Source organism: Bacteroides sp. (assembly GCF_030151085.1).
Lineage (GTDB): Bacteria > Bacteroidota > Bacteroidia > Bacteroidales > Bacteroidaceae > Bacteroides.
This window is the reverse complement of record NZ_JASLER010000035.1, coordinates 57,180-114,850: the sequence shown is the minus strand read 5'-3', so window position 1 is coordinate 114,850 and position 57,671 is coordinate 57,180. Positions and strand designations below refer to the sequence as shown.

The following is a 57,671-nucleotide window of genomic DNA, read 5'->3' as shown; positions in this document are numbered from 1 at the left end:
GTCACTCAATATGGCATTTGATGAAGACAAAGTAGGCAAGATTGTAATGAACTTATTGTCTAATGCCTTTAAGTTTACCCCGGATGGTGGGCGTGTGGATGTATCATTGGAGATTTTGAAAGGTTCTCCCGAAACATTGGAGATTAAAGTATCCGATACTGGTTCGGGCGTGAAGGATGAGGATAAGGAGCGAATCTTTGAACGGTTCTATCAGGTGGAACACGAAGGAGAAAGCAACCAGTCTACCGGAAGCGGCATCGGATTGAGTCTGGTACGTGATTTTGTTACACTGCATGGCGGTGCGGTGCGTGTATTCGATAATGTAGGTTCGGGTAGTGTGTTTGTGGTGGATATTCCAGTGAAGCATTCGGTAGTAAATGTAGCTACGCCTTTGTCCGAAGAAGCTGCTGAAGAAGATGCGGTAGCTCTTGATGCTGAGGCCACTGAAACGGGTGAGGATACACAACCGTCTGAGAAAAAGAAACCATTGGTGCTGATAGTGGATGATAATGAAGATTTCATTTCCTTCATGAAAGATAGCCTGAGCTTGTACTTCTCCGTACAATCTGCTGTCAATGGGCAGGAAGCATGGAAGATAATCCCCGAGTTATTACCGGATCTTATTGTCAGCGATTTGATGATGCCCGAAATGGACGGTAACGGACTATGTCGTTGGGTGAAGTCGGATAAACGTACTGAAAACATTCCTTTTATTTTGCTTACCGCCAAACAATCGGTTGAGAACAAAGTAGAAGGTCTGACTATCGGTGCGGATGATTATGTAACGAAGCCTTTCAATATGGAAGTGCTTATTTTGCGCATGCGTAAGCTCATTGATCTAAGTAGCAGAAGCAAATCGCGTACCCGCATCGAGCCCGAACCGAGTGAAATCGTTATTACTTCATTGGATGAAAAGTTAATAGAGAATGCTATTAAATATGTAGAGGCGAATATATCCCGTAGTGATCTGTCGGTAGAAGAGTTGAGCCATGAGGTAGGTATGAGTAGGGTACATTTGTATAAGAAACTTTTGCAAATTACGGGTAAGACTCCTATCGAATTTATTCGTGTCATTCGCTTGAAGCGTGCGGCACAACTTTTGCGCGAGAGCCAGCAAAATGTATCGGAGATAGCGTATCAGTTGGGCTTTAATAACCCCAAGTATTTCAGCAAGTATTTTAAGGATGAATTTGGTGTTTTGCCTTCTGTTTATCAAGAAAGAGAGGGCAAATAACAAAAGATACCCATGCCTGAAACATATTGTCTTTTAGGTAATCAAATGAGCCCTCTTGATTCAACATCGAGAGGGCTTTTTGTTGTGGGAATTTCCTACTTTTACATCCGGAGAAAATAACATTAAAACCATTGATATGAAATTGAAAAACACTTCAGTTTGTTTGATTGCCGGGTTGATGTTTGCCGCATGTGCAGGAGGTGGATATCAGAAGACCGGAAACGGGGTTATTGTAGAAGTAAAGCAACAACAACCGACCGATGTACGTAAAGTACGAGTAGAAGTAATGGGTGAAAAACTCATTCATGTGTCGGCTACTCCCGAAAAGGATTTTTCGAAGGAGCAAAGCCTTATCATTGTTCCCCAACAACAAAAAACGGATTTTAAAGTAGAAGAACAAGGAGATGAAATCTCTGTGAAGACTTCACAAGTATGCGCGATTGTATCTAAAACTACCGGCGAAGTACGCTTTACGGATGCTGCTGGTAAACAGATTCTGGCAGAAGATCAGAATGGAAGAAGTTTTGCTCCGATCGAAGTAGAAGGTACAAAAGCTTACTCGGTACGCCAGGTTTTTAAATCGGCAGATGATGAGGCTTTCTATGGTTTGGGGCAACATCAGGCAGACGAGTTTAATTATAAAGGAAAGAATGAAGAACTCTTCCAATATAACACGAAGGTTTCAGTACCATTTATTGTATCTAATAAGAACTACGGGGTACTTTGGGACAGCTATTCTCTATGCCGCTTTGGAGACCAGCGCGATTATTCACAACTGGGCGGTGTTTTCAAGCTCTATGATAAAGAAGGTAAAGAAGGTGCTTTAACCGGAACTTACGTCCCTTCTGAAAGAGCGAATGTGGAACCAATCGTTCGTCGCGAAGATTCACTTTATTTCGAGCATCTGAAAAGAGGGGATTTATCAAAGGTAGTAAATCTGCCCGAAGGTTTCCCGCTGATGGGTGCTAAAGTAAGCTACGAAGGCGAAATCGAACCGTCTGAAACCGGAGCTTTCCGTTTCATCCTTTACTATGCCGGATATGTAAAAGTTTATATCAACAATGAACTTGTTGTTCCCGAACGCTGGCGTACCTCGTGGAATCCTAACAGCTATAAGTTTGCCGTTAACCTCGAAGCAGGCAAGCGTGTTCCTTTGAAGATAGAATGGAATCCCGATGGAGGCGTGTCTTATTGTGGATTACGTGCACTTACTCCTGTTTCTGCCGAAGAACAAAACAAGCTGGCTTGGTGGAGTGAAATGAATAATGAAATTGATTATTACTTTGTCTATGGTGAAGATATGGACGATGTAATTGGCGGCTACCGTGCTTTGACCGGAAAGTCTCAGATTATGCCGAAGTGGGCTATGGGTTATTGGCAGAGCCGCGAACGTTATAAAACACAAGATGAAATTCTGTCTACTCTAAAAGAATTCCGTAATCGTCAGATTCCTATCGACAATATTGTACAGGACTGGAGCTATTGGCCCGAAAATGCTTGGGGTAGCCATGAGTTCGATCCGGCACGTTTCCCCAATCCAAAGGCAATGGTGGATTCTATTCATGCAATGAATGCCAAGATTATGATTTCAGTTTGGCCGAAGTTCTATGCAAGTACAGAGCACTTTAAAGAATTCGATAAGAATGGCTGGATGTATCAACAGGCTATAAAAGATAGTATTCGTGACTGGATTGGTCCCGGTTATACCGGTTCTTTCTATGACGCATATTCAAAAGATGCCCGCAAGCTTTTCTGGAAACAAATGGAAGATCATCTTTATACATTGGGTATCGACGCTTGGTGGATGGACGCCAGTGAACCTAATATTCGTGACTGTACGGAACTTCAATATCGTAAAGACCTTTGCGGTCCTACTGCTTTAGGTCCTTCTGCCAAATTCTTCAATGCGTATGCTTTGATGAATGCCGAAGCTATCTATGACGGTCAGCGTGGAGTGAACCCCGATCAACGTGTATTCCTCTTGACTCGTTCCGGTTTTGCAGGTTGTCAACGTTATTCTACTGCGACATGGAGTGGTGATATTGCTACCCGTTGGGAAGATATGAAGGCTCAGATCAGTGCCGGATTGAACTTTGCTGTGAGCGGTATTCCTTATTGGACAATGGATATCGGTGGTTTCTGTGTGGAAAATCGTTATGTGGCAGGTCAGATGGAGATGAATAAGACGGGTCGCGAGAATGAAGATTATAAAGAATGGAGAGAGTTGAATACTCGTTGGTATCAGTTCGGTGCATTCTGTCCGTTGTTCCGTGCACATGGTCAGTATCCGTTCCGTGAAGTCTGGAACATTGCTCCCGAGGGACATCCTGCTTATAATTCTATTCTTTATTATACGAAGTTACGTTACAACATGATGCCGTATATCTATTCATTGGCCGGTATGACATATTTCGATGATTATACCATTATGCGCCCGTTGGTAATGGATTTTACAGCCGATGCGAATGTAAATAATATCGGTGACCAGTTTATGTTTGGTCCTGCTATGATGGCTGCACCGGTATATGAATATGGCGCACGTAGTCGTGAGATGTACTTCCCCGCAAGTTGTGGTTGGTATGACTTCTATACGGGTAAATATATCGCTGGTGGTCAAAATATGAAAGTAGAAGCTCCTTACGAACGTATTCCATTGTATGTACGCGAAGGTGCTATTGTGCCTTACGGTCCTGATATGCAGTATAGTAATGAGAAACCTGCTTCGGAGATTACGCTCTATGTTTACGAAGGTAAGAATGGTGTGTTTACTCTTTATGAAGACGAAGGTGTGAACTACAATTACGAAAAAGGACAATATGCTACTATTCCGTTTACTTATAATGATGCAGAAGGTACTCTGACTATTGGCGACCGTGCAGGAGAATTCCCCGGTATGCTGAAAGAACGTACATTCAATGTTGTTAAAGTAACCAAAGATAAACCCCAACCTTTCGATTTGAAAGCAAAGGGTACGATGGTGAATTATGACGGAAAGGCACAAAGTGTGAAATTATAATTGATGCAAAGTTGTGGTATCTGAATTATTCTCCCGAGAGGAGGAAAATTCAGATACTACTTTAAATAACCCTTCCTTATTTTAATATCATGAAAAGATGCTTACTTCTTCCTATACTGTGCCTGTTTCTTCTTTTGACGGGTGCATGTTCTTCTTCCCAAAAAACAGTTGATAGCCGTCGGCAGGACTTTACGGCAGATTGGTCATTTCGTTTAGGTGATGATTCTACAGCTGCCCGTCCCGATTATAATGATGCAGATTGGAGAAAACTGAATTTGCCCCATGATTGGGCTGTTGAAGGAGAGTTCAGCAAAGATAATCCTTCCGGAACGGGGGGAGGTGCTCTGCCCGGTGGCATAGGTTGGTATCGTAAGACTTTCACTGCCGACAAAGCGGATGAAGGTAAACGGCTATACATTGATTTTGACGGTGCCTATATGAACTCTACCGTTTACATTAACGGTCATCAGCTGGGTACGCGGCCGTATGGCTATATCTCCTTCAGCTATGATTTGACCCCTTATATTAAATGGGGGGAGCATAATGTGATAGCCGTGAAAGTGGATAATGCCGAGCAACCCAATTCCCGTTGGTATTCCGGCTGTGGAATTTATCGTAATGTGTGGTTGACGAAGGTAGATCCGATACACGTAGCACAATGGGGAACTTATATAACCACCGATGAAGTGACCAAAAACAGTGCCCGGATCATTCTTCGTACAACACTTCAATATGATGCAGAGCCGGTAGAAGACGAAGGTGTCAATGTGGGAGATTCAATGATTGTTCATTACGGTCCCGAAATAATTCCACTTGCCAATGTTACTTTGAATTCTCAAGTACTTGATGCGAACGGTAATATCGTCGGGGAAACTTCCTCAGACGTGGAAGTACTATCTAATGCACCTAAAGAAGTAGAACAGGAAGTCTTTTTGAAGAATCCTAATCTTTGGAGTATTCATACTCCATATTTATACCAAGTGAAGAATATAGTCAAAAAGGATGGTAAAATCGTTGATACTTACTACACTCCCTTTGGCATCCGCACTTTCCGTTTTGATGCGCAAAAAGGGTTTATTCTGAATGGCGAACAAATGAAAATCAATGGTGTATGTATGCACCATGACTTGGGTTGTCTGGGTGCTGCAGTGAATACACGCGCCATTGAGCGCCAGTTGGAGATATTGAAAGAAATGGGTTGTAACGGTATTCGTTGTTCCCACAATCCTCCTGCACCGGAACTTCTTGACCTTTGCGACCGCATGGGCTTTATAGTAATGGATGAAACATTTGATATGTGGCGCAAGAAGAAGACCCGTCACGACTACTCCCGTTACTTCAATGAGTGGCACGAACGCGATCTTACCGATCTGATTGTGCGTGACCGTAACCATCCTTCCATTTTTATGTGGAGCATTGGTAATGAAGTGCTGGAACAATGGACTGACGCTAAAGCCGATACGCTCAGCCTGGAAGAAGCCAATCTGATTCTGAACTTTGGTCATAGTGCGGATATGCTGGCAGGAGAAGGTGAAATGTCCGTTAACTCCCTGTTGACAAAGAAATTGGCAGATATGGTGAAAGCGCTTGATCCTACACGTCCTGTAACTGCCGGTTGCAATGAACCGAATCCCAATAATCACTTGTTCCGTTCGGGAGCACTCGATATTATCGGTTTTAATTATCACGACGATTGGTTTGCTGGTGTTCCCGAGAACTTCCCTGGAAAGCCATTCATTGTAGCAGAAAGCGTTTCCGGTTTAATGACGCGCGGTTATTATCGTATGCCGAGTGATTCTATGTTCATTTGGCCCGAACGTTGGGATAAACCTTTCTACGAACCTTCATACTCTTGTTCTTCCTACGATAACTGCCATGTGCCTTGGGGCAATCGTCATGAAGGTACGTTGCGCCATGTCAAGAATAACGATTTTATTAGCGGACAGTACGTTTGGACTGGCTTCGATTACATTGGTGAACCGACTCCATACGGTTGGCCTGCACGTAGTTCTTATTTTGGAATAATCGATCTTGCTGGTTTTCCGAAGGATGTTTACTACATGTATCAGTCCGAATGGCGCCCTGATAAGGCTGTGCTTCATCTTTTCCCGCACTGGAACTGGACACCGGGACAAGAAATAGACTTATGGGCATACTATAATAATGCCGATGAAGTGGAACTCTTTATCAATGGAAAATCTCAAGGTACCCGTAGCAAAGGAAAAGATGATTTCCATGTGATGTGGCGTGTAAAGTATGAGCCGGGTTTGGTAAAAGCTATTTCCCGCAAAGCTGGTAAAGTTGTTGCCGAACAAGAAATTCATACTGCTGGTAAGCCGGCACAAATCCGTCTGACTCCCGACCGTAGTACTATTCAAGCCGATGGGAAAGACCTAAGCTTTGTAACTGTTGAAATACTAGATAAGGATGGAAATCTTTGTCCGAATGCAGAAAATGATGTTACCTTTGCAGTAGAAGGTTCCTGTTTTATTGCCGGTGTAGATAATGGTAGTCCTATCTCTATGGAGAAATTCAAGGACAATCATCGCAAGGCTTTCTATGGTAAATGTCTGGTTGTGATACAGAACAATGGTCAATCGGGAAATATTAAAGTTATAGCTACGTCTGATGGACTTGAAAAGTCCACGACAATGATAAAGGTGAAATAGTAATTTATCAGTAAATAATAATATGAAGAACAAATTCTTAGCAACTCTTTTGTTTGCCTGTTCAATGGGAACTCTATCAGCGCAAACTCCTGTTTATTTAGATGATTCCCAGCCTGTTGAGGCGCGTGTAAAAGATGCCCTCAGCCGTATGACATTAGAAGAGAAAGTGGCACTTTGCCATGCACAGAGCAAATTTAGTAGTGCAGGTGTTCCCCGCCTCGGTATTCCCGAACTTTGGATGAGCGACGGTCCTCACGGAGTACGTGCAGAAATTAACTGGAATGATTGGGGGTATGCCAATTGGACCAATGACAGTATTACCGCTTTTCCTGCATTGACATGTCTGGCTGCTACCTGGAATCCGGAAATGTCTGCTAGATACGGTAAGGCTATCGGCGAAGAGGCCCGCTATCGTGAAAAAGATGTTCTTCTGGGACCTGGCGTCAATATCTATCGTACACCGATGAATGGACGTAACTTTGAATATATGGGTGAAGACCCTTACTTGGCTAGCATAATGTGTGTGCCTTATATTCAGGAATTGCAAAAGAATGGTGTAGCAGCTTGTGTTAAGCATTATGCTTTGAATAATCAGGAATTATGGCGTGGGCATATTGATGTAAATTTGAGTGACCGGGCTTTATATGAAATCTATCTGCCGGCTTTCAAAGCTGCTGTGGAACAAGGTGGTGCATGGAGTATCATGGGGTCTTATAATAAGATACGTGGTCAACATGCCTGTCACAATGATCTTATCCTGAACAAAATATTGAAAGGTGACTGGAAATTTGATGGTTGCGTTATTACCGACTGGGGCGGTGCACATGATACATACGAAGCTGCTGTCAATGGTCTCGATATAGAAATGGGTTCCTATACGAATGGACTGACTTCGGAAAGTGCTTTTACATATAATGACTATTATTTGGCTCATCCTTACCTTGCTATGTTGAAGGAAGGTAAAGTACCCATGTCTACCATTGAAGATAAAGCTTCCCGTATTCTCCGGTTGATATTCCGTACGGCAATGAATCGTCAGAAGCCATACGGTGCGGTTTGTACCGATGAGCATTATGCTGCCGCCCGTGAGATAGGCAACGAAGGTATTGTATTGCTGAAAAATACTCCGGTGGTAAAGAAAGGTGCTCCATTGTTGCCGATTGATGCAGCGAAATATCAAAATATACTTGTGGTAGGCGATAATGCTGTTCGTCTGCTCAATCAAGGAGGTGGTTCTTCTGAATTGAAAGTGAAAGATATGGTATCTCCGTTAGACGGACTACGTGCGGTGTATGGAGACAAGGTGCAGTATGCCAAAGGTTATGCGGCAGGTCGTCCGATGTACGGTCGTGCGGATGAAGTTCCTCAAACGGTTGTGGACTCACTTCGTGCTGAGGCTGTAGAGATGGCAAAGAAAGCCGACTTGGTAGTGTTGGTCGGTGGATTGAATAAGAATCATTTTCAAGATTGTGAAGGTGGCGATCGTCTGCAATATGGTTTACCATTCGGACAAAATGAATTGATTGAGGCTTTGCAGGGCGTAAATAAGAATCTTGTATTAGTACTTCTAAGTGGTAATGCAGTGGAAATGCCATGGGTAGCTAAAGTTCCTGCTATTGTTCAGGGATGGTATCTCGGTTCTATGGGTGGTAAATCATTGGCTGATGTGCTGAGTGGCGCTGTTAATCCAAGTGGTAAATTGCCTTTCTCTTTCCCTGCGAAGTTAGCGGATTGTGGCGCGAATGCTTTCGATGCGCTCAGCTATCCGGGAGATAGTATCAAACAAGTGTATAAAGAGGATGTATTGGTAGGCTATCGCTGGCACGATACAAAGAAGATTCCGGCTCTTTTCTCCTTCGGACACGGATTGAGTTATACAACTTTTGCATACGGTAAGCCGGTAGCTTCTGCCAAGACGATGACAACTGACGAAATGCTGACCGTAACCATTCCTGTAAAGAATGCGGGAAGTGTTGCGGGAAAAGAAATCATACAGCTTTACGTAGGTGATGAGAAATGCAGCGTGCTTCGTCCGGCTAAGGAGTTGAAGCACTTCACAAAGATTGCACTTGAACCCGGAGAAGAGAAGACGGTGACTTTCACCCTTACTCCGGATGATTTGAAGTTCTATGACGAGACTGCAAGTGCCTGGACACTAGAACCGGGTAAATTCAAAATCTATATCGGTGCTTCTTCTACTGACATCCGTGGGATGGTACCATTTGAATTAAAATAGCTTGTTGTTGAGGTAGGAACGGTTCGTCGTTCGGGTTTAAGTACGATTCTCCCGTTTTTATGTTCTCCGTCAGCCACTTTAACTTCCTAAGTGGTGATTATAAATCAAACAACCTAGGTCTTCTTTTCGATTGACCTAGGTTGTTCTTTCGATTGACCATAGTTTACTTTTCGATTGACCAGGTAAATCGAAATAAAAACGGGACTTTTCTACCTTATACTTGGACAGATAAAAATAAAAGTCAGGACTTTTGTACCTTAATATAGCGGGAGTAAGTATCTTTGCAAAAGGTTTGCATGGTGTAGCCAAACTCTTATTGAAGTTCCTCAGTTAACTCGTTTCAAATTTAGAATTATGAAAATACTACTTTCCTTCTTACTGCTAGTTTTCATGTCTGTTTTGCTATCTGCTGAAACCATAGCCGATAGTTGTAATCATCAGCTTTACTATAACTCCCCCGCAACCATTTGGGAAGAAACGCTACCTTTAGGAAACGGTCGTTTAGGTATGATGCCGGATGGTGGTATCGACAGAGAACACATCGTATTGAACGAAATCTCCTTATGGAGCGGAATGGAAGCTGATTATAGCAACCCGGATGCTTCTAAGAGCTTGCCCACCATTCAGCAACTGCTGTTTGACGGAAAAAATAAAGAGGCACAGGAGTTGATGTATAGCAGTTTTGTTCCTAAAAAGCAGGAGACGGACGGAAGATATGGAACCTATCAAGTATTAGGAGATTTGAATATTGATTTCAGATATCCGGATGCTAAGACTGCTTCTTTGCCGGTTACGAAAGATTACCGTCGATCGCTCAATCTGCGTGATGCAATAGCTTATACTTCATTTATCCGAAATGGCGTTAACTACAATCGCGAGTACTTTGTGTCACGTGAACGTGATGTCATGTTAGTACATCTGACAGCCGGCAATAAGGGTGCTTTGAACTTTTCAGCCCGTTTGAGCCGTGCAGCATGTAGCACATTGACTATTGAAGGCAATGCTCTTTTGATGAGTGGCATACTGGATAGCGGCAAGCCCGGACAAGACGGAATGAAATACCGTGTAGCTATGCAACTTGTTTCGAAGGGAGGTGAGCGGACAACTACCCTTGAAAATGGCATCAGTCTGAAGAACGGACAAGATGCTTGGTTGATCCTTTCTGCTACAACTTCTTACTCTGCCGAAGGTACTGATTTTCCCGGTAAACGTTATGTGCAGGTCTGTGATAGTTTGCTAAATGCTGCCAATTCTTCTCTACAAAAAAATGTTAGTAAGAGAATTGTGGTAGAACATATAGCTAACCATCGTGCTCTTTACGACCGAGTCTCTTTAAATTTGCCTGCTACAACAGACGATGCACTCCCTACTAATGAGCGTATTCTTCGTTTTGCGCAAAAAGAATCTCCCGCTTTAGCTGCTCTTTACTACAATTACGGTCGCTACCTACTTATCAGCGGTACCCGTCCCGGTAGCCTGCCTCCCAATCTGCAAGGACTTTGGGCAAATGGTCTGCTTACTCCCTGGAATGGGGACTATCATACGAATATCAATATCCAGATGAATCACTGGCCGCTCGAACAAGCAGGTCTTTCGGAGCTATATAACCCTTTAACTACGTTGGTGGAGCGTCTTATTCCTTCCGGCGAAGCTACTGCCCGTACTTTCTACGGTAAGAAAGCCGATGGCTGGGTGCTTCACATGATGACCAACGTTTGGAATTATACCGCTCCCGGCGAACACCCTTCTTGGGGAGCTACCAATACGGGAGGTGCATGGCTCTGTGCCCATCTTTGGGAACATTATCTATATACTCAGGATAAGGGATACTTGAGTCGTATTTATCCCATTCTGAAAGGAGCTGCCAAATTCTTTAGTTCGACTACTGTACAAGAGCCTGTGCATGGCTGGCTGGTAACTGCTCCCACTTCTTCTCCCGAAAATAGTTTTTATGTACCGGGTGATAGTGTGACTGCTGTTAGCATTTGTATGGGACCTACAATGGATGTACAGCTTCTTACCGAACTTTATACCAATGTCATTACAGCTGCTCGTCTGCTGAATTGCGATGCTGATTATATCGCTCGTCTTGAATCGGATTTGAAGAAGTTCCCGCCGATGCAAATCAGTAAAGAAGGCTATCTGCAAGAATGGCTAGAGGATTACAAGGAAGTCGACGTTCATCATCGCCACGTTTCTCATCTCTACGGATTGCATCCGGGCAATTTGATTTCTCCTGATGGCACACCGGAACTTGCCGAAGCCTGTCGTGTGACACTTAATCGTCGTGGAGACGAGGGTACCGGTTGGAGTCGTGCCTGGAAAATCAACTTTTGGGCTCGCTTGGGTGATGGTGATCGTGCTTGGAAGTTATTCAAAAGTTTACTTCATCCTGTTAATGATGCCCAGAGGAGATATAGTGGTGGTGGAACTTTCCCGAATCTTTTCTGTGCTCATCCTCCTTTCCAAATTGATGGTAATTATGGTGGCGCTGCTGGTATCGGCGAAATGCTTCTGCAAAGTCACGAAGGTTTTATAAATCTGCTTCCTGCTCTGCCTACCAGTTGGAGTGACGGTCGTTTTCGTGGCATGCGTGTACGCGGTGGAGCTTCTGTAGGCTTGGACTGGAAAGATGGACTTGCAAGCAAGGCGCTCGTTACTGCTCTTGTATCTGGTAAGTTTATTATAAAGATGCCGGCAGGTATCAGTCGTGCGACGGTGAAAGTTGGAGGGCGGACGTATGAATACATAGAAAAAATGTTTTCTGTAGAATTAAGTGAGGCAGAAATATGTGAGATAAACTTCTTCTAATAGTATTGAGAGTATGGAATATAGCAGATAGTATATGAAAATAGCTAACTTTTCTTTTCCGTAATATTTGTCTTTCGCAACTGAATACTGTACTTTTGCACTACTTATAATACAAATGCTTAATACAGTTATGAAGAATAAATTCGGTTTAATTCTATTTACTCTCTGTTCGCTGGTTTCTTCAACAATTTGTGCACAAATCAATGAGCTGCAGCGTTCTACTCCCGAAGCGGAAGGAGTACCCTCCAAAGCTATTGTGGTTTTATTCGATTCGCTAACTGCACTGCCTAAAACAGATATACATAGTGTAGTGGTGGTGCGACATGGCAAAGTGATTGCAGAAGCTTATCCTGTTCCCTTCGCTCCTGAATATCGTCATACTATGTATTCCTGTTCCAAGACTTTTGTCGGCGCGGCAGTAGGATTGGCTATTGCGGACAATCGTTTGCGATTGACTGATCGTGTAGGTGCTTTCTTCCCCGAATTTCTTCCCGATTCTGTTTCCGTTAATCTGGCGGATATGACCGTCCATGATCTGCTTACTATGACTTCGGGTGTTACACCGGACTGGAACATGCGTAACATTACTACCGATTGGATACGTACCTACCTTGCTAAGCCCGTCAAAGCACCTGGTAAGAAGTTTGAATATGATTCAATATGCACTTATCTTCTTTCTGCCATTGTTCAGAAGGTTACCGGTATGACCTTGCTGGACTATCTTAAATTGAAGCTTTTCACTCCGATGAACATAACCGATGTTGCATGGGAAATCAGTCCCGAAGGTGTAAATACCGGCGGTTGGGGATTGCACATTCAAAGCGAGTCGTTGGCAAAATTCGGTCTTCTATTATTGAATGGTGGTGTGTGGGAAGGTAAGCAGTTGTTGCCCGCTGCTTGGGTAGAGCAAATGACTACCAGACAAATGGAAGCCGGTGACGAAGATTACGGTTATCAGATGTGGATGTGTGAATATCCCGGTGCCGTTCGTCTGGATGGAGCTTTAGGGCAGTATGTTTTGATAATCCCTGATAAAGATATGGTAGTAGTTATAACTGAATGTACACTGATAAACGGTAATAACCAGCGTCGGTTGGTTTGGAACCGCTTATTGCCTCAAGTAGGAGATAAGGCTTTGACACCGGGTAAGGACTATAAACTTTTGCAAAAGAAACAGAATGCCTATCAGTTACCATTAGTTCAAGGAAAAGCTAATTCCCCTATTGCACGGGAATATGCTGGTAAACGTATTACACTTGAAAATAATAAATATGGCTGGCAATCTCTCAGCCTGCAATTCAAACAGAAGGAAGTGGTGATGACGGTTACTGATAAAAGTGGTGTTACGTATGACCTGCCCTTCGGTTATAAACAATGGTTGAAGACCTCTACCGAAGTTTATCCTCCTTACTCAGTCACTGCTGTAGGTGCTCTCAAGGGTATTGAAGGTCCTTTCTGGGTGGCAGGTAGTTATGCTTGGTCGTCAGCTACAACTTTACAGTTGAAGGCACACTATGTCAATTGGATAAGTGCCCTTGGCATAACCTTCCGTTTTGAGGATGATAATGTAATCTTGAATGTTACAGAGAATTATACTTCCGACAATGGAATAACTATCAAAGGAAGTCTGCAATAAAAAATTGTTGGTATGAATCGCATTATACTTACTCTGAAACGTCCGTTTATCTGGTTACGTCGTTTTCGCAATCGTTGTGGTTACGGGGTACATTCTCCTTTTGCTTTTAATCTGATAACTCAAGTAATCTATCAGTCTACACCTTATTATAAATATAAGGATCTGGAAGAGGAAGAGAAACGGCTAGCACTAGAGAAGGATAGACAATGGTTGTATGAGCTGAAAAAGGTAAAGCAGTTTCTGTTTCGTCTTGTTAATTATACCCAACCATATACAGTAGTCGATGCCGGTACCCTTGCTGCTTCTGCGCTCTACTTAAAAGCCGGGAAGGAGGGAGTCGATTATACTTCTGCTTTCGATCTCTCTGAGTTATTCCTGGAATCCGGCATTCCCGTAGACTTTCTTTATCTGCACGATTACCGCCATCCTGATTTTATGGAGGATGTTTTTCGTATCTGTGCGGATCGTATAACGGAGAAATCAGTTTTTGTTGTTGAAGGGATTCGCTATAGCTCGAAGATGCTCGCACTTTGGAAACGCATGAAGAAGGATGAGCGCGTAGGCATTACCTTCGATCTTTATGATCTCGGTGTTATCTTCTTTGATAAAACTAAGATAAAACAGGATTATATTATCAACTTTTGATTATCTTTAGACGTTTAATTTAGTGATCATTAAACTACTTAATCACTTAAAACAACGTTTTATTATGAAGATATATACTAAAACCGGAGATAAAGGAACAACCTCACTTGTAGGTGGTACCCGTGTGCCTAAGACTCATATTCGTCTGGAAGCTTATGGTACGATTGATGAATTTAATTCTAATCTGGGGTTATTGATAACCTATTTGTCCGATGATCGCGATAAGCATTTCCTTCAGCATGTGCAGGATAAATTGTTTGCAGTAGGTTCCCATCTTGCCACTGATCAAGAAAAAACTAAACTTTACGATGTGAGCATTATTACTCCTGCATTGGTTGAGGCGGTAGAGCGGGAAATTGACCATTTGGATAGTCTGGTGCCACCTCTTTCTAACTTCATTCTTCCGGGAGGAAGCCGTGGAGCGGCGGTTTGTCATATTTGCCGTACTGTTTGTCGTCGCGCCGAACGTAGAATTCTTGCTTTGGCTGAACATGTGGAAATTTCTTCTGAATTATTAGCTTATGTAAATCGTTTGTCTGATTATTTATTTGTTTTGTCGCGCAAAATCAATTGTGATGAGAAAAAAGAAGAAATATTTTGGAATAATAGTTGCGTGTGAAATAAATTGTTATACTTTTGCCGAAAAATAGAAAGTAGGACTTAATATTTACAATTTTAATACTTACAGATATGTATTGGACATTGGAATTAGCATCGAAACTGGAAGATGCTCCTTGGCCGGCAACTAAGGATGAATTAATAGACTATGCCATGCGTTCGGGTGCTCCGCTTGAAGTGATTGAAAACCTGCAGGAAATGGAAGATGAAGGCGAGATTTATGAAAGCATTGAAGATATTTGGCCCGATTATCCGAGTAAGGAGGATTTCTTTTTTAACGAAGAGGAATATTAGCGCGGAATCAGCAAAAGCCTTGCATAGTTAGAGGCTAAAAGTGAATAGTGTGAGGCAGCTAAAAGGCTGCTTTCGCTTTTTAAAAACAGGTATGACACAGAATCTATAATTCCTTTTTAGTGGAATAGTAGATTCTGTGTCATACGTGCTTTAATATGATGAAGGATTTTCTTTTCTTATTTGCCGGAACGTAGTATGTAAATCAACTCTATTCCTTTGTCTTTACCTAAATTGCGGCTATACTGTTTGTCTTTCGCATTACTCCAATGTTCGGCTACACCAAGGCTTGGTAAATAGGTACCATCACCTTCGGGATCATATTGGGTTCCCGATGGGGCTTTATCGGCTTGGGCTGCTTCTTGCAAATACATATCCGAGTAGTTGACATCGGGCATGTTGGGAAACTGGTTGATGAGGAAGTCATTTCCTACCATGTCGATGGCTACAGGGTCGAGGCTCCCAAATAAAGAACAAGGCCAGTTTCCGTTGAAAGGTGCCATATCCCATTTGGGAGCAGGTACACCATCTACCTGTTTGCATCCATACAAACCGTCAATCAGCCAAAGAAGCCCTTTACCACCCAGGTCTTTGTGTCCCATAAAATCAACGAAAGTAATGTATTTGGGAGTACCGTCTTTGCTTTGATTGAAGTTGTTATGAAAGTTCTTCCTCCAATCTGCATGGATACTCATAGCTCCATACCAATTCTTGGCACAGAGGGTAACACCTTGCCCCACGTGTCCTTTCAGTAGTGCCATGTTAATGACATAATCGGCATTGGTAAATGCTGTTGCAATGCCACGTGCTAGAGGACCGTTGTCTTTGGAGTAAGCCATGGCATCTGCGGTATAAGTAGACTTGGTACGTCCTTCACCTCCGTGATTATCTACAAAACGAACTTTTGGAAAAGCGTCGTGGCACTTCTTAAATAGAAAATCGGTAATGAAGCGGCTCGGTTCGGCAACGGTAATGGCTTCTTCGGGTACTCCTGCATTATAGACCAGGCTTTTTAGCAATGCTAGCAGCAATTGGGGGGAAGAGTTTATTTCCTTGCAATCAGCGTGGGAGTAAGTATTGTTATTGTTAACTTTGATAGTAATCTTTTCATTGGGGGCATAACCTGATTTCCCCTTTCCATGATTGGAATTGTAGTACTTGAACAAGGTTTTCCAGGCAGCTTTCTCATTCTTGGTCCCGGTAAGCGAACGAAGGGTTTGCTTAATCAGCCAGTCGCAATCATCTTGATTGTTAAAGCGGTCTTCGAACCAGAAGCTATCTCCTTCATCCCAGCTGGCTGCGCCGGGAGCATGGCTCCAGGTTACCCGACCAGGGAATATACCACGAGCAGTACCTACAGGTTGGTTGATACCTAGGCATTGTTTCACGGGAGATTCTTGTGACATCTCCTGTGCTTGTACTGTTTCAGAAGTAAGGAAGTATCCTAGGCAAATGAATAAAAGTAGTAGTGTGTTTTTCATTATATAATTTTTTTATTTAGTCTTTCATAACTCAAAGATAGTGAATGCTGTGAGTTATACAATGATTTAGTAAGTTAACAATGATATAAAGTATGCTTTTTTTGCAATAACATTTTGGGGAGGAATTAATCTACCTTATATTTGTGATATTTTATTGCATAAAAATAAGTAGAAATATAAGGAGAGGTTTTAATATCCCGTGATTATGGCAGATATAGAAATAGAAACAACGCGGCAATTACCCGAATTGAGAGAAAGACATTTGCCGGAAAGTTGCCGCGAAGCGGTGAATATACTTTTAAAAGAAACATACGGCTATGACCAGTTTCGCGATCTTGAAATTTATGACGATTTGTTTAAAGGAAAAGATAAACTCAGTATTTCACAAGGACAACTGATAGAGAATGTTATTCTTGAAGCAGAGAATGCACAAAAAGACGAGAAGTCTCAGGTCGATAATATTTTGTTGACTGCTCCTACCGGTTCCGGAAAATCATTATTGTTTCAACTTCCTGCTATTTATCTGGGAAAGGAATATAATCTGCTGACTATAGTTATTTCTCCTTTGAAAGCCTTGATTGTGGATCAGGTGGAAGGTTTGCAGGATTTAGGGTATTCGCGTGTGGCGTATGCTTCTTCTGATCTTTCGCCCGAACAGAAGGCAGAAGTTTACAGTCAGGTACGCGAAGGAGAAATCAATTTATTCTACCTCTCGCCCGAATTACTCCTTTCATACGATATCAAGCACTTTATCGGTGAACGTCGTATCGGTCTGGTTGTTGTAGACGAGGCGCATACAGTGACGACATGGGGTAAGGAATTCCGAGTGGATTACTGGTTCCTGGGACGCTATCTGAGTGCATTGAAAGAAAGTCTTGGTTACACATTCCCATTATTTGCATTGACTGCTACAGCTGTATGGAATCCTAAAGGTGGTAATGATATGGTGTTCGAAACTATTCGTTCTTTGCAGATGGAACCCTGTGTACTTTATGTGGGTACCGTGAAACGTCGGAATATCGGTTTTGATATCCGTCAGATGCAGATGGAAGAAGGGGAGACTTATGACAAAGCTAAACAGCGTGTAGTTGCTGCCAGGATAGAGGACTTTTTGGACGGTCATAAAACGTTGCTTTATTATCCTTTTGCGGGTGGTATTGATATGAGGTTGAAAACTTGGGTCAAGCCTTCGGATTGGAATTTGGTGGCTTCCTACTATGGTAAGAAGGATAAAGAACAGAAAGCGACAATTGTGCAAGAGTTTAAGGAAGGTTCCAAACGGTTGATTGTTGCCACGAAAGCTTTTGGTATGGGAGTGGATATCAGTGATATCGACCGTGTATACCATGTTGCACCATCGAGTACATTTGTTGATTATATACAGGAGATAGGACGTTCCGCCCGCGATGCGGATATTCAAGGTGTATCTGTTACGGACTATCACGAGCGTGATTTCTACTATATGAAGCGTCTGCATCAGACAGGGAATATTGCTCAGGAACAGTTAGTGCTTATTCTGAGGAAGCTCATGGAAGTTTATCGGATGAAAGGTGAGAAGCCCGAAATAATGGTCTCTTTGTCCGACTTTGAATTTGTGGTGAAATTGCCTCGAACCAAGAATAAGCTGGAATATGAAGCAGAGCTAGGACAACTCATCAAAACAGCCTTGCTATGGCTGGAAGATGATTTGGCGCAACGCTACGGAAAGCATTTATTGGAAGTCAGCCCCAAAAACTTACTGACCGAAGGATTTGTTCAAGATAAGATGGGGGATGCTTTTGCCCATGAATTTCAGGATTTTCTCACGAAGGTAGAGGGCGAAGAGAATGTTTACATGGCTCGTCTTGATGATCTTTGGGAAGAACGTTTCTCTGATCTTGGTTATAAAGAATTCAAACAGAAACTGAATAATGGTACCTTATGGGAAGGTTCCCGTGCTGTATCGGTAGGTAAACATGAAGTCTTGCTAAAAGAAGATGCTGAAGTGATTCGTGAACGGATGAATGCGATGTTCAATAGCTTGACTACCATGTTGAAAACCGCCTTGCTGAAGAGTAAAGGGCGTTTTGATGAAGAAGAACTTCGTGCAGTCTTTGCTGATCATGGCATGGATGTGCGGTCTGCCAAACGTTTCATTGGTTCTTTGTTGGAAAGTCGTACGGAAGAAGGGCGTAGCGTCAGCTATATTAGTAGCGTGAAGAAAAAAGACTCTAACGAATTATCTTTTACAGTGACAAAAGGCTTTGATTTGCTATTGTCCCGTTATCAGAAATTATTCGGTCAGCGTATAGTTGGCAGTAAGGGAGACCGGTTGTTATTCTATTGTACTCCTTTCTCTGATTTGAATATGCTTCTGAACCTCCTTTCTATGCTCGATTGCCTTTCGTTCTGTGTTGAGGGTGGTGGTACTCCTTGTGTCTCCGTCCGTTTCAATGATCCGGATAATCTACAAAAACTTGCTTTCTCCGACGACTATCATAACCTCATTCTTGATACGAATGAACGGATTTTTGAGGAGCAGATTGATTTGTTTACCTTCTTCTTCGGTACGGATAAGTTGACGGACGAGCAACGTTGGGGCTTTATAGAAGATTACTTTACAGGCATGGGAGTAGAAGAATTGAAGAAAAAGTATTCGTAGTCAGACTATCCTTTGTCGGACTTATGGAGATACTATAAGACTAACTCTCTAAAGAGTCTTTCCAATGTTTCATCCAAATTATCTGAAAAACCTGCATGTGGACGTGAAGTCTGGATGCAGGAACTTCTTATGGCGGTGAGCCAACGAAACCTTTCCGGTACATCGAGAGAGGCGATAGGACCTCCGTCTTTATCTCCCGAACAGATTTTCTGAAATACTTGCAGGTGGGTTGCTGCCATTTCGGGGTCCAGTTCGGTGGCATATAACTTTAATTTCTCTTCATCTATATGGCATAGTGAACAGATAAAGTTCGCCTTTTTGGAGAACAGAATGACTCCCACATTGAAGAACTCCTCACGTTCTACTTTGGGAACCAAGCGGATGACGGCGTATTCATATAAGTGTTTTCCTTGCATCTTGTGCTTCTTTTACAAATGTTGCGGAATGCGCCAGCCTCTCGGTCAGAAAGCGCGTATATATTTCTCTGATTTCTTCGGGTGTCTCGTCTACATCGTTCCATTGCAACCAATCATCGGGCAATAGGGCGACGATGGAGCGTATTTTCTCTTCTGTCAGTAGAGGCTTGAGTTCTGCATCCGCTTTTTCAAGTTGGGAGGCTTCGGGAAGCAATACATGGTTTTTGATATAGTTGAAAGGACTTTGTGCATCCTTTTTCCAGTCTCCCCAAGAGTGATGGAAATAGAGTGTGGAGCCATGGTCTATCAGCCAAAGTTCCTTGTGCCACATCAGCATATTGGTGTTGCGGAAAGTGCGATCGATATTGGTCAGATAGGAATCAAGCCAAACTATGCGGGAAGCTTGTTCGGCATCGATACGTGTTGCAGCAGGGTCGAAGGTCAGCGCACCCGAGAGGAAATGTAGCCCTAAGTTCAATCCTCTGCTCCCTTGTAGTAAATCTTGAATCTCCTCATCGCCTTCGGTGCGACCGAAAGCTTCGTCGAGGTTCAGGAATACAAGCTCCGGTACACGGAAACCCAGCAGACGGGCTATCTCTCCGCCAATCAGTTCGGCTACTAATGCTCTTGTGCCATGTCCGGCACCACGAAACTTCACGACGTATTTGAATTCGTCGTCGGCTTCTGCGAGTGCAGGCAGGGAACCACCTTCACGCAGAGGTGTGATGTATCGGGTTAAGTTGACCGTACGTAATTCTATCATTTTATATTCCGGTGCCTAAATAGCACCGTTCCTTTCGATACAAAGATAATGAATATTTGTGATTAGCCTAAATGGGCTTGCAGAAACTGTTGCAAGATACGTGCATGATTGTGAACAGGCTCTTTGGAGGCATATAGCAGAGTCACTATATTGTAGGACTTTATATGTTCGATGAACTGGCGAGCATCTACCGAGTCTTCAAGTTCTTTGCGATACATGGCAGCAAAACCTTCCCAATGTTCTTCTTGATCCTCATGAAACCATTTTCTTAACTCCGGTGAAGGGGTGATGTCTTTCTCCCATACATCATATTTCAGATATTCCTTCTTCATGCCGCGTGGCCACAGTCGATCCACCAATACGCGGTAGCCGTCTGTGGTATCGGGGTCTTCATATACTCGTTTGATTCTGATCTGCGTCATGGCCGTTCTTTCAATTCTGCTTCCAATGCAAGGGCTCTTGGAAAGACAATGTTATTTTCCAAATGGATATGCTGATGCAAGGCTGCTACAAAGTCCTTCAGTTGTCGCAGTACCAGGCGATAGCTGTCGCAGGCATCTTCCGGTGCAGTAAATTCCTTGGTTAGTTCCTCAATCTTCCGGTAACGTTCTCCTTCGGCATCATGTTCTGCCATCATCACGGAGATGGGGGCTGAGATGCTTCCACATTGGAATTCCTGAATTGCGATGTTGTCTAATTTAGCTTTTACCATCTCATAGATATATGGGAAGAGAACCAGCTCTTCTTTGTCGAGATGCGAGTTCAGGTCGTAAATGGAATTATAGAAGAGTTCCTTTACGGTGTAAAGTATCGGATGTTTTTCACCGTGTACCTGGCATACTTTATCCAGTAACTTCATTATTTCCGGACCTTGTTTGCGAATGTTGCGGTGGTGGATTTTAAGGATGTAATCTACTAGTAAATCCAACGGCCAGCTCTTGAAATCAATACTCTCGGAGGTAGTTGGCACCAGAGTTTCTATCTCTTTTATAACTACTTCCATATCAGCTCCTGCCTTTTTACTGGCTTCGGGCAGAAGAATGGAACCGTGGCAACAAAAGTCAATACCGTATTTGTCAAAAATTACGGCATTATTAAAATTGTCGGCAACTATTTCACCAACAGTCATTCTTTTATAATCCTTCATCTCAATATTGTTTTTATCTTCCACTTAATAGTGAAACTATTTTATATTAAAACAAAGAGTGGATAGTTTATGTTTGAAAAATTATAGTTATTTGAGTTTACTTATTTATGTGAATCAATAGTTGAAGCTTGTTCATAAACCCGTTTACGACATCTTTTATCAAGGTCTGTATCTGCTACAGAGTGCTCTCAGCACTACCAATATCGCTGACATGGAGGGCAAACACTACTTGCCACCTCCATCGGGATCGAGCCTAAGGTGGAGGAGAAACTGATAAACCTTTTGTCAAGCGGGAATTAATACAGCGTTTGTCACCGGGAGATTGTTAGAAGGTACAGGCGGAATAGGCTTTGAAACTACCAGATCGCTATCTGCTCCGCTATTCCTCCGCTTATGGGTACCTATAAGCGGAGCAGGAGCGGAGAGGAAGGGGAGGAAAAGGGGAGTTGTGTGCATTATCCCTCTGAAAGGAATTAATTTAACTGGCTGATTCACATTATTTATTGTTCTATCTTTTGGAACGCCAATCTTTCGTCTCCATTGGCAAGGAAGATGATTCCACAGTAATGAAAACCATGCTTTTTTAAGATATATTGCAGAATGTTATTGTCTCGATGAGTATCTGCACGTAAATTCGGTATTTGTTCATAGCACCATTGCAGGCAGGCGGTGGCTACTCCTTTGCTTCCTTCGGTACTTGCCAGACGATGAATAACGCCGTATGGAAGTGTATCTTCCAGCCATTCTCCTTCGTAAATCTGAGCATAGGTAGGGTCATTACCGGGGATAAAAGCAAAAGTCCCGATGATTTCTCTGGCTTCATTGAGACATACATAGCTATTGCCATTCTGAATATCCTTGGTTACGATTTCGATAGATGGATAGTTACCCGTCCACTGTTTCATATTTCCATCTTTCCGCATGATGCGTTTGGCCTGCTCAAAGATTTCCATGAGGATATCTATCTCTTCGAGTTGCGTCTTTCTTATTTCTATCATAAAATTGGATATTTTAAAGATAACGAGGATAGGAATTTCTTATTTCTTCGTTGCAAATGTAATTGTTTTGTAGATTTAGATGTTTCTATTTTCCTTGTTTTTTTGTGTGTTGCAGTAGATTTAGAATGTAAGTTTATGAACAAATTTAACTACATATTGTTCCTTTAATGATATTTTGCATATATTTGTCCCGAAATTTTAAACACAATGAATTATGAAAAAGATTTTTAGTGCTTTCATGATAGCTGTATGCTATATGCTAGTGGCTATGCCTGCTCAGGCGCAACTCATTAAGTGGGGTGTCAAAGGTGGTGTGAATATGACAAAGATAGACTGGGATGGTGGATATAAAGGTAACAAGGATAACTCTACCGGCTTCTTCATTGGTCCAATGGCGGAAATCACAATTCCTATTGTAGGTCTTGGTGTGGATGGAGCTTTATTGTTCTCACAGAGAGGTAAAGACGCTGTGAAGCAAACCGGTCTGGAAGTGCCCATTAATTTGAAATATACCATCGGACTGGGAAGCATGCTGGGTATCTATTTCGCAGCGGGTCCTGATTTCTTCTTTGATTTCAAAGAAAAAGATTATATTGATCGTAAGAAAGCTCAGGTAGGACTTAACTTAGGAGTCGGTGTTAAATTGATTAAGCACCTTCAAGTTGGTGTAAACTATCAATTCCCAATGGGAGACAGCTTTACCTTTAAGAATGCAGGCGATGCTATCGGCGCCAAGAACAAGACTTGGCAAATTTCTGCCGCATATTTGTTCTGATAAGATATTTAGTTTGTAATATGTATTTGGACCTCCTTGTCGCAGAAATGTGGCAAGGAGGTTTTTTTTGTGAAACTAAAAAGAAGGGTGATTATTTTGTAACTACCGTCCGGAGTTGTATATTTGCCACACCTTTTCAGCTGGTCCGCAAGGACAGGGGGAGGGTGACATGATTTTATAGAGACGTTTACGTACTTTTATCTTTCTGGTTTAAACTTCGCAACTTTAATCTATGGAAGGATATGGCAACGAAAGCGTCCACTATGTATGTGTTTATCAAACATATCAGCCATTGGTGTGTTCTGCATAATCCGTACGGCGTGGGCCAGCTGCGTTGCTTATCTCCATAGAGGGCATTGCGAAGGCCTAAACCAGGGATAAGCAGATGTAGAACCCACGCTTTTGCGTATAATGCACATACTAATCCTATGGAACCCATTGGCAAACTTATCAAGCAGGAATTGGAACGGCAAGAACGTTCCGTTACTTGGTTTGCCAAAAAATTATCATGCCATCGTACTAATGCGTATGATATCTTTGCACGGGATAATATAGATCTGACTCTCCTTATTCGCATATCCCGTATCTTGCACCATAATTTCTTGAAAGATCTTTCAGATGAGGTAGAGGAAGACCTCTTCAGCTGAAATGTCTTACCCCCACTTTCTGACCGCTTAATCTCTTTATTGAAAAGAATAGTTGCTTATTTATCTTCTTTGGAAATTATATTAACATAATGAGAAATGTAATACGGCGTAAACGATTGAATGGAACTTAACAAAAACTGTAGTGAAATATGCTACAGCAGTGTCTAATATCACGCTATATACATGAGTAACTAATAGTTGATAATTCACATACCTTTGCTTCCGTTAAGAAAATCACAGGCAAAACAACTGATGGTAGTCTTGAAACATAACTTGTTATACTAATATTAATTTTTACGATTATGAAAAAGAAACTCATGATGGTTGCAGTGCTTTTGGGAGCGTTGACTCTGGGAGCGTGCGTAGACGACAATGAATCGGCATCGGTAACGAATGTGCGTGAAGCAAAAGCGGAAGCATTGAAAGCAGTGGCAAAACTGGATAATGCAAAAGCTGAAGCTGAATTAATTAAAGCTAATGCAGAAAAAGCTTATCAAGAAGCCCAAGCTGAATATTACAAAGCTAAGGCTGCTGCTGAACAAGCTACTGCTGATAAAGCTCAGTTTGAACTAGAACAAGCACAAGAAAAGTATGCTTTGGAACTTGAAAAGATTAAGCTTCAAGCTCAGTTTGATTTACAACAGTTGAAAGATGAGATGGCTGCCTATGAACAAGGACTGGCAGACCAAGCTTATTACAGCATTAAGAATGCATATAACAACTATTATAACGAACTATCTACATTAAATAATAAGAAGTATTCTTTGATTGACAAGCAAGCAGAACTTGCTAAATTGGAAGCTGGTATCATTAGTTCAGCTGCGTGGAATAAGTATAACACTTTGCAGAGTCAACAGAATATCGCAAATTATGAGAGCCAACTTGCTATCTTGCAAGATAAAGCTTATGCCGGATTAGATAACGCAGAATTGACCGCTAAAGCTCAAGCTAAACTAAAAGAAGCTCAGTTAGCGCAAACAGCATTTGCTAATGATCCTACTTGTGCCGCTTTATTGGCTACATCTGAGCCTGCAAAGAATGCTGCCGAAGGATTAGAAAAGCAGAATGAGTTATTAGATGCTATTAATAATTTATATTGGGGCGTGATAGCTTATGAGCAATACTCTGGTTTGAACTACACTCTTTATAAAGCTGTTGCTTATAGTTATAGTGGTAACTCTGGTTATCAGTCTTTTAAATCCAATGCTCGTATTGATGAAGTTCTGAAGTTGCAGGCAGACAGATATTTTGCATCTATAACAGAAACTCCTGCTAAGGAATTGGGTACTGCTGCTGATACTAAAGATAAAGATTCTGCTTATGGTCGCTTGGCTAAAGCCAACGATGATTTGACTATTGCAAATAAAGCCTTGACTACAGCAAATGCTTTGCCTGGAACCACTGATACTGAAAAAGCTGCAAAAGAAGCCGCTATTTCAACTGCGAAAAGTCAAATCAGTGTTGCTGAAGAAAATATAGCAAGTGCTAAAAATAATTTGGTAACCAAACAAGCTGCTTATGATGAAGCAGTTGCTTCTCAAAAAGAATATAATGATGCAATTGCTGCTTTCGATATCGCTGCTTATAATAAGGCTGTAGCTGCTTTTGAGGCTGCTGTTAAAGCGCAGGAAGATGCTGAAGAAGCATGGAACGATGCAAAGAGTTCCATCAGTGAGCTTTGGAATGAATATAATGCTTTGAATTATTTGGCAAACAATAGTGCAACCGATATTAATAATCAGATAGCCCTTTTAGAAGCTCAAATAGAAAGCGAGAAAGCAAATATTGAAGATTATAAGTATAATAATGATTCTTCAGAGCGCACTTTGGAAAAAGCTAAAGCTGACATAGAACAACTGAAAGCTGTAATAGAGGCTCAGAGTAAAGTGGTAGATGCAGCTAAGGCAGCTCTTGATGGAGTGCTTGCCTCTGAAGCAGCAGAATAACCCCCAATATTAACGGCATTAAAACTAAAAGTAACATGAAAATAACAAGACTTTTACTGTTAGCCGTTATGCCCATGATGTGTCTTGCAGTCAGTGCACAGGAGGCAAGCTGTAAAAGGGATTTCACCCCGAAGAAAGGTGATCTCACCCTTGCGGCCACTGTAGGATACAATAGCTACGCAAGCGTCACTGCCCTTCCGGGCACGATGGCAAATTATGAAGTGGCAGCACTTTCTACCGATTGGTCAGATAAAAAACTGATGGTTGGTTTTGAGGCAGGCTGGTTCTTCAACGACTTGTGGAAACTTAACTTGGGTGGCGGTTTGAACTTCACGAATAATCCCGGTTATTCGGCTGTTCCCGGCACGATGGACGAAAACGCTTCTGCCGAAGACAACATGGGAGAGATTCCCGGTTATCGTGCAGTGGCCAATGCTCAGACATTCTCGTATAATGTCTTTGCAGGCGTCGATCGGTATTTTAAGATGAAAAAAGTTCCTAACCTGATGTGGTATACAGGCTTGCGTGTGGGCATGGCGTATGCGCAGAACCAAACGAAGTATGACGAATACGAATCAATGGGCAAGTCCGTTGGTGAAACCTGGAACCTGAGAGGTTCCCTTACAATGGGTGTAGATTACTTCGTATTGCCTGCTATGTATGTGGGTGCTCAGATTGATCCTTTCTCTTATACGTATAACATGACTACGTATAAGCCTCAGGAAGGACTGAGCAATCTGGATGCAGACAGTCATAATTTCAGTCTGTTGTCTGCCCCCACTATCAAGATCGGGTTTAAGTTTTAAGACTTATACATCTACAGCTATTAAAAAAGCTGTTATCCAACGATCAGAGTTACGATTTATAGGTCTATCTGATTGTATTAGTAAAAAATGTGTAATGAGAGGGCTCCTTGCGAAAGGCGCCCTCTTTCTTTGTGATAACAAATACCTTATCAAACAATTTTTTTCTATCTTTGCAGCATGACAAAGATATTTAGATCGGATTTGGTTTTATAAACAATCTGTGCCTTTAATACAGATTGTCCCTTCGTTTACTCTCGGATAACTCCTTTCGAGAGTATTATTCTATTATTATAATTCAAGTTTAATCTGCGTACAATGATGAAAGCATTGCTATGCTTTTCTATGTATGCAAAATACAATAAGATAATGAGTAACGAAAATAAAACAATTCACGAATTCGAGCTTAATTTAATTTGTGACTTCTTTTCTACTATGGAACGACAAGGACCCGGAAGTCCCGAAGTAACACTGAAAGCATTGAGTTTCATTGATAACCTTACTGAGAAATCCCTTATAGCCGACATTGGTTGCGGTACGGGAGGTCAGACAATGGTGCTTGCCGGACATGTGTCGGGGCAAATTACCGGACTTGACTTTCTTCCCGGTTTTATTAATATCTTCAATCGTAATGCAAAGCAGCTTGGTTTGCAAGATAGAGTGAAAGGTGTTGTTGGTTCAATGGATAACCTTCCTTTCCAAAATGAGGAGTTAGACTTGATTTGGTCTGAAGGGGCTATTTATAATATTGGCTTTGAACGGGGATTGAATGAATGGCGTAAGTATTTAAAAACAGGAGGATATATTGCCATATCTGAAAGTTCGTGGTTTACAGACGAACGACCTGCAGAAATCAATGATTTTTGGATGGATGCATATACCGAGATAGATACGATTCCTAATCAAGTAGCCAAGATACATAAAGCAGGATATCTTCCCGTAGCTACATTTATTTTGCCTTCAACTTGCTGGACAGAGCATTACTTTGCTCCGGCAGTTACTGCCCGCGAGATTCTTTTGAATAAATATGCAGGAAATCAAACTGCTGAGGAACTGGTTGGGTTGTCATGTCGTGAAGAGATGTTATATAGTAAGTATAAAAAATACTACGGCTATACATTCTTCATAGCAAAAAAGATAGAGTTATGATTTGATTGAATTTCTAATCTTTATTTAATCAGTGCGGGTATTCTGTTTAAGGAATGCCCGCACTTAATATTTTGTGAAAAGACATTAGATTATTCTTCTGATTTATGAATTAAAAAGTTCTTCGTATCTTTGTTGCCGTGATGGAAAAATTTGTTGATGTCATATTGCCCCTGCCTCTGCATAGTTGTTTCACCTACTCCCTGCCGGAAGAAATGGCGGAGGAGGTGCAGATAGGTTGTCGTATTGTAGTACCTTTTGGCAAAAAGAAGTATTATACAGGAATCGTGCGTAATGTACATTATCTGAAACCTGAAGAATATGAGGTGAAGGGGGTAACTGCATTGCTGGATGCACACCCTATTCTATTACCTTTGCAATTCAAATTTTGGGAGTGGCTAGCCGATTACTATCTCTGTACACAAGGCGATGTCTACAAAGCAGCATTACCTTCGGGATTGAAACTCGAAAGTGAAACCATGGTGGGGTACAATCCTGATTTCGAAGCATCGGAATCCTTGCCGGAACGGGAGCAGAAAGTCTTGGATTTGCTTTCGGTTGAACCGGAACAGTGCGTCACAAAACTGGAAAAAGATACCGGCTTTAAGAATATCCTCAATATTATCAAGTCCTTGCTTGATAAGGAAGCTATCTTCGTAAAAGAAGAGTTGAGACGAACCTATAAACCCAAAACAGAAACCCGTGTGCGTTTGACTACCGCAGCAAGCAACGAACGACGGCTACACTTCTTTTTCGATGAGTTGCAACGCCGTGCACCGAAACAATTGGATTTATTGATGAAATACATCGAATTATCCGGTTGTCTGGGTGGAAAACCAAAGGAAGTCAACAAGAAAGAGTTGCTGCAACGTGCTTCTGCTACCCCTGCCGTCTTCAATGGACTGATAGAACGAGGAGTATTTGAGGTTTATCAGCAGGAGGTAGGTCGCTTGAATGCTGTTTCGATGAACGAGACCCTCCCTTTAAATTCACTGAATATTCATCAGCAGCAAGCCTACGATAGTATCGTTGAAAACTTTAAAACAAAAAATGTCTGTTTGCTGCATGGTGTAACATCCAGTGGCAAAACAGAGGTCTATATCCATTTGATTGAACAAACTATCCGTCAAGGGAAACAGGTATTGTATCTGTTACCTGAAATAGCTTTAACCACTCAGATAACGGAACGTTTGCAACGTGTATTTGGGACTCGTTTGGGAATCTATCATTCTAAATTTCCTGATGCCGAACGAGTTGAGATCTGGCAAAAACAATTATCGGAGAGGGGATATGATATTATTTTGGGAGTTCGTTCTTCTGTATTTCTACCTTTTCGTAACCTGGGATTGGTCATCGTGGATGAAGAACATGAAAATACTTATAAGCAACAAGACCCTGCTCCCCGCTATCATGCTCGTAATGCTGCCATTGTGTTAGCAGCGATGTATGGTGCCAAAACTTTATTAGGAACAGCAACCCCTTCGATTGAAACTTGGCACAATGCAGTTTCGGACAAATATGGTTTGGTGGAATTAAAAGAGCGATATAAAGAAATTCAATTGCCTGAAATTATACCTGTAGACATCAAAGAACTGCATCGGAAGAAGCGGATGAGCGGACCTTTTTCGCCATTGCTCTTGCAATATATTCGCGAAGCATTGGAGCAGAAAGAGCAGGTTATCTTGTTTCAGAATCGTCGTGGCTTTGCGCCAATGATAGAATGCCATACGTGTGGTTGGGTGCCGAAATGCAAGAATTGCGATGTTAGTCTGACTTTTCATAAGGGCTTGAACCAATTGACGTGCCATTATTGTGGATATACCTACCAGCTACCTCGTGTTTGTCCGGCTTGTGAAGGAAGTGATTTGCGTAACCGTGGCTTTGGTACGGAGAAGATAGAGGATGAGATTAAGGCTATTTTCCCAGAAGCATCCGTTGCCCGTATGGATTTGGATACTACTCGTACCCGTACTGCTTACGAACGTATCATTGCTGATTTTGAGCAAGGCAAGACGGATATTCTGATTGGAACACAGATGGTTTCGAAAGGACTGGACTTCGATCACGTCAGTGTAGTTGGTATTCTTAATGCTGACACAATGCTCAATTATCCTGATTTTCGAGCTTATGAACGTGCCTATCAACTTATGGCACAGGTGGCAGGCCGTGCCGGACGAAAGAACAAGCGTGGTAGGGTGGTGTTGCAGACCAAGAGCATGGATCATTCCATTATTCCGCAAGTAATAGCCAACGATTATGAAGGCATGGTTGGCGGACAACTTGCCGAGCGCCAGATGTTCCATTATCCACCTTATTACCGGTTGGTGTACGTCTACCTCAAGAACAGGAACGAGCAACTGCTTGACTTGATGGCGCAAACCATGTCAAGCAAGTTGCGTGCCGTCTTTGGAAACCGTGTCCTGGGACCGGACAAGCCTCCTGTTGCCCGTGTGCAAACCTTGTTCATCCGGAAAATTATCGTAAAGATAGAACTGAATGCTCCGATGAACCGTGCCCGTGAGTTGCTGGTACAAGTGCAGAAGGAGATGATAGCTGAAGATCGGTTCAAGTCCCTGTTGGTGTACTATGATGTCGACCCGATGTAACTACTCTTTTGTGCCTTGCAGGATTCCGGTTTCATCGTCTGAGTTCTGAATACTCTTGTCACTTCTTTTATACTGTCGTCCGAAGTTCAGATTGAAATTGAGCTTCACCACAAAAGTATTCGACATATTGTTACTATGTATATCCGACTTCACAGGATTCAGTGCCGACCAGTTTTCATTCTCCGAGCGATAAGTCTTTGTGAACGGATTGAATACTCCTGCCATGATGCTCCACGACGGTTGCTTGTATCCTATCATCAATGAGCGCATCAAGTCTCCTTTCATCAGTTGCTCGCCATATACCATTCGGTTAGGAGGGGTTAAAGTCATGAAATTCAGCATCCAGTTTTTGTAAGAGGCATCTAGGTTGATGCGCAATTCTTTCAACGTATAGGTGTGCAGATAGTTGTTACCTTCGCTAATATACCGGTTGATACCGGGGGTGATGGCAAGGCTGATATAATCTTTCCAGGGCTTTAACCTGAGAGTGACTTCGGCTGTCAGGTGACGGAAAGATTTCTGATTCTCATACGTATGGATGAAAATGCCATCTTCGTAGTGTATGGATTCCATCACAGGATTTTTTTCATGAGTGTAGGTAACAAGAGCGTCCAGGTCGATTATACCTAAAGTATAGGTAGCATTGAAATCCTGTATGATACTGCGAAAGGATTTCAGATTCGGATTACCCTTGCGTATCTGTAGATTGTCTATATCTTGCTCCACGTCATTAAGGTAGGCGATAGAGGGGATATTATTTTTCAGGTTGATGTGATAGCGTAGGTGCAAATCATCCACAGGACTATATGAAACCAGCAGAGAGGGCTGGAGGGCATACTTCTCGTTATGATTCTTCTTTTGACTGTAATAGAAACGGCTGAGACTCAGGTTTGCCATATATCCCCACTTGCTGATTTTACCCCGATATTCAGCGTAAGCATTACTTTCTGCCTGGTGCATCAGGATATTCTGGGAGTTATTGCCACTGTACAGGTTACTGGTATAGGATTGCATGTGTTTCAAGCCTGCGGTTATTGCACCTTGTTCGGTCTTCTTTTCGTAAATGCCTTCAGCTATCAGGGAATATTTTTTGCCCGATATATCAGAATAAAATTCCGTTTCGGTTTTTTCTTCCTTCTGTTCCAGATAAATACGAGTATTGTTGCTGCGAATATAAGTTCCCACTACATTGAAAATAAGCTGCTGGTCGTGTTTCAGAAATTGCTGATAATACAAGTCGATGGCAGGCAGATGATTTCGTTCTTTGGTATGGTCGAGAATTGATAGCGGAGTATCGGAGTCGGAAGAATGAAGCTGACTTTTCCGATCTTCGTATCCGGCAGGGTTGTCTTGCAAAGTGTATCTGAACTGGGCATTGAACAGATATTTTCCCTTATCCTGCAAACTATAACTAAGATTGGTATTCAAAAGTTTTTTATTGAACAGAGTCGGTTCGCCTACTTCCAGGCGGTGCAGTTCATGGTCGGGGAAAATAAGCCGCTCGTCATATTCGCGTGTCCAGTCACCTTTGCGCTGGATATATCGGACGTTGGCAGAGAATTCGGACTTACCTTGATTGTACCTGCCGGCAAGCATATCATCAATCGAAGTGCGGTTGCTGCCGAAACCGTGGAAGGCACCGCCATTGATATTTCCACCTGCTTTCTTGGTCTTGGTGATGTAGTTGATAACTGCGGCGGCATTGCCATAACGTGCTCCGGGGATATCGAGGTATTCTACCCGAAGGATATCATCGGGATTGAGTGCCAGGATTTCAGTATAAGTAACCTCTATTCCATTGATTCTTAGTTGCACTTCTCCGTGTCCGGCATGGGTTATCTCACCCGAATTGATATCTATCATGATACGGGGTAGTTGCAGTTTGCTTAGCAAGTCCACTCCGTTGGCAGAAACTTTCAGTTGCTGCTGGGTAGGAAGAATTACCTTACGGTCGTCTTTTTCAATGACCGACTTTGATTTTACAGTGACTTCTTCCAGGTCGATGGACATCATTCCGGTGGAGTCTTTGGCAATTAATTGCGCATGAGTGGGGATGGCCATACATAGCAGTATGGTCATAAATGACAGTATTGTTTTCATAAATGTTTGATGGGAAATCTGTTTGCCGACGGGCAAACAGGGTAAGTAGTATTTAATAATTCAGCATGTCGTCATACAATCCTTTCAACCGTTTGCGAAGGTGGACAACGGCATAATGCTTTCGGGATAATAGAGTGTTGACCGGTACACCGGTAGTTACAGACAATTCTTTGGCAGAAATTCCTTCCAGTTCCATCAGTTCAAAAACTTTCCGTTGTTCGGGTGGTAGTTCGGCAAGGGCTACTTCGAGCTCTTGCCAGACGAGTGAACGCATGTATTCTGTTTCGGGGGTAGCTGCGGAGTCATCGAACAAGATTTCGGAAAAGTCATTCCAAAGATTGTCTTCTTTGTCGTAGGCAGGAGAGGGTAATTCCTCTTCCTGCATCTTCTTGCTCTTGTTGATAATCGTATTCCGTGCCACCCGATACAGCCATGCCGAGACTTGCTCTATAGGGTTGAAAGTATCTTCAACTGCCTTGACAAATTGCAGAAATACATCTTGCAGGATATCTTCGGCATCTTCCTTGTTGGAAACCCGCTTGCGGATAAATGCCTTCAGACGTGGCTGATTTTCAACTATCAGTTTGTCAATGCTACCGGTCTTCTCCATTTCATTATTCATCTTTCCGGGAAGTTTCGGCGGTATGGTTTTCAGAAGGAGTATCTTCGGTGGGCGCTTCTCCCCAAGGTCCTTTTCCCCAAGGATTTCCAAAGCCGAACTTACGTCGTTTGTCGATAAACTTTTTCCGTTCTTCCGGCGTCATCTTTTCCCATTTTTCACGGAAAGGATTTCCCCTTCTACCGCCAAACATGCCGCCCCTACCGGGGAACATACCACTGTGACCTGGGATCATACCACCTCTGCCGGGGAAACCTCCGAAAAGGATACGTGCAAGTATAAACAGTGCCAGTGCCTGCCAAAAGTTGATGGTCGCCAATCCGCAGACTGCAGGCAGGGTAAAGTTCCATAATAACATCACAATGGCGCCACAGGCAGCTAATATAGCTATTCCGAATAGTGGCATCAATATAAATCTCTTTTTCATAATTCTTCAATCTTTTAAGTGATACATAGTTTCTTGAGGACGTTCTCTGTTAATGCTGACAATCGAAGCGAAGAAATATTTTAAGAGAACGCAAAAAAAATCTATCTTTACGCCCAAAGTTAAGCAATGTATGTATGAAAAAGCCCTATAGAATCCTTTTTGTTTGCTTGGGAAATATTTGCCGTTCCTCTTCCGCTGAGGGAGTTATGAAGCAATTAATAGAAAAAGCAGGTCGTGAAGACGACTTTATTATTGACTCCGCTGGAATATTGTCTTATCATCAGGGGGAATTACCTGATAGTCGGATGCGTGCCCATGCTTCTCGTCGAGGCTATAATCTGACGCACCGTTCTCGTCCCGTCCGTACGGAAGACTTCTATAATTTCGATTTAATAATCGGTATGGATGATCGTAATATTGACGATTTGAAAGATCGTGCCCCTTCACCTGCAGAATGTAGCAAAATTCATCGTATGACTGAATATTGTACTAAGTTTACTTATGCCGACCATGTTCCCGATCCTTATTACAGTGGTGCCGAAGGCTTTGAGTATGTCCTCGATCTGCTGGAAGATGCCTGCGCTGGATTGCTTAAAACCTTACCCTCGTCTTCGGAGAGGGTAAGGGAGTGAGACTTTTAGTGACTTATATCCTGATAGAACCGTTTGTTATCATTCAAGCTACAAGTAGCATCTACGCCTACTTGCTGCAATCGTTCGGCTATCTCATTCAGCTTTTTTCTTGAAACCCTACCGATATAGAACAATCGGTAGCGGTAATCCTTGTCCAATAGCTCCATGATATGCGTGAAAGCTTGTTCGCGTGCAAAGTCAAAATTGACTTTGCGTAAGTCTGTATAAGGATATTGAATCGTCCTACCTACACTGTGAATGATAAGTGCCTCGTTGTTTAACGTCAGATAGCAGAAACGTGTCATCAGCATGCAGATAAAAAATAGGCTCAGTCCGAAAGAGATGATAGCTGGAATAAAGCCCCACCATACGTCGCCGCTGATAGAGTAGTAGCCTAAAATCAGGAACATGAGGAACAATACGAAGAAATAAAACATATAGAGTGACGGTCGCTGGTAAGTTTCCGTAGGAAGTTCGGTAACTGTACGTTTGTGCTGTATATAGTTATCGAAAACGATTCCTTTGGAAATAAGAAAACGGATCACTGAGGATGGATGATGACAAGGGCGCAGGAGAATCACCTTGTTTTTGCCTTCCTTCAGGTGTAAAATCAATATCCCCGGACCATATTTGTCTTTAGTCGTCAAATTACTTTTACGTGGTACTTGATGATAACGCTTCATGAAGCTGAAACTTTCGATCTGGTGTAGCCCTATCCGCTGACTTTGCAGCAGTCTTTCGGCTCTTTTTTCTTCTTTAGCGGTCACTTCCATGGCTTTTATTTTTTAAGTTCGGGATAACTGATACGAGTATGGTAAATCATTTTTAATTTCTCTTTAAACACTGCTTTTACAGTAGCAATGTCTTTAAAGGTAATGGGGCATTCTTTGAAGTAACCTTCCGCTACCTGTGAGTCGATAATCTTGTCTACCAGGTTGCTGATGCTCTCTTCCGTATATTCAGGCAGACTGCGTGAAGCTGCTTCAACCGAGTCCGCCATCATCAGGATGGCTTGCTCTTTCGTGAACGGATTAGGTCCCGGATAGGTGAAGAGTTCTTCGTTCGGTTCTTTGCCGGGATGTTCGTTCTTCCATGAAATATAGAAGAATTTGGTTTTCCCACGACCATGATGGGTGGTGATAAAGTCTTTGATAACTTTGGGTAAATTATTCTTTTCAGCCAGTTTCAAACCGTCAGTCACGTGGCTGATGACGACCTGCGAACTTTGTTCATAATTCAAATTCTTATGTGGGTTGACACCACCCGATTGGTTTTCGGTGAAGAATACCGGGTTTTCCATCTTGCCGATGTCATGATACAATGCACCGGTACGTACCAATTGACTCTTGGCATCGATACGGTTAGCAGCTTCGGCTGCAAGATTGGCTACTTGCATGGAGTGCTGGAAGGTTCCCGGAACCGTTTCGGACATGCGGCGCAATAGACTATTATTAATGTTAGACAGCTCTACCAGAGTTACATTGGAGGTGAAACCGAAAGTCTTTTCTACTAGGAAGAGCAGCGGATATGTGAATAATAGGAGTACCCCGTTAATAACGAAGTAAGTATACATGCTTCCATTGAGTTTCGACAAATCGTTCTCTGTTATCAGCTCGAAGGCAAAGTAAACAGCTGCATAAGTCAGTATAACAAGTATTGCCGTACGGAATAACTGTGAACGTTGGGATAGTTCGCGCAAACTGAAGATGGCAACTAACCCAGCAGAGAGTTGCAAAAGAATAAATTCATGAGGATATCTTAGAGAAATGGAGCATATCAATATGGTAATGGCATGCGTAATAAATGCTGTACGCGAATCGAGGAACACCCGGATGATGATGGGAAGCATGGCGTAGGGCAGGATATAGACGTTGAAAATGTTGTTTGTCACCATGATTGCAGTCACCACACAATAAAACATAGTAAGTGCAAAGAGTAACGAAAGACTGCCTTTGCGATCGTAATAATCTTTGCGGAATAAGTCGAGATAGAGCATGAAGCAGAGCATAAAGATGCCGACGTACAATATTTGTCCTACCAGCATTAAGCGTTTTTGTCCGATGGACTCACTTCGCTTGATCGACTCTTTTCGCAGACTTTCAAGGATGTTGTAAGTTTCCTGGTTTACGATCTCACCCCGGTCGATTATTTTCTGCCCACTCAGAACGATGCCGTTTGCCCATGAGTAATTGTCGAGAACTTCTTTTTTAGCAGTTTCCGTACGTTGTTCATCGTATGTGAGGTTAGGAAGTAAATATTCATTCAGCGAACATTGCCGTAGGATGTCTGGGCGATAATGTAATGTATCAGCGCTAAGTACATAATTATAAGCATCTTTCACGGAGTAAAGTTTATCGGTGCTTTGCTGATTCGCCATTTTATCATTCACTACCATGATGGCGGCAGAACTGTCTTTTTGTAATTTGACTAACTGATCTGAGGAAAGAATACCGGAGCGATAAACTTCGGAAAGTTTTCTCTCCAGAAAACGCATGTAGTCCGACGACGGGACAATCCCTTTCAAATGATTCTGATAATCAGCCTTCAATTTATTGAGTGCATTCTTCTCTACACTCTTGTCCAACTGGAAATAAGGTTGGAAATTAGCAAGTATACTGTCTTGTTCACGCTTGACAATTTTATCATCCTTGTAGATGGGAAAGTCGAATGTTGCCATCAACTGCCCGTACTTCCAAGGTTTATCGGTATCGAACTGGTAATTGAATTTACCGTCGCGTGGAAGAAAATAGACAATAACTGCTACTGTACCGACGAATATCAGTGCTTTGTATAATAAATCTCTGAACGAGAATTTCTTTTTGGTCTTGCTGAAATAACTCATAATGGTTGAAATTTTTGCGAAAAGTACAAAAAAAAACATTAGTGTGGAAAAAAAGGTTTAATTTTGCCGTCTAAATTATTTATAAGTAAGGTAGATTATGACAGAAAGAAGAGTCAGAGTCCGTTTTGCCCCAAGTCCTACGGGGGCGTTGCACATTGGTGGTGTGCGTACAGCTTTATATAATTATCTCTTTGCACGTCAGCATGGAGGAGATCTAATTTTCCGAATTGAAGATACTGATTCCAACCGTTTTGTACCGGGTGCGGAAGAATATATTCTGGAATCGTTCAAGTGGCTGGGAATCCCGTTTGATGAAGGTGTTAGTTTCGGTGGAAACTATGGACCTTATCGCCAGTCGGAACGCCGCGAAATATACAAGAAGTATGTAGATGTTTTGTTGGATGCCGGAAAAGCATATATCGCATTCGATACTCCCGAAGAGTTGGATGCAAAGCGTGCTGAAATTGCAAACTTCCAATACGATGCTTCTACCCGCATGCAGATGCGCAATTCACTGACACTTTCAAAAGAAGAGGTGGATGCCCTGATTGGTGATGGTAAACAGTACGTGGTGCGTTTTAAAATAGAACCTAATGAGGATGTGCTTGTAAACGACTTGATTCGTGGAGAAGTGATTATCAATTCTTCTATTCTTGACGATAAAGTCCTCTATAAATCGGCAGATGAACTGCCTACTTATCATTTGGCAAATATTGTCGATGACCATTTGATGGAAGTTTCTCATGTGATCCGTGGTGAAGAATGGTTGCCTTCTGCACCCTTGCACGTGCTGTTATATCGTGCTTTCGGTTGGGCAGATACCATGCCTGCTTTTGCCCATCTGCCTTTGTTGCTGAAGCCCGAAGGTAATGGAAAACTGAGCAAACGTGATGGTGACCGCCTTGGTTTCCCTGTTTTCCCGTTGGAATGGCATGACCCCAAAACGAATGAAGTTTCATCCGGTTATCGTGAAGCTGGTTATTTGCCGGAAGCAGTCATTAATTTCCTTGCACTGCTGGGTTGGAACCCGGGTAATGATCAGGAACTGATGTCTATGGACGAACTGGTGAAACTCTTTAACCTTTCACATTGCAGCAAATCCGGTGCAAAGTTTGATTATAAAAAAGGTATCTGGTTCAATCACGAATACATCATGGCAAAACCGGATGCGGAGATAGCAACACTTTTCCGTCCTGTATTGAAAGCCAATGGCATAGATGCCGATAAATATAATGATGCATATCTTAGCAAGGTGGTATCCTTGGTAAAAGGACGTGTGAACTTTGTGAAAGAATTGTGGGATCAGTCTCGGTTCTTCTTTGTCGCTCCAACTGAATATGCTGAAAAAGATGTGAAGAAACGCTGGTCTGAAGATACTCCGGCTATCATGACTGAACTGATCGAAGTTTTGGGTGGTATAAATGATTTCTCATCAAAATCTTCTGAGGATATTGTGATTGGTTGGATTACCGATCGTGGTTATCACATGGGCAATGTTATGAATGCTTTCCGATTGGCAGTAGTGGGAGAGTGTAAAGGTCCGCACATGTTCGATATTACCGAACTGATTGGTAAGGAAGAAACATTGGCTCGTATTCAGCGTGCTATCGAGACTTTAAAATAATGAAGATTCTTCATTCTTAATTCAATAAGTATGCTCTACGACTTGGCAATAGCCATCTATGATATCTTGGTGCATTTGGCTGCCCCGTTTAGCCGTAAACCCCGTAAGATGATGAAGGGACATTGGGTAGTGTACGAACTTCTCCGTCAACAATTAGAGAAGGACGTGCGCTATATATGGTTCCATGCTGCTTCTTTGGGAGAGTTTGAACAAGGACGTCCGCTGATTGAGAAAATCCGTGAGAAATATCCCGACTATGGTATTCTGTTGACGTTCTTTTCACCCTCAGGATATGAGGTTCGTAAGAACTACAGGGGAGCGGACGTCGTTTGTTACCTGCCTTTTGACAAACCCCGTAATGTAAAAAAGTTCCTGGATATAGTAAATCCATGTATGGCGTTCTTTATTAAGTACGAATTCTGGAAAAACTATTTGGACGAATTGCATAAACGTCGTATTCCGGTTTATAGTATTTCCTCAATTTTCCGTCGCGGACAAATCTTCTTTAAGTGGTATGGTGGTACTTATAGAAATGTATTGCGGGACTTTGACCATCTGTTTGTACAAAACGAACGTTCCAAGCGTTATTTAGGGAAGATTGGCATCAATCGTGTAACTGTAGTAGGCGATACTCGTTTTGACCGTGTTCTTCAGATTCGTGAAGAAGCGAAACATCTTCCGTTGGTAGAGCTTTTCAAGAATAACACTATGACTTTTGTGGCAGGAAGTTCTTGGCAACCGGATGAAGATTTATTCATTGAGTACTTCAATCAGCATCCCGAAGTCAAGTTAATTATCGCTCCGCATGTGATTGATGAAAATCACTTGGTGGAAATTATTCGTAAATTGAAACGCCCTTATGTACGATATACCCGTGCTGATGAAAAGAATGTGCGTAAAGCTGATTGTTTGATTATCGATTGCTTCGGATTACTTTCTTCCATTTATCGATATGGAGAAATATCTTACGTTGGAGGTGGTTTCGGAGTCGGCATTCATAATACTTTGGAAGCAGCAGTGTATGGAATCCCTGTTATTTTTGGACCTAAATATCAGAAGTTCCAGGAAGCTATTCAATTGTTAGAGGCAGAAGGTGGATTCTCGATTAAGGATTATGAAGAATTGAAAGCCCTGCTTGACCGTATGCTGACAGATGAAGTCTTCTTGCGTGAAGTCGGAATGAATGCCGGTAATTATGTAACTGGTAATGCTGGAGCTACGGATAAGATATTGAGTATGATAAACTTTTAAAAAAGTGATAAGGTGATGGAGTGATAAGGTGATAATTGAAAGTACCACACCTTATCACTCCATCACCTTATCACTTTTTATTTATACCAATCAGAGTACATCAAATAATTATGTGCAATCTTCTGATTTAGTTCTTTTGCTTGTTCCGGATCTACTTTCTTAATGAATTTGGCGGGTACGCCTCCCCAGATGCTACCGGGTTCAATTATCGTATTGCTCAAAACTAAAGAGCCTGCGGCAACAATAGCTCCCTCTCCAACCACTGCATGGTCAAGAATGGTTGATCCCATACCTACTAAAGCGTAATCTTTAATTGTTGCTCCATGAATAGTAACATTGTGTCCCACAGATACGTGGTCACCTATTTCTATAGTCGATTTCTCATATAATGTATGTAGTACGCTCCCATCTTGAATGTTTACTCCATTACCTATGTGGATGGAATTTACATCTCCACGCAATACTGTGCTGAACCATATACTGCAATCGCGTCCTATTTTTACATCGCCGATGATGACCGCATTGTCTGCCAAAAAACAATTCTCCCCAATTTCAGGAGTGAATCCTCTTACTGATTTTATTAATGCCATTTATTTTAGTGATTAGTTGTTACATGCTTCTTTCAGCCATTCCTGTTCCTCTTTATTCAAGTCAGGCGAAAGTTTTTCATATATGTGTTGGTGATAATCGTTCAACCAATTAATCTCTTCTTCTGATAACATTTCTTTGATAATGCCTTTCTTGCAAATGGGACAAAGAGTAATCGTTTCGAATTTCAAGTAATTGCCGAACATGCCCTCACCTGCAGGGACGGTCAGCATAAGATTTTCCGTTCGTACTCCGTGACTTCCCGCTTTGTAAACTCCTGGTTCGTTTGAAGTTACCATACCCGGTTGCAGACTGATTGGATTCTCGTTCATACGAATGCTCTGTGGACCTTCGTGTACACTAAGGAAATGTCCTACGCCATGCCCTGTTCCATGCAGGAAGTTCATGTGATGTTTCCATATCGGCATGCGTGCCAGTACATCCAGTTGAGCACCGCGGGTACCCACAGGGAATACAGCCATGGCAAGATCGATATGCCCTTTTAATATTAAGGTATAATCCGTTTTTTCTTCTTCGGATAATTCTCCCAATGCTATAGTACGAGTAATATCGGTCGTTCCATCCAAATATTGGGCACCGGAATCGAGCAATAAAAAGCCTTTAGGTTGTAAGTGAACATCCGTTTCAGGGGTAGCTTCATAGTGTACGATAGCTCCGTGCTCCTTGTAACCCGCAATGGTATCAAAACTTTCGCCCATATAAAGCGGTTGTGCGGCACGGAATTCATGCAATTTTTTATTGATGCTGATTTCTGTTTCCTGACCTGCCGGAACTGCCTTTTCCAACCATATTAAGAATTTTACCAGTGCGACTCCGTCACGTTGCATAGCTGCATGGATTCCTGCGATTTCTTGTTCATTGCGAATTGCTTTTAATAAAGCAAGAGGTGAAGCTTTCTCTATAATTTCGCAATCGGGGCAGATGGCTGAATAAATGGCAAAATTCGTTTTAAGCGGATTCAGCATTATATTGTCAATCATCAGATTTTCCAGGAAATATTCAATATCCTCATAAGAGTGGATAGCAACTTCTACTTCCTTTAAATAGGCAGAAAGTTCTCCGGTTACTTTCTGAGGTTGGATGAAGAAGTGTGTATCTTGCTCCGTAATCAATAAGTAACTTACTACCATTGGATTGCAGTGTACGTCATTTCCGCGTATGTTCAGCGCCCATGCTATTTCGTCTAAAGTCGAGATTAGCAATGCTTCAGCACCGTCCTTTTTCATCTCCTTGCGGATGTCAGTCAGTTTCTCCGGGCAACTCTTTCCGGCATATTTCGTTTCGTAGATATATGCCGATGCTTCCGGCATTGGAGGACGGTCAGCCCATATTTTAGCTATCGGATCAGAAATGCTCGTAACGATTATGCCATTCTTTTCTAGTTTGTCCTGTAATTGTCTTGCTTCTTCCGTTGAAAAAACTTTTCCATCAATACCCACAACCTGACCTGCTTTCAGGTTTTCACTCAGAAAAGCGGAAATACTTGGTGTCTCGGGCAACATTTCTTTGTGTAGGTCGATGCCGCTTCCTGCTAATTGTTGATCTGCTTGGAGAAAATAGCGCGAGTCCGTCCATAATCCTGCTTTTTCACGAGTGACAACTACGGTACCAGCCGAACCGGTGAATCCGGAAATCCATTCCCTCGATTGCCAATGTGGCGCTACATATTCGCTTAAATGCGGATCTGTACTAGGGATAATGAAGGCGTCTATTCCCTCATTCTCAAATAATGCCCGAAGGGCATCTATACGCTGTCTAACTGTTTGGTTCATGATTTCTATAATATAAGATATAGCTTTTTTCTTTTCCCCAAAGTTACTTACTTTTCTTTAATATTAAGGTGGATCGTCTGCTTTTTATCTTTGTCTTGAGGTTCTCTACTGTTTTTGAAGTAGTTAAATTGGCATTAGTCAGCTTTTGGATACCTATTTATTCTTATTTGCTAGAATCTTAGAAATACGACAAATAGACCAATCTCTTTTGCTCCATACCTTCTCCCTATCTGCTCCTTACCCGCTCCTTACCAACTCCCTATATTTTCTCACTCTATTGACAGGGAGAAAACAGGAAGTTGGTAAGATGGAGAAGAGGAATAGAACAAGATAAGGGAAGTGAGTTTTGATTCTTTTCCCGGACCATTAAAAGTTTTTTTGCAGAAAGTTTTGTGAATAAAGAAAGTATGTGTAATTTTGCCGCTCAATTTAATCGTGAGATTTTTAAACATTAATATTTTAAAAGAAAAAAAATGATTGTAGTACCTGTAAAAGAAGGCGAAAACATTGAGAAAGCGCTGAAGAAGTTTAAAAGAAAATTTGAAAAAACTGGTATTGTTAAAGAGTTGAGAAGAAGACAACAATTTGACAAACCGTCTGTAACAAACAGACTTAAGAAAGAACGTGCTGTTTACGTTCAACAACTTCAGCAAGTAGAAGATTAATAATTCGTAATTTCCTTTGAATTATTGAATTCTTTTTCATACATTCGTTGCATGATTTAGATATGTAGCGATATGTTGTTGGCAGACTCTTTTCTTGATTACCTCCGCTATGAACGGAATTATTCTGAGGAGACTATAAAGTCTTATCGGGAAGATATACGTCAGTTCGGAGAGTTTGGCGAAGAAGAAGTCAAAGACTTAGCTCCTTCGGAAGTAAATGCAGAACTTGTTCGTGAATGGATCGTTTCATTGATGGATAAAGGGTATACTTCCACTTCGGTTAACCGAAAGTTGAGCGCTCTCCGGTCATATTTTAAATTTCTCTTGCGAAAGGGAGACGTAACGGTAGATCCGTTACGAAAGATAACGGGACCTAAAAACAAGAAACCGTTACCGTCTTTCTTAAAGGAAAGTGAAATGGATAAATTGCTGGATGATACTTATTTCGGTGAAGGGTTTAAAGGATGTCGTGACCATTTGATTATTGAGATGTTTTATGCCACAGGTATGCGACTCTCTGAATTAATAGGACTTGACGACAAAGATGTGGATTATTCAGCTTCCCTTATTAAAGTAACGGGAAAAAGAAATAAACAGCGTTTGATTCCTTTTGATGAAGAACTAAGAACTGCGATGGCAGAGTATGTTAACGTGAGGAATGATGCTATACCTGTAAGATCGGATGCTTTTTTTATTCGTGAAACAGGGGAACGTCTCTCTCGTAATATCGTTGGCAATCTTGTGAAACGGAACCTTTCGAAGGTGGTTACGATGAAGAAAAGAAGTCCCCATGTCTTGAGGCATACCTTTGCGACGACAATGCTGAATCATGATGCAGAACTCGGAGCTATAAAGGAGATTCTTGGACACGAAAGTTTGGCGACAACCGAAGTTTATACGCATACCACTTTTGAAGAACTTAAAAAAGTGTATAATCAGGCTCATCCTCGGGCCTAAAGAAAAAGGAGGTATTTATGGAAGTAAGAATTCAATCGATTCACTTTGATGCGTCAGAGCAATTGCAAGCTTTTGTTCAGAAGAAGGCTTTAAAATTGGAGAAATTTTACGACGATATAAAGAAAGTAGAGGTGTCATTAAAGGTAGTAAAGCCAGAAACAGCCGAAAATAAAGAAGCCGGAGTGAAAGTATTGGTTCCCAATAACGAATTCTATGCTAGTAAGGTTTGTGATACGTTTGAAGAAGCAGTGGATATTTGTCTGGAAGCTTTAGAAAAACAGCTGGTTAAGTACAAGGAAAAACAACGGAGCAAATAATTTTCCGCTAAAATTTTGCGGGTAAAAAATAAATGCCTAAATTTGCAGCCGTTTCGCTCGCGATAGAACGTTACGGTTGCATTTTTTAAGCCTGCCTCTTTAGCTCAGTTGGCCAGAGCACGTGATTTGTAATCTCGGGGTCGTTGGTTCGAATCCGACAAGAGGCTCAAAGGATGAACAGTAAGTTCACTCGCTTGGCGAGAATAGAAACAAAGATTGCTTAAAGAAAGTTCAAGCTCTTCTTAAGTAATCGATAAGGGAAAAGAGTTCTTTTAAATAATGAATGGGCGAATACCAGAGTGGCCAAATGGGACTGACTGTAACTCAGTTGTCTTTCGACTTCGGTGGTTCGAATCCATCTTCGCCCACACTCTTATCTCCTTGCTGTTATAGCTCAGTGGTAGAGCACTTCCTTGGTAAGGAAGAGGTCCCGGGTTCAAGTCCCGGTAACAGCTCACAACAATGTAAAAGCTGATTATTAATCAAATAAATAACAAGTAAAGCTATGGCTAAAGAGAAATTTGCACGTACCAAACCGCACGTAAACATCGGTACAATCGGTCACGTTGACCACGGTAAAACCACGTTGACAGCTGCTATCACTACAGTGTTGGCAAAGAAAGGTCTTTCTGAAATGAAGTCATTCGATCAGATTGACAACGCTCCTGAAGAAAAGGAAAGAGGTATTACTATCAATACTTCTCACGTAGAGTATGAAACTGCTAACCGTCACTACGCTCACGTTGACTGTCCGGGTCACGCTGACTACGTAAAGAACATGGTTACTGGTGCTGCTCAGATGGACGGTGCTATCATCGTAGTTGCTGCAACTGATGGTCCGATGCCTCAGACTCGCGAACACATCTTGTTGGCTCGTCAGGTAAACGTTCCTAGACTGGTTGTATTCATGAACAAGTGTGACATGGTTGATGACCCTGAAATGTTGGAACTCGTTGAAATGGAAATGCGTGAGTTGCTTTCAGCTTACGAATTCGATGGCGACAACACTCCGTTTATCCAAGGTTCTGCTCTTGGTGCATTGAATGGCGTTGAAAAATGGGAAGATAAAGTAATGGAACTGATGGATGCAGTTGATACTTGGATTCCATTGCCTCCGCGTGACGTTGATAAACCGTTCTTGATGCCGGTTGAAGACGTATTCTCAATCACAGGTCGTGGTACTGTAGCAACTGGTCGTATCGAAGCTGGTATTATCCATGTAGGTGACGAAGTTGAAATCCTCGGTTTGGGTGAAGATAAGAAATCAGTTGTAACTGGTGTTGAAATGTTCCGCAAATTGTTGGATCAAGGTGAAGCTGGTGACAACGTTGGTTTGTTGCTTCGCGGTATCGATAAGGAATCTATCAAACGTGGTATGGTTCTTTGTAAACCGGGTCAGATTAAGCCTCACTCTAAATTCAAAGCTTCTATCTACGTTTTGAAGAAAGAAGAAGGTGGTCGTCACACTCCGTTCCACAACAAATATCGTCCTCAATTCTATCTGCGTACTATGGACTGTACAGGTGAAATTACTCTTCCGGAAGGAACTGAAATGGTAATGCCTGGCGATAACGTAGAAATCAATGTAGAATTGATCTACCCGGTAGCTTTGAACGTAGGTTTACGTTTCGCTATCCGTGAAGGTGGTCGTACAGTAGGTTCTGGTCAGATTACTGAAATTCTTGACTAATTACCAAATATCTTAATCAGTTCCCGGTAGTACTGGGAACTGATTATGTTCAAACGGGAGTAGCTCAGTTGGTAGAGCACCGGTCTCCAAAACCGGGTGTCGGGAGTTCGAGCCTCTCCTCCCGTGCTAATATTTTTGAAATGAAGAAGATTGTAGCTTATTTTAAAGAAACTTACGACGAACTTGTACATAAAGTGTCGTGGCCTACGTATTCTGAACTTACTAACAGTGCAGTAGTTGTTTTATATGCTTCCCTACTTATTGCAGTGGTAGTATTCGCGATGGACTTCTGTTTCCAACATTTAATGGAATTTGTTTATCCACATTAAAATTAAGGAGAAATGTCTGAGATTGAAAAGAAATGGTACGTTCTGCGTGCTATTAGCGGAAAAGAAGCTAAGGTAAAGGAATACCTTGAAGCTGATATTAAAAACAGCGACCTTGGTGATTACGTATCTCAGGTATTGATTCCTACCGAAAAGGTATATCAGGTTCGCAATGGTAAAAAAATTGTGAAGGAGAGAAGTTATCTCCCTGGTTACGTTTTGGTGGAGGCTGCTCTGGTGGGTGAGGTTGCTCATCACTTGAGAAATACTCCTAATGTGATAGGTTTCTTAGGTGGATCGGAAAAACCTGTTCCTCTGAGACAGTCGGAAGTGAATCGCATACTTGGTACGGTTGACGAATTACAGGATGCTGGTGAAGAAATGAACATCCCGTATGTAGTTGGCGAGACCGTAAAGGTTAATTATGGTCCGTTCACAGGATTCAGTGGAATCATTGAAGAAGTGAACACTGAGAAGAAGAAGCTGAAGGTCATGGTAAAAATATTCGGACGGAAAACTCCGCTCGAGTTGGGCTTTATGCAAGTTGAAAAAGAATAGTACAGGTGTTACGCTGTAGTATTCTTCATTAATGTTTATATATAAATCAATAAAAAAATGGCTAAAGAAGTTGCTGGACTAATCAAATTACAGATTAAAGGAGGCGCGGCAAATCCATCACCTCCCGTTGGACCTGCATTGGGTTCTAAGGGAATCAATATTATGGAATTTTGCAAGCAATTCAACGCCAGAACCCAAGACAAAGCAGGAAAAATTCTTCCTGTGATTATCACTTACTACGTAGATAAGTCTTTCGATTTTGTAATCAAGACTCCTCCCGTGGCTATCCAGTTGTTGGAAGTGACGAAGCAAAAGAGTGGTTCTGCTGAGCCTAACCGTAAGAAGGTTGCCGAGATTACTTGGGAACAAGTTCGTACGATTGCTCAGGACAAAATGGTTGACTTGAACTGTTTCACTGTAGAAGCTGCCATGAAGATGGTTGCCGGTACAGCTCGTAGTATGGGTATCGCTGTAAAAGGGGAGTTCCCGGTTAATAACTAATAAACTTCAATTAGAATGAGTAAACTGACAAAAAATCAAAAGTTGGCTGCTGGAAAAATTGAAGCAGGGAAAGCATACTCTCTCAAAGAAGCTGCTACTCTGGTAAAGGAAATCACTTTTACCAAATTTGACGCTTCTCTGGATATAGACGTACGTTTGGGCGTTGACCCACGTAAAGCTAACCAGATGGTGAGAGGTGTTGTATCACTTCCTCACGGTACTGGTAAAGTAGTACGTGTTTTGGTGCTTTGTACTCCGGATGTTGAAGCTGCTGCAAAAGAAGCTGGCGCTGACTATGTTGGTCTGGACGAATATATTGAAAAGATCAAAGGTGGATGGACTGATATTGATGTAATCATCACTATGCCGTCTATCATGGGTAAAATTGGTGCACTCGGTCGTGTGCTCGGTCCTCGAGGATTGATGCCTAACCCGAAGAGTGGCACTGTAACTATGGATGTTGCTAAAGCTGTAAGAGAAGTAAAACAAGGTAAGATTGACTTCAAGGTTGATAAGAGTGGTATTGTTCATACTTCTGTTGGTAAAGTTTCATTTAGTGCTGATCAAATTCGTGATAACGCGAAAGAATTCATCTCTACTTTGAATAAATTGAAACCGACTGCAGCCAAGGGTACATATATTAAGAGTATTTATCTTTCTAGCACGATGAGTGCGGGCATCAAGATTGACCCGAAAACAGTAGAAGAAATCTAATAAAACGGAGTAATAATGAGAAAGGAAGATAAAAGTACGATTATTGAGCAGATTGCTGCTACAGTGAAAGAATATGGTCACTTCTATTTGGTTGATACTACTGCTATGAACGCTGCTGCTACCAGCGCGTTGAGAAGAGAGTGTTACAAGGCTGACATCAAATTGATGGTAGTTAAGAATACTTTGCTTCACAAAGCATTGGAAAGCCTGGAAGAAGACTTTGCTCCGATTTATAACTCTTTGAAAGGTACAACTGCCGTAATGTTTTGCAACGTTGCTAATGCTCCGGCCAAGTTGATCAAAGATAAGTCTAAAAACGGTATTCCGGGACTGAAAGCTGCATATGCAGAAGAAAGCTTCTATGTTGGTGCTGACCAGTTGGATGCTCTCGTAAGTATCAAGAGTAAGAATGAAGTTATTGCTGATATTGTTGCATTGCTGCAATCTCCGGCGAAGAATGTTATTTCTGCTCTCCAATCAGGTGGTAACACCCTCCATGGAGTTCTCAAGACTCTTGGTGAACGTACCGAAGCGTAAATTTCGGACAAAAAATTATAATCAATTTATTTAGTATTTAAACAATTAAAATCATACAAAAATGGCAGATTTGAAAGCTTTTGCAGAACAATTAGTTAACTTGACAGTAAAAGAAGTTAATGAACTTGCAACCATCCTGAAAGAAGAATACGGTATTGAACCTGCTGCTGCAGCTGTTGCTGTTGCTGCTGGTCCTGCAGCTGGTGCTGCTGCTGCAGCAGAAGAAAAAACTTCTTTTGACGTAGTATTGAAGAGCGCTGGTGCAGCTAAACTTCAGGTAGTTAAAGCCGTTAAGGAAGCTTGCGGTCTTGGCTTGAAGGAAGCTAAAGATATGGTAGATGGCGCTCCTAGCGTAGTAAAAGAAGGTTTAGCTAAAGACGAAGCAGAATCATTGAAGAAAACATTAGAAGAAGCTGGAGCTGAAGTTGAACTTAAATAACATTAACCTGTAAATCAGGTAATTCGGTAAGGAACCCTTCGTGAAAAGGGTTCTTTACCTTTTTGTGTATATATTTAAAAATAAGTTCTACAAATCCATTAACAGATGTCTTCAAATACTGTAAATCAAAGAGTTAATTTTGCTTCGACTAAAAATCCGCTTGAATATCCGGATTTTTTGGAAGTACAATTGAAGTCATTCAAAGACTTTTTACAACTAGATACTCCGCCCGAGAAGCGTAGGAACGAGGGACTGTATAAAGTATTTGCTGAAAACTTCCCCATTGCCGATACAAGAAACAATTTTGTTCTTGAATTTTTGGACTACTATATTGATCCGCCGCGTTACACAATCGACGAATGTGTAGAGCGTGGGCTTACATATAGTGTGCCCTTGAAGGCTAAATTGAAATTATATTGTACCGACCCCGATCACGAAGATTTTGATACGGTTATACAGGATGTATTCCTGGGTCCTATTCCTTATATGACTGATAAAGCTACGTTCGTAATTAATGGTGCAGAACGTGTAGTTGTATCCCAGCTTCACCGTTCTCCGGGTGTATTCTTTGGACAAAGCGTACATGCCAACGGTACCAAGTTGTATTCAGCCCGTATCATTCCGTTTAAAGGTTCATGGATTGAATTTGCTACTGACATTAATAATGTCATGTACGCATACATTGACCGTAAGAAGAAATTGCCTGTAACTACTTTGTTAAGAGCTATCGGTTTCGAAAATGATAAAGATATTCTCGAAATCTTTAACCTTGCCGAAGATGTGAAGGTAAACAAAACAAATCTGAAGAAGATTGTTGGCCGTAAGTTGGCGGCTCGTGTTTTGAAAACATGGATTGAGGATTTTGTAGACGAAGATACCGGTGAAGTTGTTTCTATTGAGCGTAACGAAGTAGTTATCGACCGTGAAACTGTTATTGAACCGGAACATGTTGACATTATATTAGAGTCAGGCGTTCAGAATATTCTCGTACACAAGGAAGAGCCGAACCAATCTGACTACTCTATCATATATAATACCTTGCAGAAGGACCCGAGTAACTCGGAAAAGGAAGCTGTACTTTACATCTATCGCCAGTTGCGTAATGCAGATCCTGCCGATGATGCCAGTGCACGCGAGGTTATCAATAACCTGTTCTTCTCAGAAAAGAGATATGACTTGGGCAATGTAGGTCGTTACCGTATCAACAAGAAGTTGGGACTGACAACTGACATGGATGTTCGTGTCCTCACCAAAGAAGATATTATTGAAATTATTAAGTATCTGATCGAGTTGATTAACTCGAAAGCAGATGTGGATGATATCGACCACTTGAGCAACCGTCGTGTACGTACAGTAGGCGAACAGTTGTCTAATCAATTTGCTGTTGGTTTGGCACGTATGTCACGTACTATTCGTGAGCGTATGAATGTTCGTGATAATGAAGTCTTTACTCCGATTGATTTGATTAATGCCAAGACAATATCTTCCGTTATCAATTCATTCTTCGGAACAAATGCTTTGTCACAGTTTATGGACCAGACTAATCCGCTGGCTGAAATCACTCACAAGCGTCGTATGTCTGCCCTTGGTCCTGGTGGTTTGTCTCGTGAACGTGCCGGTTTCGAGGTTCGTGACGTACACTATACTCACTATGGTCGTTTGTGTCCGATTGAGACTCCTGAAGGTCCGAACATTGGTTTGATTTCTTCACTCTGTGTGTTTGCTAAGATAAATGACCTAGGTTTTATTGAGACACCATACCGTAAGGTTAGCAATAGCAAGGTGGATCTTTCTAATGCTGGTTTAGTATATCTGACTGCCGAAGAAGAAGAAGAAAAGATCATTGCTCAGGGTAATGCTCCTTTGAATGATGATGGTACTTTTGTTCGCGATAAAGTAAAATCACGCCAGGATGCCGATTATCCGGTAGTTGCTCCGGAAGAAGTAGAACTGATGGACGTATCTCCTCAGCAGATTGCTTCTATTGCAGCTTCTTTGATTCCGTTCTTGGAACATGACGATGCTAACCGTGCATTGATGGGATCAAACATGATGCGCCAAGCAGTTCCTTTGTTGAGAAGTGAAGCTCCGATTGTCGGTACAGGTATTGAACGTCAATTAGCACGTGATTCTCGTACGCAGATTACTGCTGAGGGTGATGGTGTGATTGATTTTGTAGATGCTACAACAATTCGTATATTGTATGATCGTACCGCGGATGAGGAGTTTGTAAGCTTTGAGCCTGCTTTGAAAGAATATGTGATTCCTAAATGGCGCCGTACCAACCAGAATATGACAATTGACCTTCGTCCGATTTGTGAAAAGGGTCAGCGTGTAACAGCAGGTCAGATATTGACAGAAGGCTATTCTACCGAAGATGGAGAATTGGCATTGGGTAAGAATCTGTTGGTTGCATACATGCCTTGGAAAGGATACAACTATGAGGATGCCATTGTGTTGAACGAACGTGTGGTTCGTGAAGACCTTTTGACTTCCATACATGTTGAAGAGTATTCTTTGGAAGTTCGTGAAACGAAGCGTGGTATGGAAGAGTTGACTTCCGATATTCCGAACGTAAGCGAAGAAGCTACCAAGGACTTGGATGAGAATGGTATTGTGCGTATAGGTGCCCGTATTGAACCGGGTGATATCTTGATTGGTAAGATTACTCCGAAAGGTGAGTCGGATCCTTCTCCCGAAGAAAAATTGCTTCGTGCTATCTTTGGCGATAAAGCGGGTGATGTAAAGGATGCTTCTTTGAAAGCTTCTCCATCTTTGAAGGGTGTAATTATCGGTAAACGTTTATTCTCTCGTGTCATCAAAACTCGTAGCTCTAAGTTAGCAGACAAGGCTTTGCTTCCGAAGATTGACGATGAATTTGACGCAAAGGTAGGCGAACTGAAGAAAATCTTGATAAATAAGTTGTTGAAGCTTACTGAAAATTATACATCAGAAGGTGTGAAAGATTATATGGGTGCTGACGTTATTTCGAAAGGTGCCAGATTCTCTGCTTCTGATTTCAGTGATTTGGATTTCACAGCTATTCAGTTAAGTAACTGGACGAAAGATGAACATACCAATGACTTGATTCGTGCATTGGTAATGAATTTCATTAAGAAATATAAAGAGCTTGATGCAGAACTGAAACGTAAGAAGTTTGCTATCACTATCGGTGATGAACTTCCCGCAGGTATCATCCAGATGGCTAAAGTTTATATTGCCAAGAAACGTAAAATCGGTGTAGGTGATAAGATGGCAGGTCGTCACGGTAACAAGGGTATTGTTTCTCGTGTAGTTCGTCAGGAAGATATGCCGTTCCTTGCAGATGGTACTCCGGTAGATATCGTATTGAATCCATTGGGTGTGCCTTCTCGTATGAATATCGGTCAGATTTTTGAAGCTGTTCTGGGTCGTGCCGGAAAGAGTATAGGTGTGAAGTTTGCTACTCCTATCTTTGACGGTGCATCTTTGGATGATTTGAATGAATGGACTGATAAGGCTGGCTTGCCTCGCTATGGTAAGACTACATTGTATGATGGAGGTACCGGTGATGCATTTGAGCAACAGGCTACGGTAGGTGTGACATATATGTTGAAACTCGGCCACATGGTTGAAGACAAGATGCATGCACGTTCTATCGGTCCGTACTCACTTATTACACAACAGCCGTTAGGTGGTAAAGCACAATTCGGTGGTCAGCGTTTTGGAGAAATGGAAGTTTGGGCACTCGAAGCTTTCGGTGCCGCACACATTTTGCAGGAAATTTTGACTATTAAGTCCGATGATGTTGTTGGACGTTCTAAGGCTTACGAAGCGATCGTGAAGGGTGAACCGATGCCTACTCCGGGTATTCCAGAGTCACTGAACGTATTGCTGCATGAGTTGAGAGGTTTGGGCTTGAGCATCAACCTTGAATAAATTGAAAAATTGAGCATTGAGAACTAAAAAATAGTAGTTCTCAATACTCATTTTCTCAACATTCATTTTCTCAACATTCATTTTTCAATTTTTAATTCTCAATTATCAATTAATATAAAAGTATGGCTTTTAGAAAAGATAACAAGATAAAGAGTAATTTCTCAAAAATCTCTATCGGTTTGGCTTCTCCCGAAGAAATCCTTGAGAATTCGAGTGGTGAAGTTTTAAAGCCTGAAACCATTAACTATCGTACATATAAGCCTGAACGTGATGGTTTGTTCTGCGAGCGTATCTTTGGTCCTATCAAGGACTATGAGTGCCATTGTGGTAAATACAAACGTATCCGTTATAAAGGTATTGTCTGCGACCGTTGCGGTGTGGAAGTAACAGAAAAGAAAGTACGTCGTGAGCGTATGGGACATATTCAATTGGTTGTCCCGGTGGCTCATATTTGGTATTTCCGTTCACTTCCTAATAAAATTGGTTACTTGTTGGGTCTGCCCACCAAGAAGCTGGACGCTATTGTTTATTACGAGCGCTATGTTGTTATTCAGCCGGGTGCATTGTCCGACGAGGTAGCACAATATGATTTGCTCGAAGAAGGAGAATATTTGGACTTATTGGAGAAGTTGCCGAAAGACAACCAATTCCTTGAAGATAACGATCCTAATAAATTTATTGCCAAGATGGGTGCGGAAGCAATCTATGATCTGCTTTCACGTTTGGATCTTGATGCTTTGTCTTACGAATTACGCCATCGCGCAGGAAGCGATGCTTCACAACAACGCAAGAGCGAAGCTTTGAAGCGTCTTCAGGTGGTTGAGTCTTTCCGTGCATCACGTGGACGCAACAAACCCGAATGGATGATCGTACGTATTGTGCCGGTTATCCCACCCGAACTTCGTCCGTTGGTGCCGTTGGATGGTGGACGTTTTGCAACTTCCGACTTGAATGACCTTTATCGTCGTGTTATCATTCGTAATAATCGTCTGAAGAGATTGATCGAAATCAAAGCTCCGGAAGTGATTTTACGTAATGAGAAGCGTATGTTGCAGGAAGCTGTTGACTCATTGTTCGACAATTCCCGTAAATCAAGTGCGGTGAAGACTGATGCCAATCGCCCGTTGAAATCACTTTCTGATAGTTTGAAAGGTAAGCAAGGACGTTTCCGTCAGAACTTGTTGGGTAAGCGTGTTGACTACTCTGCACGTTCGGTAATCGTCGTTGGTCCTGAACTGAGAATGGGTGAGTGCGGTATTCCTAAATTGATGGCGGCTGAACTTTACAAACCATTTATCATTCGTAAGCTTATTGAACGCGGTATCGTAAAGACTGTAAAGAGTGCCAAGAAGATTGTGGACCGTAAGGAACCTGTTATCTGGGACATTTTGGAACATGTTATGAAAGGTCATCCGGTATTGCTGAACCGTGCTCCGACGCTTCACCGTCTGGGTATTCAGGCATTCCAACCTAAGATGATTGAAGGTAAAGCTATTCAGCTCCACCCATTGGCATGTACCGCATTTAATGCCGACTTCGATGGTGACCAGATGGCTGTTCACTTGCCTTTGAGTAATGAAGCAGTTCTGGAAGCACAAATGTTGATGCTCCAGTCACATAATATTTTGAATCCTGCCAACGGTGCTCCTATTACCGTACCTGCTCAGGATATGGTACTCGGTTTGTACTATATTACTAAGTTGCGTAAAGGTGCTAAAGGTGAAGGTTTGACTTTCTACGGTCCGGAAGAAGCTCTTATTGCTTACAACGAAGGTAGAGTCGATATTCATGCTCCGGTCAGTGTCATTGTGAAAGACGTTGATGAACACGGAAATATCGTTGATAAAATGATGCACGATACTTCAGTAGGTCGTGTGATTGTAAACGAAATCGTTCCGGCAGAAGCAGGATATATCAATACGATTATCTCTAAAAAGTCACTTCGTGACATCATTAGCCACGTAATTAAAGTGTGCGGTGTTGCTAAGGCGGCTGATTTCCTCGATGGTATCAAGAATCTTGGTTACCAAATGGCCTTCAAGGGTGGTTTGTCGTTCAACTTGGGCGATATCATCATTCCGGAACAAAAAGAGGCATTGGTACAGAAAGGTTACGATGAAGTAGAGCAGGTAATCAATAACTATAACATGGGTTTCATCACCAACAATGAACGTTACAATCAGGTAATTGATATCTGGACACATGTAAACTCTGAGTTGTCTAATATCTTGATGAAAACTATTTCGAGTGATGACCAAGGTTTCAACTCTGTATATATGATGTTGGATTCTGGTGCCCGTGGTTCTAAGGAACAGATTCGTCAGCTTTCCGGTATGCGTGGTTTGATGGCGAAACCTCAAAAAGCTGGTGCAGAAGGTGGTCAGATTATTGAAAACCCGATTCTTTCTAACTTTAAAGAGGGTCTGTCAGTGTTGGAGTACTTTATCTCTACCCACGGTGCTCGTAAAGGTTTGGCGGATACGGCTTTGAAAACGGCCGATGCCGGTTATTTGACTCGTCGTTTGGTTGACGTTTCACATGATGTGATTATCAATGAAGAAGACTGTGGTACACTCCGCGGATTGGTTTGTACAGCATTGAAGAATAACGATGAAACAATCGCTACACTATATGAACGTATTCTTGGTCGTGTATCTGTACATGATATTGTTCACCCCACAACTGGCGAATTGATCGTTGCTGGTGGTGAAGAAATCACTGAAGATATAGCCCAGAAGATTGAAAACTCCCCGATTGAGAGTGTTGAAATCCGTTCAGTATTGACTTGCGAGTCCAAGAAAGGTGTTTGTGCTAAGTGCTACGGACGTAACTTGGCTTCTAGTCGTATGGTTCAGAAGGGTGAAGCAGTCGGTGTTATCGCTGCACAGTCAATTGGTGAGCCGGGTACACAGTTGACATTGCGTACATTCCACGCCGGTGGTACGGCAGCCAATATTGCTGCCAACGCAAGTATCGTAGCCAAGAACCCTGCTCGTTTGGAATTCGAAGAACTCCGTACAGTAGATGTGATTGACGAAGCTGGTGAACCTGCTAAGGTAGTAGTTGGCCGTTTGGCTGAAGTTCGTTTTGTGGATGTGAACACAGGTATTGTGCTTTCTACACACAACGTTCCTTATGGCTCAACATTATATGCATCTGACGGTGAAGTGGTAGAAAAGGGCAAACTTATTGCTCGTTGGGACCCGTTCAACGCAGTTATTATCACTGAAGCTACTGGTAAGATAGAATTTGAAGGTGTTATTGAAAACATAACCTATAAAGTAGAATCTGACGAGTCTACAGGTTTGCGTGAAATAATCATCATTGAATCTAAAGATAAGACAAAGGTGCCTACCGCACACATTATGACTGAGGACGGAGAACTGATCCGTACTTATAACCTCCCTGTGGGTGGTCACGTTGTAGTGGAAGATGGACAAAAGGTAAAGGGTGGTGAAGTAATCGTGAAGATTCCGCGTGCCGTTGGTAAAGCGGGTGATATCACGGGTGGTCTTCCTCGTGTTACCGAATTGTTTGAAGCACGTAATCCGTCTAATCCTGCTGTGGTTTCTGAAATCGATGGTGAGGTTACTATGGGTAAGGTGAAACGCGGTAATCGTGAAATCGTCGTTACCTCTAAGACTGGTGAAGTTAAGAAATACCTCGTACCGTTGTCTAAGCAGATTCTGGTACAGGAGAATGACTATGTACGTGCTGGTACTCCTTTGTCTGATGGTGCTACTACACCTGCTGATATCCTCGCGATCAAAGGTCCTACGGCTGTTCAAGAATATATCGTGAACGAAGTACAAGACGTATACCGTTTGCAGGGTGTGAAGATCAATGACAAGCATTTCGAAATTATCGTTCGTCAGATGATGCGTAAGGTCGAGATTGATGAGCCGGGAGATACTCGTTTCTTGGAACAACAAGTTGTTGATAAGTTGGAATTCATGGAAGAAAACGATCGTATCTGGGGCAAGAAAGTTGTTTTAGATGCGGGAGACTCTCAGAGCTTACAGCCCGGTCAGATTGTAACTGCTCGTAAATTGCGTGATGAGAACTCTATGTTGAAACGTCGTGACTTGAAACCTGTAGACGTGCGTGATGCAGTTCCTGCTACTTCAACACAGATTCTTCAGGGTATTACTCGTGCGGCATTGCAGACTTCAAGCTTTATGTCTGCCGCTTCCTTCCAGGAAACAACGAAGGTACTTAATGAGGCAGCTATCAACGGTAAGATTGACCGTCTGGAAGGTATGAAAGAGAACGTTATTTGCGGTCACTTGATTCCTGCCGGTACAGGACAGCGTGAGTTCGAGAAGATTATTGTCGGATCTAAGGAAGAATACGATCGTATGCTTGCTAATAAGAAGACAGTTCTCGACTATGCAGTCGATGAGAAAGAAGAATAACATTACGTCAATACAATCAGTTATTTTTTATAATCAAGAAAGGGCGGTTCGGATTTTCCGAGTCGCCCTTTTTACTGTGTAAATTTAGTAGAGAGAATAATCCTTGAAGTCTTTTTGCTGGTTTCGGCGAATGGAGTATCTTTGTCATTAATAAAATATAATACGTAAATAAAGATGGAAAATCAAGAAAACAACAATGGTCAGTTACAAATTGAACTGAAAGAAGAGGTGGC

45 protein-coding genes and 4 tRNA genes (2 of these 49 cut by a window edge) are annotated in these 57,671 nt (G+C 42.1%); 36 read left to right on the top strand and 13 right to left on the bottom strand.

Annotation, left to right across the window (positions count from 1 at the left end; genetic code table 11):
- The 9 genes from Q1W14_RS06755 to Q1W14_RS06715 all read left to right on the top strand — a co-directional run.
- On the top strand, nucleotides 1-1,234 hold the end of the coding sequence (locus Q1W14_RS06755) for a two-component regulator propeller domain-containing protein (protein WP_300700106.1). The gene continues 2,822 nt to the left of window position 1, outside the view; the window shows 1,234 of its 4,056 coding nt (coding positions 2,823-4,056); its start codon lies off the left edge, out of view; its stop codon occupies nucleotides 1,232-1,234.
- A gap of 136 nt (nucleotides 1,235-1,370) precedes the next feature.
- A complete protein-coding gene (locus tag Q1W14_RS06750) occupies nucleotides 1,371-4,250 on the top strand; it encodes a TIM-barrel domain-containing protein (protein WP_300700105.1) in 2,880 nt (959 codons plus the stop codon).
- Between the two features lie 89 nt (nucleotides 4,251-4,339).
- Nucleotides 4,340-6,919 (top strand): glycoside hydrolase family 2 TIM barrel-domain containing protein, encoded by a 2,580-nt coding sequence (locus Q1W14_RS06745; RefSeq protein WP_300700104.1) that lies wholly within the window; start codon nucleotides 4,340-4,342, stop codon nucleotides 6,917-6,919.
- A 22-nt stretch (nucleotides 6,920-6,941) separates the two neighbouring features.
- On the top strand, nucleotides 6,942-9,155 hold the full coding sequence (locus tag Q1W14_RS06740) for a glycoside hydrolase family 3 C-terminal domain-containing protein (protein ID WP_300700103.1): 2,214 nt from the start codon (nucleotides 6,942-6,944) through the stop codon (nucleotides 9,153-9,155).
- Nucleotides 9,156-9,509: 354 nt separating this feature from the next.
- Complete coding sequence (locus Q1W14_RS06735; protein WP_300700102.1) at nucleotides 9,510-11,966, top strand: glycoside hydrolase family 95 protein; 2,457 nt, start codon at nucleotides 9,510-9,512, stop codon at nucleotides 11,964-11,966.
- A gap of 130 nt (nucleotides 11,967-12,096) precedes the next feature.
- Nucleotides 12,097-13,602, top strand: a complete 1,506-nt coding sequence (bas-suc, locus tag Q1W14_RS06730; protein ID WP_300700101.1) for a 3-succinylated cholic acid synthase — start codon at nucleotides 12,097-12,099, stop codon at nucleotides 13,600-13,602.
- Between the two features lie 12 nt (nucleotides 13,603-13,614).
- Complete coding sequence (locus Q1W14_RS06725; RefSeq protein WP_300700099.1) at nucleotides 13,615-14,247, top strand: hypothetical protein; 633 nt, start codon at nucleotides 13,615-13,617, stop codon at nucleotides 14,245-14,247.
- A 64-nt stretch (nucleotides 14,248-14,311) separates the two neighbouring features.
- Entirely contained in the window at nucleotides 14,312-14,866 is a 555-nt protein-coding gene (locus tag Q1W14_RS06720; RefSeq protein ID WP_300700098.1) for a cob(I)yrinic acid a,c-diamide adenosyltransferase, read from the top strand.
- A 71-nt stretch (nucleotides 14,867-14,937) separates the two neighbouring features.
- Nucleotides 14,938-15,159 carry a DUF2795 domain-containing protein gene (locus Q1W14_RS06715; protein ID WP_002558131.1) on the top strand — a complete coding sequence of 74 codons (222 nt, stop codon included), beginning with the start codon at nucleotides 14,938-14,940 and terminating at the stop codon, nucleotides 15,157-15,159.
- A gap of 176 nt (nucleotides 15,160-15,335) precedes the next feature.
- Here the strand turns inward: Q1W14_RS06715 and Q1W14_RS06710 are convergent, their stop codons facing one another.
- Nucleotides 15,336-16,637: a DUF362 domain-containing protein gene (locus Q1W14_RS06710; RefSeq protein ID WP_300700097.1), complete on the bottom strand. Its 1,302-nt coding sequence runs from the start codon at nucleotides 16,635-16,637 to the stop codon at nucleotides 15,336-15,338.
- A 205-nt stretch (nucleotides 16,638-16,842) separates the two neighbouring features.
- Here Q1W14_RS06710 and Q1W14_RS06705 point away from each other — a divergent pair, with 205 nt between their 5' ends.
- On the top strand, nucleotides 16,843-19,278 hold the full coding sequence (locus Q1W14_RS06705) for a DEAD/DEAH box helicase (RefSeq protein WP_300700096.1): 2,436 nt from the start codon (nucleotides 16,843-16,845) through the stop codon (nucleotides 19,276-19,278).
- Nucleotides 19,279-19,310: 32 nt separating this feature from the next.
- On the opposite strand, the gene Q1W14_RS06700 is transcribed toward Q1W14_RS06705, so the two are convergent.
- The 5 genes from Q1W14_RS06700 to Q1W14_RS06680 form a co-directional block, all read right to left on the bottom strand.
- Nucleotides 19,311-19,694, bottom strand: a complete 384-nt coding sequence (locus Q1W14_RS06700; protein WP_300700095.1) for a DUF3037 domain-containing protein — start codon at nucleotides 19,692-19,694, stop codon at nucleotides 19,311-19,313.
- Nucleotides 19,672-20,454: a HipA family kinase gene (locus Q1W14_RS06695; RefSeq protein WP_300700115.1), complete on the bottom strand. Its 783-nt coding sequence runs from the start codon at nucleotides 20,452-20,454 to the stop codon at nucleotides 19,672-19,674. Before Q1W14_RS06695 ends, Q1W14_RS06700 begins: the two co-directional genes overlap by 23 nt.
- A 65-nt stretch (nucleotides 20,455-20,519) precedes the next feature.
- The gene (locus tag Q1W14_RS06690; RefSeq protein ID WP_300700094.1) at nucleotides 20,520-20,879 is read right to left on the bottom strand and encodes a DUF488 domain-containing protein; all 360 of its coding nucleotides are present in this window, start codon (nucleotides 20,877-20,879) and stop codon (nucleotides 20,520-20,522) included.
- Nucleotides 20,876-21,604, bottom strand: coding sequence for an iron-sulfur cluster repair di-iron protein (gene ric / locus Q1W14_RS06685; RefSeq protein ID WP_300700093.1), 729 nt, complete (start codon nucleotides 21,602-21,604; stop codon nucleotides 20,876-20,878). Before ric ends, Q1W14_RS06690 begins: the two co-directional genes overlap by 4 nt.
- Nucleotides 21,605-22,104: 500 nt before the next feature.
- Complete coding sequence (locus Q1W14_RS06680) at nucleotides 22,105-22,602, bottom strand: GNAT family N-acetyltransferase (RefSeq protein WP_300700091.1); 498 nt, start codon at nucleotides 22,600-22,602, stop codon at nucleotides 22,105-22,107.
- A 214-nt stretch (nucleotides 22,603-22,816) separates the two neighbouring features.
- Here Q1W14_RS06680 and Q1W14_RS06675 point away from each other — a divergent pair, with 214 nt between their 5' ends.
- The 6 genes from Q1W14_RS06675 (at nucleotide 22,817) to priA (ending at nucleotide 30,525) form a co-directional block, all read left to right on the top strand.
- A complete protein-coding gene (locus Q1W14_RS06675) occupies nucleotides 22,817-23,377 on the top strand; it encodes a porin family protein (protein ID WP_300700090.1) in 561 nt (186 codons plus the stop codon).
- 428 nt (nucleotides 23,378-23,805) lie between these two features.
- The gene (locus Q1W14_RS06670) at nucleotides 23,806-24,024 is read left to right on the top strand and encodes an XRE family transcriptional regulator (RefSeq protein WP_300700089.1); all 219 of its coding nucleotides are present in this window, start codon (nucleotides 23,806-23,808) and stop codon (nucleotides 24,022-24,024) included.
- A gap of 302 nt (nucleotides 24,025-24,326) precedes the next feature.
- Complete coding sequence (locus Q1W14_RS06665) at nucleotides 24,327-25,970, top strand: hypothetical protein (RefSeq protein ID WP_300700088.1); 1,644 nt, start codon at nucleotides 24,327-24,329, stop codon at nucleotides 25,968-25,970.
- A 35-nt stretch (nucleotides 25,971-26,005) separates the two neighbouring features.
- Nucleotides 26,006-26,776 (top strand): BT1926 family outer membrane beta-barrel protein, encoded by a 771-nt coding sequence (locus tag Q1W14_RS06660; protein WP_300700087.1) that lies wholly within the window; start codon nucleotides 26,006-26,008, stop codon nucleotides 26,774-26,776.
- Between the two features lie 366 nt (nucleotides 26,777-27,142).
- Entirely contained in the window at nucleotides 27,143-27,922 is a 780-nt protein-coding gene (locus Q1W14_RS06655) for a class I SAM-dependent methyltransferase (RefSeq protein ID WP_300700086.1), read from the top strand.
- 140 nt (nucleotides 27,923-28,062) lie between these two features.
- Nucleotides 28,063-30,525, top strand: coding sequence for a primosomal protein N' (priA, locus tag Q1W14_RS06650; RefSeq protein ID WP_300700085.1), 2,463 nt, complete (start codon nucleotides 28,063-28,065; stop codon nucleotides 30,523-30,525).
- Here priA and Q1W14_RS06645 read toward each other — a convergent pair whose 3' ends face one another.
- The 3 genes from Q1W14_RS06645 to Q1W14_RS06635 are packed head-to-tail and all read right to left on the bottom strand — an operon-like array spanning nucleotide 30,526 to nucleotide 33,671.
- On the bottom strand, nucleotides 30,526-32,625 hold the full coding sequence (locus tag Q1W14_RS06645) for an outer membrane beta-barrel protein (protein ID WP_300700084.1): 2,100 nt from the start codon (nucleotides 32,623-32,625) through the stop codon (nucleotides 30,526-30,528).
- 52 nt (nucleotides 32,626-32,677) lie between these two features.
- Nucleotides 32,678-33,247: a sigma-70 family RNA polymerase sigma factor gene (locus tag Q1W14_RS06640; RefSeq protein ID WP_300700083.1), complete on the bottom strand. Its 570-nt coding sequence runs from the start codon at nucleotides 33,245-33,247 to the stop codon at nucleotides 32,678-32,680.
- A complete protein-coding gene (locus tag Q1W14_RS06635; RefSeq protein ID WP_300700082.1) occupies nucleotides 33,240-33,671 on the bottom strand; it encodes a hypothetical protein in 432 nt (143 codons plus the stop codon). The genes Q1W14_RS06640 and Q1W14_RS06635 overlap by 8 nt, the downstream gene beginning before the upstream one ends.
- 134 nt (nucleotides 33,672-33,805) lie before the next feature.
- Between Q1W14_RS06635 and Q1W14_RS06630 the strand changes: the two genes are divergently transcribed.
- Complete coding sequence (locus tag Q1W14_RS06630) at nucleotides 33,806-34,303, top strand: low molecular weight protein-tyrosine-phosphatase (protein ID WP_300700081.1); 498 nt, start codon at nucleotides 33,806-33,808, stop codon at nucleotides 34,301-34,303.
- Nucleotides 34,304-34,308: 5 nt separating this feature from the next.
- Here Q1W14_RS06630 and Q1W14_RS06625 read toward each other — a convergent pair whose 3' ends face one another.
- A complete protein-coding gene (locus Q1W14_RS06625) occupies nucleotides 34,309-35,076 on the bottom strand; it encodes a hypothetical protein (protein WP_300700080.1) in 768 nt (255 codons plus the stop codon).
- 5 nt (nucleotides 35,077-35,081) lie between these two features.
- Nucleotides 35,082-37,145 carry an HDIG domain-containing metalloprotein gene (locus Q1W14_RS06620; RefSeq protein WP_300700079.1) on the bottom strand — a complete coding sequence of 688 codons (2,064 nt, stop codon included), beginning with the start codon at nucleotides 37,143-37,145 and terminating at the stop codon, nucleotides 35,082-35,084.
- Between the two features lie 97 nt (nucleotides 37,146-37,242).
- Here Q1W14_RS06620 and gltX point away from each other — a divergent pair, with 97 nt between their 5' ends.
- A complete protein-coding gene (gene gltX, locus Q1W14_RS06615) occupies nucleotides 37,243-38,769 on the top strand; it encodes a glutamate--tRNA ligase (RefSeq protein WP_300700078.1) in 1,527 nt (508 codons plus the stop codon).
- Between the two features lie 30 nt (nucleotides 38,770-38,799).
- Nucleotides 38,800-40,020 carry a glycosyltransferase N-terminal domain-containing protein gene (locus Q1W14_RS06610; RefSeq protein ID WP_300700077.1) on the top strand — a complete coding sequence of 407 codons (1,221 nt, stop codon included), beginning with the start codon at nucleotides 38,800-38,802 and terminating at the stop codon, nucleotides 40,018-40,020.
- Nucleotides 40,021-40,097: 77 nt separating this feature from the next.
- Here the strand turns inward: Q1W14_RS06610 and Q1W14_RS06605 are convergent, their stop codons facing one another.
- The gene (locus Q1W14_RS06605) at nucleotides 40,098-40,610 is read right to left on the bottom strand and encodes a gamma carbonic anhydrase family protein (RefSeq protein ID WP_300700076.1); all 513 of its coding nucleotides are present in this window, start codon (nucleotides 40,608-40,610) and stop codon (nucleotides 40,098-40,100) included.
- Between the two features lie 12 nt (nucleotides 40,611-40,622).
- Nucleotides 40,623-42,401 carry an aminopeptidase P family protein gene (locus tag Q1W14_RS06600; RefSeq protein ID WP_300700074.1) on the bottom strand — a complete coding sequence of 593 codons (1,779 nt, stop codon included), beginning with the start codon at nucleotides 42,399-42,401 and terminating at the stop codon, nucleotides 40,623-40,625.
- 473 nt (nucleotides 42,402-42,874) lie between these two features.
- On the opposite strand from Q1W14_RS06600, the gene rpsU reads away from it, so the two are divergent.
- From rpsU to Q1W14_RS06515, 17 genes are all read left to right on the top strand, one after another.
- Nucleotides 42,875-43,066 (top strand): 30S ribosomal protein S21, encoded by a 192-nt coding sequence (gene rpsU, locus Q1W14_RS06595; RefSeq protein ID WP_042366811.1) that lies wholly within the window; start codon nucleotides 42,875-42,877, stop codon nucleotides 43,064-43,066.
- Nucleotides 43,067-43,141: 75 nt separating this feature from the next.
- Entirely contained in the window at nucleotides 43,142-44,023 is an 882-nt protein-coding gene (gene xerA / locus Q1W14_RS06590; RefSeq protein ID WP_300700113.1) for a site-specific tyrosine recombinase/integron integrase, read from the top strand.
- 17 nt (nucleotides 44,024-44,040) lie between these two features.
- Entirely contained in the window at nucleotides 44,041-44,340 is a 300-nt protein-coding gene (raiA, locus tag Q1W14_RS06585) for a ribosome-associated translation inhibitor RaiA (RefSeq protein WP_300700071.1), read from the top strand.
- Nucleotides 44,341-44,433: 93 nt separating this feature from the next.
- Nucleotides 44,434-44,507: transfer RNA gene (locus tag Q1W14_RS06580), tRNA-Thr, on the top strand.
- A gap of 118 nt (nucleotides 44,508-44,625) precedes the next feature.
- Nucleotides 44,626-44,708 (top strand) — tRNA-Tyr (locus Q1W14_RS06575).
- 15 nt (nucleotides 44,709-44,723) lie between these two features.
- Nucleotides 44,724-44,795 (top strand) — tRNA-Thr (locus tag Q1W14_RS06570).
- A gap of 50 nt (nucleotides 44,796-44,845) precedes the next feature.
- Complete coding sequence (tuf, locus tag Q1W14_RS06565) at nucleotides 44,846-46,030, top strand: elongation factor Tu (RefSeq protein ID WP_300700069.1); 1,185 nt, start codon at nucleotides 44,846-44,848, stop codon at nucleotides 46,028-46,030.
- Between the two features lie 53 nt (nucleotides 46,031-46,083).
- Nucleotides 46,084-46,156, top strand: a tRNA-Trp gene (locus Q1W14_RS06560).
- Between the two features lie 14 nt (nucleotides 46,157-46,170).
- Nucleotides 46,171-46,359: a preprotein translocase subunit SecE gene (gene secE, locus Q1W14_RS06555; RefSeq protein ID WP_005825726.1), complete on the top strand. Its 189-nt coding sequence runs from the start codon at nucleotides 46,171-46,173 to the stop codon at nucleotides 46,357-46,359.
- 12 nt (nucleotides 46,360-46,371) lie between these two features.
- Complete coding sequence (gene nusG / locus Q1W14_RS06550; protein ID WP_300700066.1) at nucleotides 46,372-46,914, top strand: transcription termination/antitermination protein NusG; 543 nt, start codon at nucleotides 46,372-46,374, stop codon at nucleotides 46,912-46,914.
- Between the two features lie 57 nt (nucleotides 46,915-46,971).
- Nucleotides 46,972-47,415, top strand: a complete 444-nt coding sequence (gene rplK / locus Q1W14_RS06545) for a 50S ribosomal protein L11 (protein ID WP_300700064.1) — start codon at nucleotides 46,972-46,974, stop codon at nucleotides 47,413-47,415.
- Nucleotides 47,416-47,430: 15 nt separating this feature from the next.
- Complete coding sequence (rplA, locus tag Q1W14_RS06540; RefSeq protein ID WP_300700063.1) at nucleotides 47,431-48,129, top strand: 50S ribosomal protein L1; 699 nt, start codon at nucleotides 47,431-47,433, stop codon at nucleotides 48,127-48,129.
- A gap of 15 nt (nucleotides 48,130-48,144) precedes the next feature.
- Nucleotides 48,145-48,666: a 50S ribosomal protein L10 gene (rplJ, locus tag Q1W14_RS06535; protein ID WP_300700061.1), complete on the top strand. Its 522-nt coding sequence runs from the start codon at nucleotides 48,145-48,147 to the stop codon at nucleotides 48,664-48,666.
- A 61-nt stretch (nucleotides 48,667-48,727) separates the two neighbouring features.
- On the top strand, nucleotides 48,728-49,105 hold the full coding sequence (gene rplL / locus Q1W14_RS06530; protein ID WP_300700059.1) for a 50S ribosomal protein L7/L12: 378 nt from the start codon (nucleotides 48,728-48,730) through the stop codon (nucleotides 49,103-49,105).
- 105 nt (nucleotides 49,106-49,210) lie between these two features.
- Nucleotides 49,211-53,023 carry a DNA-directed RNA polymerase subunit beta gene (gene rpoB, locus Q1W14_RS06525; protein ID WP_300700058.1) on the top strand — a complete coding sequence of 1,271 codons (3,813 nt, stop codon included), beginning with the start codon at nucleotides 49,211-49,213 and terminating at the stop codon, nucleotides 53,021-53,023.
- A 122-nt stretch (nucleotides 53,024-53,145) separates the two neighbouring features.
- Nucleotides 53,146-57,438, top strand: a complete 4,293-nt coding sequence (rpoC, locus tag Q1W14_RS06520) for a DNA-directed RNA polymerase subunit beta' (protein ID WP_300700056.1) — start codon at nucleotides 53,146-53,148, stop codon at nucleotides 57,436-57,438.
- A gap of 174 nt (nucleotides 57,439-57,612) precedes the next feature.
- Nucleotides 57,613-57,671, top strand: partial view of a DUF3467 domain-containing protein gene (locus Q1W14_RS06515; RefSeq protein WP_300700055.1) — the start only. The gene runs 253 nt beyond the window's last position; the window shows 59 of its 312 coding nt (coding positions 1-59); it begins with the start codon at nucleotides 57,613-57,615; its stop codon lies off the right edge, out of view.

Excerpts from the sequence above, each read along its gene's own strand:
- Q1W14_RS06750 (WP_300700105.1), top strand. The coding sequence starts at position 1,371 with ATGAAATTGAAAAACACTTCAGTTTGTTTGATTGCCGGGTTGATGTTT.
- Q1W14_RS06745 (WP_300700104.1), top strand. The coding sequence starts at position 4,340 with ATGAAAAGATGCTTACTTCTTCCTATACTGTGCCTGTTTCTTCTTTTG.
- Q1W14_RS06740 (WP_300700103.1), top strand. The coding sequence starts at position 6,942 with ATGAAGAACAAATTCTTAGCAACTCTTTTGTTTGCCTGTTCAATGGGA.
- Q1W14_RS06735 (WP_300700102.1), top strand. The coding sequence starts at position 9,510 with ATGAAAATACTACTTTCCTTCTTACTGCTAGTTTTCATGTCTGTTTTG.
- bas-suc (WP_300700101.1), top strand. The coding sequence starts at position 12,097 with ATGAAGAATAAATTCGGTTTAATTCTATTTACTCTCTGTTCGCTGGTT.
- Q1W14_RS06725 (WP_300700099.1), top strand. The coding sequence starts at position 13,615 with ATGAATCGCATTATACTTACTCTGAAACGTCCGTTTATCTGGTTACGT.
- Q1W14_RS06720 (WP_300700098.1), top strand. The coding sequence starts at position 14,312 with ATGAAGATATATACTAAAACCGGAGATAAAGGAACAACCTCACTTGTA.
- Q1W14_RS06715 (WP_002558131.1), top strand. The coding sequence starts at position 14,938 with ATGTATTGGACATTGGAATTAGCATCGAAACTGGAAGATGCTCCTTGG.
- Q1W14_RS06710 (WP_300700097.1), bottom strand. The coding sequence starts at position 16,637 with ATGAAAAACACACTACTACTTTTATTCATTTGCCTAGGATACTTCCTT.
- Q1W14_RS06705 (WP_300700096.1), top strand. The coding sequence starts at position 16,843 with ATGGCAGATATAGAAATAGAAACAACGCGGCAATTACCCGAATTGAGA.
- Q1W14_RS06700 (WP_300700095.1), bottom strand. The coding sequence starts at position 19,694 with ATGCAAGGAAAACACTTATATGAATACGCCGTCATCCGCTTGGTTCCC.
- Q1W14_RS06690 (WP_300700094.1), bottom strand. The coding sequence starts at position 20,879 with ATGACGCAGATCAGAATCAAACGAGTATATGAAGACCCCGATACCACA.
- ric (WP_300700093.1), bottom strand. The coding sequence starts at position 21,604 with ATGAAGGATTATAAAAGAATGACTGTTGGTGAAATAGTTGCCGACAAT.
- Q1W14_RS06680 (WP_300700091.1), bottom strand. The coding sequence starts at position 22,602 with ATGATAGAAATAAGAAAGACGCAACTCGAAGAGATAGATATCCTCATG.
- Q1W14_RS06675 (WP_300700090.1), top strand. The coding sequence starts at position 22,817 with ATGAAAAAGATTTTTAGTGCTTTCATGATAGCTGTATGCTATATGCTA.
- Q1W14_RS06670 (WP_300700089.1), top strand. The coding sequence starts at position 23,806 with ATGGAACCCATTGGCAAACTTATCAAGCAGGAATTGGAACGGCAAGAA.
- Q1W14_RS06665 (WP_300700088.1), top strand. The coding sequence starts at position 24,327 with ATGAAAAAGAAACTCATGATGGTTGCAGTGCTTTTGGGAGCGTTGACT.
- Q1W14_RS06660 (WP_300700087.1), top strand. The coding sequence starts at position 26,006 with ATGAAAATAACAAGACTTTTACTGTTAGCCGTTATGCCCATGATGTGT.
- Q1W14_RS06655 (WP_300700086.1), top strand. The coding sequence starts at position 27,143 with ATGAGTAACGAAAATAAAACAATTCACGAATTCGAGCTTAATTTAATT.
- priA (WP_300700085.1), top strand. The coding sequence starts at position 28,063 with ATGGAAAAATTTGTTGATGTCATATTGCCCCTGCCTCTGCATAGTTGT.
- Q1W14_RS06645 (WP_300700084.1), bottom strand. The coding sequence starts at position 32,625 with ATGAAAACAATACTGTCATTTATGACCATACTGCTATGTATGGCCATC.
- Q1W14_RS06640 (WP_300700083.1), bottom strand. The coding sequence starts at position 33,247 with ATGAATAATGAAATGGAGAAGACCGGTAGCATTGACAAACTGATAGTT.
- Q1W14_RS06635 (WP_300700082.1), bottom strand. The coding sequence starts at position 33,671 with ATGAAAAAGAGATTTATATTGATGCCACTATTCGGAATAGCTATATTA.
- Q1W14_RS06630 (WP_300700081.1), top strand. The coding sequence starts at position 33,806 with ATGAAAAAGCCCTATAGAATCCTTTTTGTTTGCTTGGGAAATATTTGC.
- Q1W14_RS06625 (WP_300700080.1), bottom strand. The coding sequence starts at position 35,076 with ATGGAAGTGACCGCTAAAGAAGAAAAAAGAGCCGAAAGACTGCTGCAA.
- Q1W14_RS06620 (WP_300700079.1), bottom strand. The coding sequence starts at position 37,145 with ATGAGTTATTTCAGCAAGACCAAAAAGAAATTCTCGTTCAGAGATTTA.
- gltX (WP_300700078.1), top strand. The coding sequence starts at position 37,243 with ATGACAGAAAGAAGAGTCAGAGTCCGTTTTGCCCCAAGTCCTACGGGG.
- Q1W14_RS06610 (WP_300700077.1), top strand. The coding sequence starts at position 38,800 with ATGCTCTACGACTTGGCAATAGCCATCTATGATATCTTGGTGCATTTG.
- Q1W14_RS06605 (WP_300700076.1), bottom strand. The coding sequence starts at position 40,610 with ATGGCATTAATAAAATCAGTAAGAGGATTCACTCCTGAAATTGGGGAG.
- Q1W14_RS06600 (WP_300700074.1), bottom strand. The coding sequence starts at position 42,401 with ATGAACCAAACAGTTAGACAGCGTATAGATGCCCTTCGGGCATTATTT.
- rpsU (WP_042366811.1), top strand. The coding sequence starts at position 42,875 with ATGATTGTAGTACCTGTAAAAGAAGGCGAAAACATTGAGAAAGCGCTG.
- raiA (WP_300700071.1), top strand. The coding sequence starts at position 44,041 with ATGGAAGTAAGAATTCAATCGATTCACTTTGATGCGTCAGAGCAATTG.
- tuf (WP_300700069.1), top strand. The coding sequence starts at position 44,846 with ATGGCTAAAGAGAAATTTGCACGTACCAAACCGCACGTAAACATCGGT.
- secE (WP_005825726.1), top strand. The coding sequence starts at position 46,171 with ATGAAGAAGATTGTAGCTTATTTTAAAGAAACTTACGACGAACTTGTA.
- nusG (WP_300700066.1), top strand. The coding sequence starts at position 46,372 with ATGTCTGAGATTGAAAAGAAATGGTACGTTCTGCGTGCTATTAGCGGA.
- rplK (WP_300700064.1), top strand. The coding sequence starts at position 46,972 with ATGGCTAAAGAAGTTGCTGGACTAATCAAATTACAGATTAAAGGAGGC.
- rplA (WP_300700063.1), top strand. The coding sequence starts at position 47,431 with ATGAGTAAACTGACAAAAAATCAAAAGTTGGCTGCTGGAAAAATTGAA.
- rplJ (WP_300700061.1), top strand. The coding sequence starts at position 48,145 with ATGAGAAAGGAAGATAAAAGTACGATTATTGAGCAGATTGCTGCTACA.
- rplL (WP_300700059.1), top strand. The coding sequence starts at position 48,728 with ATGGCAGATTTGAAAGCTTTTGCAGAACAATTAGTTAACTTGACAGTA.
- rpoB (WP_300700058.1), top strand. The coding sequence starts at position 49,211 with ATGTCTTCAAATACTGTAAATCAAAGAGTTAATTTTGCTTCGACTAAA.
- rpoC (WP_300700056.1), top strand. The coding sequence starts at position 53,146 with ATGGCTTTTAGAAAAGATAACAAGATAAAGAGTAATTTCTCAAAAATC.